This is a genomic window from Pseudomonadota bacterium (assembly GCA_041395565.1).
GTDB lineage: Bacteria > Pseudomonadota > Gammaproteobacteria > UBA9214 > UBA9214 > UBA9214.
In genome coordinates this window covers 336,609-392,922 of the sequence record JAWLAI010000004.1, presented here as the reverse complement: position 1 = coordinate 392,922, position 56,314 = coordinate 336,609, and the positions used below count along the sequence as shown (strand labels likewise).

Annotated in this window: 56 protein-coding genes (2 of these 56 only partly in view); 22 read left to right on the top strand and 34 right to left on the bottom strand. The window is 66.0% G+C overall.

Annotated elements, in window-relative coordinates; genetic code table 11:
- Positions 1-343 carry the 3' end of a Crp/Fnr family transcriptional regulator gene (locus tag R3F42_07800; GenBank protein ID MEZ5541932.1) on the top strand. It extends 347 nt beyond the left edge of the window, so 343 of the gene's 690 nt are visible here — the last part of the coding sequence; its start codon lies beyond the left edge, outside the window; the stop codon is at positions 341-343.
- Positions 344-599: 256 nt separating this feature from the next.
- Positions 600-1,127 carry a hypothetical protein gene (locus R3F42_07795; protein MEZ5541931.1) on the top strand — a complete coding sequence of 176 codons (528 nt, stop codon included), beginning with the start codon at positions 600-602 and terminating at the stop codon, positions 1,125-1,127.
- A gap of 67 nt (positions 1,128-1,194) precedes the next feature.
- On the opposite strand, the gene R3F42_07790 is transcribed toward R3F42_07795, so the two are convergent.
- From R3F42_07790 to R3F42_07770, 5 genes are all read right to left on the bottom strand, one after another.
- Positions 1,195-3,813, bottom strand: coding sequence for a cation-translocating P-type ATPase (locus R3F42_07790; protein ID MEZ5541930.1), 2,619 nt, complete (start codon positions 3,811-3,813; stop codon positions 1,195-1,197).
- Position 3,814: 1 nt separating this feature from the next.
- On the bottom strand, positions 3,815-4,399 hold the full coding sequence (locus R3F42_07785; GenBank protein MEZ5541929.1) for a hypothetical protein: 585 nt from the start codon (positions 4,397-4,399) through the stop codon (positions 3,815-3,817).
- Positions 4,396-4,671, bottom strand: coding sequence for a DUF211 domain-containing protein (locus R3F42_07780; protein ID MEZ5541928.1), 276 nt, complete (start codon positions 4,669-4,671; stop codon positions 4,396-4,398). Before R3F42_07780 ends, R3F42_07785 begins: the two co-directional genes overlap by 4 nt.
- Before the next feature lie 155 nt (positions 4,672-4,826).
- A complete protein-coding gene (locus tag R3F42_07775) occupies positions 4,827-5,666 on the bottom strand; it encodes a DUF2934 domain-containing protein (GenBank protein ID MEZ5541927.1) in 840 nt (279 codons plus the stop codon).
- 375 nt (positions 5,667-6,041) lie between these two features.
- Positions 6,042-7,181 carry a thioredoxin fold domain-containing protein gene (locus tag R3F42_07770; GenBank protein ID MEZ5541926.1) on the bottom strand — a complete coding sequence of 380 codons (1,140 nt, stop codon included), beginning with the start codon at positions 7,179-7,181 and terminating at the stop codon, positions 6,042-6,044.
- Positions 7,182-7,339: 158 nt separating this feature from the next.
- Between R3F42_07770 and R3F42_07765 the strand changes: the two genes are divergently transcribed.
- Positions 7,340-7,558 carry a universal stress protein gene (locus R3F42_07765; GenBank protein MEZ5541925.1) on the top strand — a complete coding sequence of 73 codons (219 nt, stop codon included), beginning with the start codon at positions 7,340-7,342 and terminating at the stop codon, positions 7,556-7,558.
- 19 nt (positions 7,559-7,577) lie between these two features.
- On the opposite strand, the gene R3F42_07760 is transcribed toward R3F42_07765, so the two are convergent.
- From R3F42_07760 to R3F42_07725, 8 genes are all read right to left on the bottom strand, one after another.
- Entirely contained in the window at positions 7,578-8,261 is a 684-nt protein-coding gene (locus R3F42_07760; GenBank protein MEZ5541924.1) for an endonuclease, read from the bottom strand.
- A complete protein-coding gene (locus tag R3F42_07755) occupies positions 8,258-9,049 on the bottom strand; it encodes a pseudouridine synthase (GenBank protein ID MEZ5541923.1) in 792 nt (263 codons plus the stop codon). The genes R3F42_07760 and R3F42_07755 overlap by 4 nt, the downstream gene beginning before the upstream one ends.
- 39 nt (positions 9,050-9,088) lie before the next feature.
- Positions 9,089-9,799 (bottom strand): SMC-Scp complex subunit ScpB, encoded by a 711-nt coding sequence (scpB, locus tag R3F42_07750; GenBank protein ID MEZ5541922.1) that lies wholly within the window; start codon positions 9,797-9,799, stop codon positions 9,089-9,091.
- An 11-nt stretch (positions 9,800-9,810) separates the two neighbouring features.
- Positions 9,811-10,716, bottom strand: a complete 906-nt coding sequence (locus R3F42_07745; protein MEZ5541921.1) for a ScpA family protein — start codon at positions 10,714-10,716, stop codon at positions 9,811-9,813.
- Positions 10,717-10,818: 102 nt separating this feature from the next.
- Positions 10,819-12,033, bottom strand: coding sequence for a tryptophan--tRNA ligase (locus R3F42_07740; protein ID MEZ5541920.1), 1,215 nt, complete (start codon positions 12,031-12,033; stop codon positions 10,819-10,821).
- 14 nt (positions 12,034-12,047) lie between these two features.
- Positions 12,048-12,731, bottom strand: a complete 684-nt coding sequence (locus tag R3F42_07735; GenBank protein MEZ5541919.1) for a site-2 protease family protein — start codon at positions 12,729-12,731, stop codon at positions 12,048-12,050.
- Between the two features lie 33 nt (positions 12,732-12,764).
- The gene (locus tag R3F42_07730; protein MEZ5541918.1) at positions 12,765-13,388 is read right to left on the bottom strand and encodes an L-threonylcarbamoyladenylate synthase; all 624 of its coding nucleotides are present in this window, start codon (positions 13,386-13,388) and stop codon (positions 12,765-12,767) included.
- Positions 13,389-13,568: 180 nt separating this feature from the next.
- Complete coding sequence (locus R3F42_07725) at positions 13,569-14,414, bottom strand: PHP domain-containing protein (protein ID MEZ5541917.1); 846 nt, start codon at positions 14,412-14,414, stop codon at positions 13,569-13,571.
- Between the two features lie 156 nt (positions 14,415-14,570).
- Between R3F42_07725 and R3F42_07720 the strand changes: the two genes are divergently transcribed.
- From R3F42_07720 to R3F42_07700, 5 genes are all read left to right on the top strand, one after another.
- Positions 14,571-15,281, top strand: coding sequence for a hypothetical protein (locus R3F42_07720; GenBank protein MEZ5541916.1), 711 nt, complete (start codon positions 14,571-14,573; stop codon positions 15,279-15,281).
- Between the two features lie 226 nt (positions 15,282-15,507).
- A complete protein-coding gene (locus tag R3F42_07715) occupies positions 15,508-16,050 on the top strand; it encodes a septation protein A (protein ID MEZ5541915.1) in 543 nt (180 codons plus the stop codon).
- Positions 16,050-16,349: a YciI family protein gene (locus tag R3F42_07710; GenBank protein MEZ5541914.1), complete on the top strand. Its 300-nt coding sequence runs from the start codon at positions 16,050-16,052 to the stop codon at positions 16,347-16,349. Before R3F42_07715 ends, R3F42_07710 begins: the two co-directional genes overlap by 1 nt.
- Positions 16,349-16,645: a BolA family protein gene (locus R3F42_07705; GenBank protein ID MEZ5541913.1), complete on the top strand. Its 297-nt coding sequence runs from the start codon at positions 16,349-16,351 to the stop codon at positions 16,643-16,645. The genes R3F42_07710 and R3F42_07705 overlap by 1 nt, the downstream gene beginning before the upstream one ends.
- A 13-nt stretch (positions 16,646-16,658) precedes the next feature.
- A complete protein-coding gene (locus R3F42_07700; GenBank protein MEZ5541912.1) occupies positions 16,659-17,507 on the top strand; it encodes a peptidylprolyl isomerase in 849 nt (282 codons plus the stop codon).
- A 95-nt stretch (positions 17,508-17,602) separates the two neighbouring features.
- Here R3F42_07700 and R3F42_07695 read toward each other — a convergent pair whose 3' ends face one another.
- From R3F42_07695 to R3F42_07685, 3 genes are all read right to left on the bottom strand, one after another.
- Entirely contained in the window at positions 17,603-19,060 is a 1,458-nt protein-coding gene (locus R3F42_07695; GenBank protein ID MEZ5541911.1) for a hypothetical protein, read from the bottom strand.
- A gap of 284 nt (positions 19,061-19,344) precedes the next feature.
- The gene (locus tag R3F42_07690; protein MEZ5541910.1) at positions 19,345-21,657 is read right to left on the bottom strand and encodes a bifunctional diguanylate cyclase/phosphodiesterase; all 2,313 of its coding nucleotides are present in this window, start codon (positions 21,655-21,657) and stop codon (positions 19,345-19,347) included.
- Between the two features lie 76 nt (positions 21,658-21,733).
- A complete protein-coding gene (locus R3F42_07685; GenBank protein ID MEZ5541909.1) occupies positions 21,734-21,898 on the bottom strand; it encodes a hypothetical protein in 165 nt (54 codons plus the stop codon).
- 150 nt (positions 21,899-22,048) lie between these two features.
- Here R3F42_07685 and R3F42_07680 point away from each other — a divergent pair, with 150 nt between their 5' ends.
- The 3 genes from R3F42_07680 (at position 22,049) to R3F42_07670 (ending at position 26,385) form a co-directional block, all read left to right on the top strand.
- On the top strand, positions 22,049-22,498 hold the full coding sequence (locus R3F42_07680) for a hypothetical protein (GenBank protein MEZ5541908.1): 450 nt from the start codon (positions 22,049-22,051) through the stop codon (positions 22,496-22,498).
- Positions 22,499-22,619: 121 nt separating this feature from the next.
- Entirely contained in the window at positions 22,620-24,320 is a 1,701-nt protein-coding gene (locus R3F42_07675) for a monovalent cation:proton antiporter-2 (CPA2) family protein (protein MEZ5541907.1), read from the top strand.
- A 436-nt stretch (positions 24,321-24,756) separates the two neighbouring features.
- Positions 24,757-26,385: a right-handed parallel beta-helix repeat-containing protein gene (locus R3F42_07670; GenBank protein MEZ5541906.1), complete on the top strand. Its 1,629-nt coding sequence runs from the start codon at positions 24,757-24,759 to the stop codon at positions 26,383-26,385.
- A 197-nt stretch (positions 26,386-26,582) separates the two neighbouring features.
- Here R3F42_07670 and R3F42_07665 read toward each other — a convergent pair whose 3' ends face one another.
- Together R3F42_07665 and R3F42_07660 are read right to left on the bottom strand one after the other, a co-directional pair.
- Positions 26,583-27,026, bottom strand: coding sequence for a bacteriohemerythrin (locus R3F42_07665; GenBank protein MEZ5541905.1), 444 nt, complete (start codon positions 27,024-27,026; stop codon positions 26,583-26,585).
- A gap of 220 nt (positions 27,027-27,246) precedes the next feature.
- Entirely contained in the window at positions 27,247-28,059 is an 813-nt protein-coding gene (locus R3F42_07660) for a hypothetical protein (GenBank protein ID MEZ5541904.1), read from the bottom strand.
- A gap of 128 nt (positions 28,060-28,187) precedes the next feature.
- On the opposite strand from R3F42_07660, the gene pgsA reads away from it, so the two are divergent.
- The 3 genes from pgsA to R3F42_07645 all read left to right on the top strand — a co-directional run bounded on the left by pgsA (position 28,188) and on the right by R3F42_07645 (position 30,252).
- Entirely contained in the window at positions 28,188-28,760 is a 573-nt protein-coding gene (gene pgsA / locus R3F42_07655; protein ID MEZ5541903.1) for a CDP-diacylglycerol--glycerol-3-phosphate 3-phosphatidyltransferase, read from the top strand.
- A 184-nt stretch (positions 28,761-28,944) separates the two neighbouring features.
- Positions 28,945-29,496, top strand: coding sequence for a hypothetical protein (locus R3F42_07650; GenBank protein ID MEZ5541902.1), 552 nt, complete (start codon positions 28,945-28,947; stop codon positions 29,494-29,496).
- A gap of 147 nt (positions 29,497-29,643) precedes the next feature.
- Positions 29,644-30,252, top strand: coding sequence for a hypothetical protein (locus R3F42_07645; GenBank protein ID MEZ5541901.1), 609 nt, complete (start codon positions 29,644-29,646; stop codon positions 30,250-30,252).
- A 47-nt stretch (positions 30,253-30,299) separates the two neighbouring features.
- Here the strand turns inward: R3F42_07645 and ligA are convergent, their stop codons facing one another.
- The 3 genes from ligA to smc form a co-directional block, all read right to left on the bottom strand.
- Positions 30,300-32,306 carry an NAD-dependent DNA ligase LigA gene (ligA, locus tag R3F42_07640; GenBank protein ID MEZ5541900.1) on the bottom strand — a complete coding sequence of 669 codons (2,007 nt, stop codon included), beginning with the start codon at positions 32,304-32,306 and terminating at the stop codon, positions 30,300-30,302.
- The gene (gene zipA / locus R3F42_07635) at positions 32,303-33,058 is read right to left on the bottom strand and encodes a cell division protein ZipA (GenBank protein ID MEZ5541899.1); all 756 of its coding nucleotides are present in this window, start codon (positions 33,056-33,058) and stop codon (positions 32,303-32,305) included. Before zipA ends, ligA begins: the two co-directional genes overlap by 4 nt.
- Positions 33,059-33,152: 94 nt before the next feature.
- Positions 33,153-36,665 (bottom strand): chromosome segregation protein SMC, encoded by a 3,513-nt coding sequence (gene smc, locus R3F42_07630; GenBank protein ID MEZ5541898.1) that lies wholly within the window; start codon positions 36,663-36,665, stop codon positions 33,153-33,155.
- A gap of 96 nt (positions 36,666-36,761) precedes the next feature.
- On the opposite strand from smc, the gene queF reads away from it, so the two are divergent.
- Both queF and R3F42_07620 read left to right on the top strand, forming a co-directional pair.
- Complete coding sequence (gene queF, locus R3F42_07625) at positions 36,762-37,151, top strand: preQ(1) synthase (GenBank protein ID MEZ5541897.1); 390 nt, start codon at positions 36,762-36,764, stop codon at positions 37,149-37,151.
- A gap of 31 nt (positions 37,152-37,182) precedes the next feature.
- The gene (locus R3F42_07620) at positions 37,183-38,454 is read left to right on the top strand and encodes an FGGY-family carbohydrate kinase (protein MEZ5541896.1); all 1,272 of its coding nucleotides are present in this window, start codon (positions 37,183-37,185) and stop codon (positions 38,452-38,454) included.
- An 87-nt stretch (positions 38,455-38,541) separates the two neighbouring features.
- Here the strand turns inward: R3F42_07620 and R3F42_07615 are convergent, their stop codons facing one another.
- Positions 38,542-39,360, bottom strand: a complete 819-nt coding sequence (locus tag R3F42_07615) for a hypothetical protein (GenBank protein MEZ5541895.1) — start codon at positions 39,358-39,360, stop codon at positions 38,542-38,544.
- 28 nt (positions 39,361-39,388) lie between these two features.
- Positions 39,389-40,489 (bottom strand): hypothetical protein, encoded by a 1,101-nt coding sequence (locus R3F42_07610; protein MEZ5541894.1) that lies wholly within the window; start codon positions 40,487-40,489, stop codon positions 39,389-39,391.
- Between the two features lie 292 nt (positions 40,490-40,781).
- Between R3F42_07610 and R3F42_07605 the strand changes: the two genes are divergently transcribed.
- Both R3F42_07605 and R3F42_07600 read left to right on the top strand, forming a co-directional pair.
- Positions 40,782-41,846, top strand: a complete 1,065-nt coding sequence (locus R3F42_07605; protein MEZ5541893.1) for a YjgN family protein — start codon at positions 40,782-40,784, stop codon at positions 41,844-41,846.
- On the top strand, positions 41,846-43,276 hold the full coding sequence (locus R3F42_07600) for a M48 family metallopeptidase (GenBank protein ID MEZ5541892.1): 1,431 nt from the start codon (positions 41,846-41,848) through the stop codon (positions 43,274-43,276). Before R3F42_07605 ends, R3F42_07600 begins: the two co-directional genes overlap by 1 nt.
- Positions 43,277-43,390: 114 nt before the next feature.
- Here R3F42_07600 and R3F42_07595 read toward each other — a convergent pair whose 3' ends face one another.
- Positions 43,391-43,603, bottom strand: coding sequence for a hypothetical protein (locus R3F42_07595; protein MEZ5541891.1), 213 nt, complete (start codon positions 43,601-43,603; stop codon positions 43,391-43,393).
- Here R3F42_07595 and R3F42_07590 point away from each other — a divergent pair.
- The 4 genes from R3F42_07590 to R3F42_07575 all read left to right on the top strand — a co-directional run bounded on the left by R3F42_07590 (position 43,602) and on the right by R3F42_07575 (position 46,401).
- Positions 43,602-43,766 (top strand): hypothetical protein, encoded by a 165-nt coding sequence (locus R3F42_07590; GenBank protein MEZ5541890.1) that lies wholly within the window; start codon positions 43,602-43,604, stop codon positions 43,764-43,766. The two genes, R3F42_07595 and R3F42_07590, sit on opposite strands and share 2 nt — an antisense overlap.
- Before the next feature lie 749 nt (positions 43,767-44,515).
- On the top strand, positions 44,516-45,274 hold the full coding sequence (locus R3F42_07585; GenBank protein MEZ5541889.1) for a hypothetical protein: 759 nt from the start codon (positions 44,516-44,518) through the stop codon (positions 45,272-45,274).
- A 435-nt stretch (positions 45,275-45,709) separates the two neighbouring features.
- A complete protein-coding gene (locus R3F42_07580) occupies positions 45,710-46,036 on the top strand; it encodes a hypothetical protein (GenBank protein MEZ5541888.1) in 327 nt (108 codons plus the stop codon).
- Positions 46,033-46,401, top strand: a complete 369-nt coding sequence (locus R3F42_07575; protein MEZ5541887.1) for a hypothetical protein — start codon at positions 46,033-46,035, stop codon at positions 46,399-46,401. Before R3F42_07580 ends, R3F42_07575 begins: the two co-directional genes overlap by 4 nt.
- An 85-nt stretch (positions 46,402-46,486) precedes the next feature.
- On the opposite strand, the gene pgl is transcribed toward R3F42_07575, so the two are convergent.
- The 10 genes from pgl to R3F42_07525 all read right to left on the bottom strand — a co-directional run.
- Positions 46,487-47,173 (bottom strand): 6-phosphogluconolactonase, encoded by a 687-nt coding sequence (pgl, locus tag R3F42_07570; protein ID MEZ5541886.1) that lies wholly within the window; start codon positions 47,171-47,173, stop codon positions 46,487-46,489.
- Positions 47,174-47,193: 20 nt separating this feature from the next.
- On the bottom strand, positions 47,194-48,738 hold the full coding sequence (zwf, locus tag R3F42_07565; GenBank protein MEZ5541885.1) for a glucose-6-phosphate dehydrogenase: 1,545 nt from the start codon (positions 48,736-48,738) through the stop codon (positions 47,194-47,196).
- Complete coding sequence (gnd, locus tag R3F42_07560) at positions 48,735-49,751, bottom strand: decarboxylating 6-phosphogluconate dehydrogenase (GenBank protein ID MEZ5541884.1); 1,017 nt, start codon at positions 49,749-49,751, stop codon at positions 48,735-48,737. Before gnd ends, zwf begins: the two co-directional genes overlap by 4 nt.
- Before the next feature lie 218 nt (positions 49,752-49,969).
- The gene (locus R3F42_07555; protein MEZ5541883.1) at positions 49,970-50,497 is read right to left on the bottom strand and encodes a ferritin family protein; all 528 of its coding nucleotides are present in this window, start codon (positions 50,495-50,497) and stop codon (positions 49,970-49,972) included.
- Positions 50,490-52,325 (bottom strand): FAD-dependent oxidoreductase, encoded by a 1,836-nt coding sequence (locus R3F42_07550; GenBank protein MEZ5541882.1) that lies wholly within the window; start codon positions 52,323-52,325, stop codon positions 50,490-50,492. The genes R3F42_07555 and R3F42_07550 overlap by 8 nt, the downstream gene beginning before the upstream one ends.
- On the bottom strand, positions 52,325-53,467 hold the full coding sequence (locus tag R3F42_07545; GenBank protein ID MEZ5541881.1) for an NADH-quinone oxidoreductase subunit D: 1,143 nt from the start codon (positions 53,465-53,467) through the stop codon (positions 52,325-52,327). The genes R3F42_07550 and R3F42_07545 overlap by 1 nt, the downstream gene beginning before the upstream one ends.
- Positions 53,464-54,003, bottom strand: a complete 540-nt coding sequence (locus tag R3F42_07540; protein MEZ5541880.1) for an NADH-quinone oxidoreductase subunit C — start codon at positions 54,001-54,003, stop codon at positions 53,464-53,466. The genes R3F42_07545 and R3F42_07540 overlap by 4 nt, the downstream gene beginning before the upstream one ends.
- A gap of 29 nt (positions 54,004-54,032) precedes the next feature.
- Positions 54,033-54,686 (bottom strand): NADH-quinone oxidoreductase subunit NuoB, encoded by a 654-nt coding sequence (gene nuoB, locus R3F42_07535; protein MEZ5541879.1) that lies wholly within the window; start codon positions 54,684-54,686, stop codon positions 54,033-54,035.
- Between the two features lie 79 nt (positions 54,687-54,765).
- Positions 54,766-55,671, bottom strand: a complete 906-nt coding sequence (locus R3F42_07530; protein MEZ5541878.1) for an NADH-quinone oxidoreductase subunit H — start codon at positions 55,669-55,671, stop codon at positions 54,766-54,768.
- Positions 55,671-56,314, bottom strand: partial view of a proton-conducting transporter membrane subunit gene (locus R3F42_07525; protein ID MEZ5541877.1) — the 3' end only. Its footprint extends 1,228 nt past the window's final position; the window shows 644 of its 1,872 coding nt (coding positions 1,229-1,872); its start codon lies off the right edge, out of view; the stop codon is at positions 55,671-55,673. Before R3F42_07525 ends, R3F42_07530 begins: the two co-directional genes overlap by 1 nt.

Below are 56,314 nucleotides of genomic sequence, written 5' to 3'. Positions count from 1 at the left end.
ACTTGCCGTACGCGATTTCCGCGACGCCTTCAACCGGTCGGAAGGCTTCCGCAACTTTATCTGCACCTCGCTAGGCAGGCGCTTTGAGGATTTGGTGGCGCTGCTGGAGGCGGTCACCATGCGTCACATCGACGTCAGGCTCGCACGCTGGCTGATCAACCGGCGTGACGCTGGCGGCCGGATCGACGCCTCGCACCGGGAACTCGCCCGCGAACTCGGTACCGCGCGCGAGGTGATCAGCCGGCACCTGAAGGATTTCGAGTCCCGCGGCTGGGTGGGCCTCGGCAGGAAGCATATCGAGATCATCGATCCCGCCTCGTTGCAGGCCCTCGCCCTCGGCTAGCCTCCGGTGTGTATGCAAGCCGGCCGTGCGGCAGCTGCCGAGAACTGACCGCGCTTGCCGGCCTGCGCTGCCGTCCAACGGACCGTCACGTCACAGTTCCGCGCGGTGGTCTTGATCGACCGTAGCGGATGGTTATACTGTCACCTATTCCTGACCATTATGCTAAGGAATTATGGCGCGGGCACCGCCGCGGCCACGGCAAGCCGTGACGAATGGTGTCGACGCCTGGACTAGCCGCTCATGCAGGAGGCCTGACATGCCCGGAAAATGGTTACAGATCAAGGGTGATCCGTCCGTACGCGCGTTTCTGTTTCAGCAATCCAGGGTGGAGAGCCTGTTCGACAGCGAAATCGATCGCATCCATACCATCGTCGAACGTTTACTGACCGAGAAAGGCGCGTTTCACGTCAAGATTCACTATTCCTCCAGCCAGCTGACCTGCTGGTTCAGCGATGACGCCTATCGCTACCGGGTCTACGTACGGGAGGAAGTCCTGGCACCCGATTTCGTCGAGCAATTCCGCAACGCCACGCTGCGCCATCTGCAGCCGTTGATCAACGGGCAGGACATCAAGGCGATACTCCGGGAGTTTCGCAGACTGCGGACCACGGACGAGACCATCTATCTGCGCAACGGTTCGATCAACCTGATCAACGGCCTGATCGGGATGACCTTTTCCTGCGACGGTGCACATTACATCGATCACAAGACATTCTTCGAAAAGCTGGATACCTTCTCGACACCGCCATGCGAGGACGTCAGACGCAGCGCCGGGACCAGCTAGAACCTATCCCGTAATTCCCCGTGCGCCGGGGACCGCCTTGCCACGCGGCACTGCCGCCATGACCGGCTCAGCGATAGATGAGGCCCCGGCGCACCAGGGACTTCTCCAGTTCCACCGCCACCAGGACCAGGGCGGCAACGGCCAGGCACAACAGGAGATCCGCCAGCGGTAACGGCCGGGTGTGGAACACGCCATTGAGCGCGGGTACGTAGATCACCGCCAGTTGCAACAGCAGCGTACCGAGGACAGCCCCCAGCAGGGGCAGGTTGCTGCGCAGCCCGAGCACAAGCAGCGATTCGGTTTCGCTGCGCACCGCGAGCGCGTGGAACAGCTGCGACACCGTCAGCACGGTAAAGACCATGGTCTGCCAGTACTCGAGTTCGCGCGCCAGCGCCCAGGCCTGCGCGGCGATGGACAGTCCACCGATGAACAGCCCCACCCAGAGGATGTGCTGCCACATGCCGTGGGCGAAGATACTCTCCCCCGGCGGACGCGGCCGGCGCCGCATGATCCCGGCCCCGGCAGGCTCTGCCGCCAGTGCCAGGCCGGGCAGGCCGTCGGTAACCAGGTTGATCCAGAGGATATGGATGGGCAGCAGCGGTATCGGCAGGCCGAGAAACGGCGCCAGAAAGAGCGTCCAGATCTCGCCCGAATTGGAGCTCATCGTGTACCTGATGAACTTGCGGATATTGTCGAAGATGCGCCGCCCGGCCTGAACCGCCCGCACGATGGTGGCGAAGTTATCATCCAGCAGCACCATGTCGGCGGCCTCGCGCGCCACGTCGGTGCCCTTCCGCCCCATCGCCACGCCGATACCGGCACGTTTCAGCGCCGGTGCATCGTTGACACCATCGCCGGTCATGGCCACGAATTCGCCGTGTGCCTGCAGGGCCTTGACGATACGCACCTTCTGCTCCGGGCTGACGCGAGCGTATACCCGCACGGACTCGACGACATCGGCAAATGCCTGCTCTGACAGCTGCGCCAGCTCGGAACCGGTAAGCAACCGCGTGCCGGCTGTCATGATGCCGAGTCGTTCGGCGACCGCTCGCGCCGTCCCGGGATGATCGCCCGTGATCATTACCGGGGTAATACCCGCCGTGCGACAGTCCGCCACGGCCTGCGCCGCCTCCGGCCGGGGTGGATCGATGAGCGCTACCAGCCCCAGCAGGGTCAGCTCCCGTTCGATATGATCGGGCGCCAACGGGTGTGGCAGTGCCGGCAACGTGCGCTGCGCCAGCGCCAGCACGCGATAGCCCGCACCGGCGAGTTCCGCGGCCGCGGCCAACACGCTGTCCGTGTGCAGGGCCTCCGGCGCAGCCGCCCCCTGGAGGTCGACGCAGCGCGGGAGCACGGCCTCGGGCGCGCCCTTCATGTAGGCGATCACGCCCGTGCCCGTGCGGTGCAGGGTCGTCATGCATTTGCGCTCACTGTCGAACGCGATCACCGCCAGGCGCGGGTAACGCTGCTCCAGCGCCGGCTTGTCGAAACCGGCATCCTGCGCGGCATGGAACAGGGCCAGTTCGGTCGGCTCGCCGGCCGGCCGCCCATCGATCTCGGTGACGTCGTTGTTCAGGGCCAGGGCCTGTCCCAGCTGCTGCCACGGCGACGCTTGCGACAGCGCGGGCAGGCTGTCCCGGCGCTGCCCGGCGGCAAGGAACAGCTCCGCGGTCATGCGGTTCTGCGTCAGCGTGCCAGTCTTGTCGGCACAGATATAGGTGACCGAACCCAGGGTCTCCACGGCCGGGAGATTGCGCACCAGGGCATTGCGCCGGATCAGCCGGTGCGCACCGAGCGCGAGCGAGATCGTCACCACAGCCGGCAACGCCTCGGGGATGGCCGCCACGGCCAGGCTCACGGCGGTGAGCAGCATCAGGAGCAGCGGCTGCCCCTGCAGCAGACCTGCCACGAATACGACTGCACAGATCGCCAGCACGGCCAGTGCCAGGTGGCGTCCGAAGCGGGACAGCCGCTGCTGCAACGGGGTCTGCACACCCCGCTCGCTGCGCAGCAACTCGGCGATGCGTCCGATCTCGGTCTGACTCCCGGTGGCAACGACGACGCCGCGCCCCTGGCCGCGCGTGATCAGGCTGCTCTTGTAGGCCAGGTTGAGCCGGTCACCCAGTGCCAGTCCGGGCGTCGGCAGCGCGTCCGTCCGCTTGCCGATGCTGCCCGACTCCCCGGTAAGCGCGGATTCGTCGGCCTGCAGCCCGGCGGCCTCGAGCAGGCGCAGGTCCGCGGGCACCACGTTACCGGCCTCGAGCAGCACGATGTCGCCGGGCACCAGTTCGGCCGCGTCGATCCTGACAGCCTTGCCGTCACGTATCGCCCTGGCCTCCGGCGCCGCCAGCGCCCGCAATGCCGCGACGGCGCGCTCGGCGCGATACTCCTGCACCGTGCCAATGACTGCGTTGAGCAACACGATCACCAGGATGGCAATGGTGTCCTGCGGTTCGCCGATGAAGCCGGCAATCAACGCCGCGCCCAGCAGTACGACGATCATGAAATCAGCGAACTGGCCAAGGAACATGACCGGCAGGGACCGGCGCCGCGACTCGGGCAGCCGGTTGGGCCCATACTCCGCCAGACGGTCACGGGCCCGGACGCTCTCCAGCCCCGCGGCGTCCGTGCCCAGACGCTGCAATACCGCAGCGGTCTCCAGGCTGTGCCAACAGGCTTCCGGCACACTACCCTCCCGTGAAAAGGTAGATCAGCGCGGCCGTCAGCACTGCGATCAGCAGGGTTTGCAGACCGCTGCGCAGCCAGGAAATACCCGAGATGCGTCCCAGAAAAACGCCGAGCAGGAACACCAGCAGCAGCGCGGTCAGGACCGCGGCATGCATCGGCGCCACGGGCAGCGGCAAGCCGAGTTGCGCCAACCATAACGGCAGGATAATGAGCAGGGAGATCAGCAGCGGGGCCGATCCGTTCACGAGCGCGATCAGCAGCGGCACGCGACGTGCTGCCTCGCCGTGGGCGCTGTCGAGCAGGTCGATGGCCATCGCCGCCTCCAGTTCGTCCAGCGCCCGGCGTCGCTCGGCGGCCTCACTCACCCAGGCACTGCTGACGCCGCTCACGCCGAGCGCGATGGCGGCGCCCAGACAGGCATTGATGGTGACCGCAAGATCGGCGGGAACGCCGAAGTGGAAACCGCTGATGATGCCCAGCATGGTCAACGCGCCATCGAAACCGTTGACCACGAAATAGCGGCGGACGATCCCGTGGGTACGGGTCAGCCGCATGAGGTATGCCGCCCTGCCGAGCAGTTTCACGTGCCCGGCGTGTCTGTCATGTTGTGGACCTCGACCTCGTCGATGCTGTGGATGGAGCCCCCCATCCCGCTGATGGCGGCCTGCACGGCGTCGAAGTCGATGGCGCTTCCGGTCACCACGATCTGCAGGGTTTCGGTGTTCTCGTCGACCTCGAGTACGGTCAGGGTCACACGATAGTCTGCGCCCGTCGCGGCGATGGCATGCGAGAATTCCAGTGCATTCGGCTGATGCGGTTTGAGGACGTCCAGTACGATCCGTCTCACATGTACCATCTGCATGACTCCCCGGGCGGGTACTGCCGGCGGATTTCGCTGCCGGCCGCCGCCCGATCAATTCCCGGTCAGTCTATCCGCCCGACCACCGGCGGGACCCGCCCAAGGCGGCACCTCAGATGCCGGCAATCCGGCACGCCGGCCCGGCCGGTGTCCTACCGGCGCGTCTTCGATGCACGCTTGCGGCCCGTGGTTTTCCCCCCGGCGCCGCCGGCCGCCGGCTTGCGTGTGGCCGGCTGCTTGCGTCCCGCAGTTCCCGTCGTGGCCGGCGCCGACTTCTTAGCGGTTTTTTTCCTCGCGGTAGTCGCGCGTGCGGGCTGTTTCGCGCTCGCCGGCTTGGCTGCCGCCTTCTTCTTCGCGGCTGCCCGCTGCGGCGGCGTCCGCTTGGTCGCGCCCGCGGCGCTGCCGGCGGTCTTGGCAGCCGTCGCCCTGGTCTTGGCGGTCGCGCCGGACTTCGGCGTGCGCGCCGCACGCTGCCCGTCCGCAACGGGCGGCACCACGGGAAACTTGTACTGCAGCCAGCGCGTCACGAGTTGCCTGCTCTCGGCAAGCTCCCGCTCGAATGCATCAGCCACCGCGGCCAGGGCATGACCGCCGCGCACGATCAGACCCGGCCCCTGCGCCAGACTGACGTCGATTTCGTGCTCGGCCTCGAGCCAGTCCTGCTCCGCGGATCCACCGCAAAACCCGCGGCGCTCGGCGCGCAGGTAGGCTGCCTCGCGAATCATGCGATCGCGCTCCTCGATGCTGACCGTATGCCCTGCGAGCGCCTGGCGCGCCACCGGGCTGAGCCCCACGATGCTGATGCGTCCGTGCCCGACTTCGTGCAGGAACTGGCGCAGATAGGGCAGAAATTCGTGACCGAACCGGTCCAGCGCATACTCACTGAGTTCGCGGACGCTGCGGCCGGCCTCCAGCATGTTTTCGAGTGCCGCCTGGAGCAGGATGCGTGACGACTCGTAGGTGGTTTCGTCGAGACGGGGTTGTTCTGACATGCAGCGATTCCTCCTGGATAGGCAGCGCAGACTGGATCTTGGGGGATGTTAATTCTAGAGCGCAGACTCTACCCGAACAATCGTATTGTGCACACCGGCGCCTGACATATATCAATTGCGGCGCATTCTCTCTCCCCCGTGTTGCATGCAGGTGACACGCAGGCAGTCGCAGTCGCAGGCGCGGGCACGCGACAAAGCGTCATGCGCTTGCCGGACGCTCCGGATGGGAGCCCGGTCAATCTCATGGCCACGCGGGGTGCGCCCCGATAGGCGGCGAACATACCGGTGTAACGCACGACCGCCGCGTCAGGTGACGCCAGCCACGGCTTGATCAATGCCCGCGCCCGCCGGCAGCGGCCGCCGCGCTGGTTAACGCTATTCCATCAAGTCGATATGGACACCCTGAGCCTCGAGCGCGTCGGCACGCGCCGCGATGTAGCGCTGGAAGGACGGCTGCTCCTGGTAGGCGCGCGAGGCGACGTAGTCCATGGCGGACTGGATATGAAAGGCCTTGAGATAGGCTTCGGTGCGAAACACCTCGCGGTTGTCCGCAGCGAAGAATACCAGTGTCGGCGCATACTGCACCGCCAGGTCCCGGGCCCATTGCGCCGCGCTGGTCTGTCGGCCGTCCGCACGTCTGACCGGCTGGTCCGACCACATGTCCAGCAGCACGACATCGAAACGCGCCAGCAGCGCACGGCTTTCCGGCCGTTGCAGGATATCCTGATGTAGTTCATCACACGGCGCACAGTCCTTCTGTTCGAACAGCACCAGCAACGGTTTGCCCCCGACGCGCGCGGCAAGATCGGAGTCGGCCGAGAGGTAGGCGGCGTCGGTATACAGTTTGCCGCTGGCAGGCGCCGGATCCACCTGCGCAAGATAGGCGCGGAAGTCCGGTGCGTCACCCTGATACTGCGCGGCGTAGTCGAGCGCGGCGTTGAACTTGTGCGGCGGAAAATAGCCGTTCAGGCGCAGCACCACCCTGCCCTGCTCGTCCAGAAACAGCAGTGTGGGCGTGAACATCACGCGCAGGCTGCCGGCGAATGCCTTCTCGGTGGTCTGGCTGCCGTCCAGATCGGTGACCTCGCGGTCGCCCCACATGTTGATGGCGATCACGTTGAAGTTGTCGCGCGTGCGCCGCACGGTGTCAGCCAGTGCGAAATTGGTTTCGAGCAGTTTCTTGCAGTAGGGGCAGCCGTCCTGGTAGAAGTACAGCAGCACGCGCTTGCCCGCGGCCTGCGCCTCCGCGACGTCATCGCGGATATCGAGGAAGGAGTTGGCGAACCAGGCGGGCTTCTCTGCATATCCCGGGTTGACCATACCGGCATCCAGTTCCTGGGTCGGTGCCTGGGCAGCCCCGGTTGCAGCAGCCTGTGCCAGCGCTGTGTCCATGGGCGGGACCGGCGGCTTGCTGTCGCAGCCGCCGCATAGCGCCACCAGCAGCAGAACGCAACACACGGCCCGCCCGAGCGCAGCTCCCGCGGTGCGGTCCGGGTTGTATCCTGCTGTGCTCATCGCGGTTCTCCGTGGGGTTCGGACTGATTCTAGCATCGCTGCCGCCGGTCCGAGCAAGGCCTCACCCGGGTATGCCGATTGCCCAGCCCATGCAGCTTATATAGACCGGGTCACTGCGCGCATCCAGCCGTGCCGAGGCCGAACCGGTGGTCGCGCGCGTGGTCGATCACATGCGCAGCGCGGGCGTCGACGCCGAGGGTCTGGTGCTGGAAGGCCGTCCGGACGAGTTGATCACCGCCGTGGCGAAGGAGCGCAATGCCGACCTGATCGTGACCGGCAGTCACGGCCGCACCGGGCTGGAGCGGATCCTGCTCGGCAGCACGACCGAGCGTATCCTGAACGACACCGCCTGTGCCGTGCTGGTCGTGAAGTCCTAGAGCAGGATAACGGCGCGGCTCAGCTTGCTGGCAGTGCGGCCGGACAGGCGCCGCGCAGCACGCAGCCGGCACACAGCGGCCTGACCCGGCAGTGCTGCTTGGCATGGCGCACGATCAGGGCATGGTACTCGCCGTACAGGTCGGTGTCGGGCCCCAGGACGGTTTCAATCGCCAGGCGCAGGTCCTCATAGGGCTCATCGCCGCGGTACAGCCCCAGCCGCGCCAGCAGGCGGCGCGTATAGGCATCGATCACGAAGACCGGCCGGGTGAAGGCATAGAGCAGGATGTCGTCTGCCGTTTCCGGACCGATGCCGTTCACGCCCAGCAGCGCGGCACGCAGCGCCGCGGTATCGTGGCGTGCGAGCGCCGCATAGCCCCCGCTGTCGAGGTACCAGCGACAGAAGTTATGCAGCCGTGCGGCCTTGATATTGAAGTAGCCGGACGGCCGCAGCCAGGCGGCCAGGTGGTCGCGACGCGTGGCACTGATCCGGGCGGCGTCGAGTCGGTCCCGCGCGCGCAGGTTGGCGATGGCCCGCTCGACATTCTGCCAGGCGGTATTCTGGGTCAGGATGGCGCCGACCATGACCTCGAACGGGGACTGGGCCGGCCACCAGTGCTGGGGACCGAAGGCCGCAAACAGCCTGGCGTAGACCTCCGCGAGCGTCCAGCGCCGCGGGCCGGCCGGCCGCCGCTTGGCCATCATCGTGCGCGCTGGCCGCGCCGGGATGCGGTACGCCGTGGCGGCGCCGCTTGCGGCAGCGGCAGTTTCACCGTCGCATAGAGGGCCCGGATTTCCTCCGGCGCCAGGTCGCGGAAACGCCCCGCGCGCAGCCCGGCTGGCAGACCGACCGGCCCGTAACGGACCCGGATCAGGCGGCTGACCTGGATGCCCTGGGATTCCCACAGCCGCCGGACCTCGCGGTTGCGGCCTTCCCGCACGATGACGTGGTACCAGTGATTGGCGCCCTGCCCGCCGGCATCGCGGATGGACGCGAAGGCAGCCATGCCGTCCTCGAGTTCGACCCCGCCCAGCAGCTTGGCCAGGACCGCATCGTCCACCGCGCCCAACACCCGCACCGCGTACTCACGCTCGACCTCCCAGGACGGGTGCATCAGGCGATGGGCCAGCTCGCCGTCGGTGGTTACCAGCAGCAGGCCCGAGGTATTGAAGTCGAGCCGGCCGATGGCGATCCAGCGGCCGTGCCGGATGCGCGGCAGGCTGTCGAAGACCGTGGGCCGGCCGGCCGCGTCCTTGCGCGTGGTCAGCTCACCTGCCGGCTTGTGATAGATCAGCGTGCGGGGTGCCGGCGTGCTGTCCGCGAGGCTGACAATACGGCCGTCGATCTTGATGCGGTCGCGCTCGGTCACACTCAGACCGAGCTCTGCCACACGGTCGTTCACGGTGATACGCCCGGCGCGGATCCACTCCTCGATCTCGCGGCGCGAACCGAGACCGACGCGGGCCAGGACTTTTTGCAGACGTTCAGCCATGGATAGCGGACACACGCCCCGTCGGCGCGGCAGGTTGGATCAGTGCAGCGTGGCGCCGCTTTCGTCCTCTGCCGCTTCGGCGACAGCGGCGGCCGCAACCGGCTCCGGCTCCGCTGCGGCGGTCGGTGCGGATTCTGCGTCGGCATCAGCCTGTTCCTCGGCCGATTCGACCAGCAGGCCGGGAATCTCGGCGAGATCGAGCTGCAGCTCCCTGCCGATGGCGTTCAGGTCGCGCAGTTCGGCGAGCGAGGGCAGTTCGTCCAGGCTTTTCAGGCTGAAGTAGTTGAGGAATTGCTTGGTGGTGCCGTACATCGCCGGCCGTCCCGGGACGTCACGGTGCCCGACCACCTGTACCCATTCGCGTTCCTGCAACGTCTTCATGATGTTGGTGCTGACGGTGACGCCGCGCACCTCCTCGATCTCGCCGCGCGTGATGGGCTGACGGTAGGCGACCAGCGCCAGGGTTTCCAGCAGGGCACGCGAATAGCGCGTCGGCTTTTCTTCCCACAGTCGTCCGACCCAGGCCCGCATGGAATCGCGCACCTGGATGCGATAGCCGCCCCCGACCTCGACCAGGGCGATGCCGCGGTCCTCGTAATCCGCAGCCAGCAGCGCGAGCGCGTCGCGGACGACGTTGCGCTCTGGCCGTTCGTGCTCCTCGAACATGACCAGCAGCTGGTCGAGCGAGAGCGGGCGTCCGGCGGCCAGCAGCATGGCCTCGAGAATCAGTTTGAGTTGTGCGTTGTCCATGCGCTTCGGGTCTACGCGGTGGCCGGCTCGTCGGCGACCGCCGCCACGGTGGTTGCATCAGCCGGGGTTTCTTCGGCAGCGTCAGCCGCCGCGCTACGCGCAGCGGCCTTGACGTAGATCGGCGCGAACGGCTCCGCCTGGGTCAGCTCGATCAGCGCTTCCTTGACCAGTTCCAGCACGGCGAGGAACGACACCACCACGCCCATGCGCCCCTCCTCCACGGTGAACAGGTCGGCGAAGCTGGTGAAGCGGTGGCTGCTGACCCGGCTCAGCACGCTGGACATGCGCTCCCGCACCGACAGGGGTTCCATTTGCACGTGGTGATGGGCGAACATCGCGGCACGCTGCATGACCTCGCGGAACGCCGCGATCAGGTCCGTCAGCTCCACCTCCGGCGGCAACCGCACGACCTTGCGCTCGGGCGCCTCGGCGACGGCCTGGAACACGTCGCGTCCCAGCCGCGGCAGGGCGTCGAGGTCCTCGGCCGCCTGCTTGTAGCGCTCGTATTCCTGCAGGCGCCGCACCAGCTCGGCGCGCGGGTCGTCCTCGTCCTCCTCCACGCCGGGTGGGCGCGGCAGCAGCATGCGCGACTTGATCTCGGCCAGCATGGCGGACATGACCAGGTACTCGCCCGCCAGCTCCAGCTGCATCTCCTGCATCAGTTCGATGTATTCGACGTACTGGCGCGTGATCTCGGCGACCGCGATATCGGTGATATCGAGATTCTCCTTGCGGATCAGGTACAGCAGCAGGTCGAGTGGACCTTCGAAGGCCTCGAGGAATACCTGCAGCGCATCCGGCGGAATGTAGAGGTCGTGCGGCAGCGACTCGATGGCGCGCCCCCGGACGACGGCGAGGGGCAGCTCCTCCTGATGCCGGATTTCAGGGGTGACGTCGTGTCCTGGATGTTCGCTCATTGACTACCCTGTAGCGGGATTCGAGTGAACGACCGCAGCCGTTCGCGGGATACTACCCCATTGTGTCGCAGATGTCGCGCCTTTTACTGCTATTTCCCCCAATCAGTAGTATTTGAGGCCCATCACCTCGCGGACTTCCTCGAGGGTATGGCGCGCGACGTCGCGGGCCGCCTCCGAGCCGTCGTGGATGATGGCGCGCACCCGGCCCGGGTCCTGCTCGAACTCGCGCGCCCGGGCCTGGATCGGCCGCAGCTCGGCCAGGATGCCGTCAATGACCGGCTGCTTGCAGTCCAGGCAACCGATGCCCGCCGTGGTGCAGCCCGCCCGCACCCAGTCCTGCACCTCGGATCCGGAATAGACCTTGTGCAGCTGCCAGACCGGACATACCTCGGGATTGCCGGGGTCGGTCCGGCGTACCCGTGCCGGATCGGTCGGCATGGTGCGCAGCTTGGCCTGTACCGCCTCCGGGTCCTCGCGCAGGCTGATGGTGTTGTTGTAGGATTTGGACATCTTCTGCCCGTCCAGCCCGGGCATCTTCGATGCCGGGGTCAGCAGCGCCGCCGGTTCGGCGAGGATCATGCGCCCGGTACCCTCCAGGTAACCGAGCAGGCGTTCGCGGTCGCTGAGCGCAAGGTTCTGCTGTTCCGCGAGCAGGGCCTGGGCCACTTCCACGGCAGCGTGATCCCCCTGCTCCTGGTAGCGTTTGAGCAGCTGCCGGTACAGTTTCGCGTTTTTCTTCCCCATCTTGCGAATGGCGGCCTCGGCAGCCTCCTCGTAACCCTCGCCGCGTCCGAAGATATGGTTGAAACGGCGCGCGATCTCGCGCGTGAGTTCCACGTGCGCGACCTGGTCCTCGCCCACCGGCACCTTGTCGGCGCCGTAGATAAGGATGTCGGCGCTCTGCAGCAAGGGGTAACCGAGGAATCCGTAGGTGGCCAGATCGCGCTCGCGCAGTTTGTCCTGCTGGTCCTTGTAGCTGGGCACGCGCTCCAGCCAACCCAGCGGGGTGACCATCGACAGCAGCAGGTGCAGCTCGGCATGCTCCGGCACCTGGGATTGGATGAACAGTCGTGCCGAACCGGGATTGACGCCGGCGGCGAGCCAGTCGATGACCATGTCCCAGACGTGCTCGGCGATAACGTGCGAGTCCTCGTAATGCGTGGTGAGTGCGTGCCAGTCGGCCACGAAAAAGAAACAGTCGAATTCCTGCTGCAGGTGCAGCCAGTTCTTGAGCACGCCGTGGTAATGGCCGAGATGCAGGCGTCCGGTGGGACGCATGCCGGACAGGACCCGGCTGCTGGTGGTGTGACTGACCAAGCTGTTCTCCTTCTTTACATCAGTGAATTCAGTATCGCCTGGAAATCGGTCGTGCTCATGCCCGACACGGGCAGTAGCGCGCTCCATGCCAGCTCGATCAGCGGCCACAGGATTAGCCCGAGGATGTTGGTCAGCATCAGCGCGATCAGGATGAAGAATCCGTACGGCTCGATGCGGCTGAAATACCAGGCCCAGCGTCCCGGCAACAGGCCGGTAAGTACGCGCCCGCCATCGAGCGGCGGCAGCGGCAGCAGGTTCAGCATCATCAGCACGGAGTTGATGAAGATACCTGCCACACCCATGAATACCAGCGCCACGCCACCGTCTCCAATCAGGTAGGCGATGCGGATCAGCAGCGCCCAGCCGATGGCCATGAGCAGGTTGGTCAACGGGCCGGCGGCCGCGACGATGGCCATGTCGCGCTTGGGATGGCGCAGGTTGCGCCAGTCGACCGGCACCGGTTTCGCGTAGCCGAAGATGAAACCGGCGCGCATAAGCAGCAGCAGCCCCGGGATCAGGATGGTCCCCATCGGGTCGACATGCTTCAAGGGGTTCAGGGTCAGGCGACCGAGCATCAGTGCCGTGCGGTCGCCCAGCTTGCTCGCCACCCAGCCATGGGCGACCTCGTGCACGGTGATGCCCAAAAGCACCGGCACGATCCAGGCCGCGATCTTCTGCACCAGGCTGAGTTCGAACATCGCGGAATTATAACCCTGCGGCCAGCGATTGCATTACTGTCCCAGGGCGTCGACCGGGCCCAGACCGGCGCGCACCACGACCGGCACGCCTTCGACCATGTCGACTACCGTGGTCGGTTCCAGGCGGCAGTTGCCGCCGTCTATGACCAGGTCGAGCTCGTGCTCGAGCCGTTCGCGGATGTCGTAGGCATCGGTCTCCGGCACCTCGCTGCCCGGCATGATCAGCGTGGAACTCATCAGGGGTTCGCCCAGCGCCTCCAGCAGGGCCTGGCATATGACATTGTCGGGTACGCGGATGCCGATGGTCTTGCGCTTCGGATTCTGCAGCCGGCGCGGCACCTCGCCAGTGGCGCGCAGGATGAAGGTATAGGGCCCCGGCGTCAGTGCCTTGAGCAGGCGGTAGGCACTGTTTTCCACCCGGGCGAAGACGGCGATCTCGGACAGGTCGCGGCATACCAGCGAGAAATCGTGCGAATCGTCGAGGCCACGGATGCGGCGGATGCGCTCGATGCCGCGCTTGTCGCCGATACAGCAGCCCAGCGCGTAGCTGGAATCGGTCGGATAGGCGATCACCCCGCCACCGCGGAGGATGTCCACGGCCTGACGTATCAGGCGCTGCTGTGGATTGACGGGGTGGATCTGGAAAAACTGGCTCATGAGTGCGTATCAGCAGTTATCGATATGGATGGATGCAACAAGATGCCACAGCGTGCCCGGAGAAATTAGCGTCATGATGTTTAATTTCCCGGTCCCGGCAATATCAGATCCGGAACAGGCTGGAAATATTTTCCTCTGTGTGCTCTGTGTACTCTGTGGCGCAAGATTAATCCGCAAGAATCACTGTAGCGACCAGCGCTCGCTCTCCCACACCGGTGTGCAGCCCGTGGGCAGGTCGGGCAGCTGGCCGAGACGAATCCAGCAATTGTCCGGACCGTGGTAATCCGACCCGCACGAGGCCAGCAGGCCTTCCCGCTGGCACACGGCGGCCATCGCGGCGACATTGTCCCGGGTATGACTGCCGGAGACGACCTCCATGGCGCCGCCGCCGAGCTCGCGGAACTCGCCGATCAGGCGCCGCAGCTTGCTGGCCGACATATTGTAACGCGCGGGATGCGCGATCACCGCGATGCCGCCGGCCGCCCTGATCCAGGACAGTGCGTCTTCCAGCGCCGCCCACTGCCCTGCCACGAAACCCGGTTTGTTGCTGACCAGGTACTGCCGGAACACATCGCGCACGCAGCTCGCATGGCCCTGCGCGACCAGATAACGGGCGAAATGGGTCCGGCTCACGATCCGGCCCTGCGCCAGCGCGCGCGCGCCCGGCCATGCCCCGGCGATACCGGCCCGTGCGAGCCGGCGCCCCATTTCCTCCGCACGCCAGTCGCGAAAGGTGCGCAACCCCGCCAGCCCCGCCTGCAGGGTGGCGTTGCCGGTGTCCAGACCCAGGCCGAGGACATGCACGGTCTGCGCCTGCCAGGTGACCGAGATCTCCGCGCCGCTGACCAGGGTAAGGTCCAGCGCGCGCGCGGCATCTGCCGCCTCGGCGAGCCCATCGGTGGTGTCGTGATCGGTGAGCGCGAGGACACCCACACCGGCCGCATGCGCGGCCCGTACCAGTTCGGCCGGCGCCAGGGATCCGTCCGAAGCAAGGGAGTGACAGTGCAGGTCGTAGCGTAGTGACATGCGGCTATTCTACCGGAGCGCGGCCCCGATTGCGTTGCACCAAGGGCCAACCCGCGCCGGCCGCCACCAGCGGCGCGATATGGTGCCGCTCCGGCAGGATTCGCGTACCTGCGGCCAACGCTGCTACCATTGGCCGCGACTCCCCGGAAAACCGGCATGCAGCTACCCGACGGAAAACTCACGACGATACAGGCCCGGCTGTCGCCGCTGCTCGCCAGCCGCGTTGCGACGCCCACGGCGTCGCAGCCGGAACTCCCACAGGCATTCGACCGGCTGCTCGAGGTCATGACCCGTCTGGAAACGGATGCCGGTCGCACGGATGTGCCGGGCGCCGATGTCACCGAGATCGGCGAGTACGCCCTGCGCCTGTGCGCGGCGCTGGCGGCCGAGCTGGAACGGACGCGGGCAGGCGAAGTGCGCACGCAGATGGCGGAACTGGTGGCGAATGTGGCAGTGTGGATCGCGCGGCACGGCGGCCTCATCGACAGCCTGGAACCGGTCGTCGACGCGCTGGCCCTGCTGGCGAACGCACAGCGCGAGCCGGCGGCGCTGGCAGCGCTGAGCGCGATGATCGGCCGGATCGTCGCGGCGGTGTCGCCGCGCTACAGTCAGGACCTGGAAAAGACCAACCCGGGTCGGCCCTGGCGCGTGCTGCTGATCAATCACAGCATCGTCGCCACGCGCAGTCATGATATCGACCTGATGGAGGCGGCGTTCGCCTTGCTCACGCGTCACCTGCCGGAGGATGCCGGGCGTTTCTTCAGCGAGGGTATGCAGCAGATGGCGGCGCTGGATTATCCCGAGCCCGTGCGCCGGTTGATGGCGAGATATCACCGGCAGTGGACCCAGGACCGCTCGCTGCACTAGGCCGCGCGCACGACGCCCCGCCGCGCCGCTGCGGCACCGGCTGCCGCGCACAACCGGGCTGCGGACAAAAATACCAGAAATACCATAACCTTACGACTAGAGCACGGATTCGGCTGCGGATCCTGCCGCAACCTGCAGCAGTTCAATCCAGCACCCAAACAGTCTATGATCTGAACCCTTGCCGCCGATAGCAGACTAATCCCCGAGCCCCAGCCACGGATACGTTATGAAGTTCCTGTTCGACCTGTTCCCGCTCATCCTGTTTTTCGGGGCGTTCAAGCTGTATGACATCTATGTCGCCACCGCCGTCGCCATCGGCGCCGCCTTCGTGCAGACCGGGCTGTTCTGGCTGAAGCACCGTCGTTTCGAGAAGATGCACCTGATCACGCTGGGCATCCTGGTCGTGTTCGGCGGCCTTACCCTGGCGCTGCGCGATCCCGTCTTCATCAAGTGGAAACCGACCGTGGTGAACTGGCTGTTCGCACTCGCCTTTCTCGGGGCGCGGCTGTTCAGCAAGGCCACCCTGATCGAACGCATGATGGGTCATGCCATTACGGCACCGGGCCCGGTATGGAACCGCCTCAACTGGGCCTGGATCCTGTTTTTCGCGGCGACCGGCATCCTCAACCTGTATGTCGCCTTCAATTTCAGCGAGGAGATCTGGGTCGATTTCAAGGTGTTCGGCATCATGGGTCTGACGCTCGTGTTCGTTTTCGGCCAGGCCTTCTACCTCAGCCGCTACATGGAAACCGCGGAGGGCGGCAAGTAATGCTGTACGCCATCATCAGCCAGGACCGCGAGCACAGTCTGGATGCCCGCCTGCGGGCGCGCCCCGCCCATCTGCAGCGGCTCGAAGCGCTGCGCCAGGCCGGCCGTCTGGTACTGGCCGGGCCCCACCCCGCCATCGACAGCGAAGATCCGGGTTCGGCCGGATACTCCGGCAGCCTGGTGGTCGCGGAGTTCGACTCCCTGGATGCCGCACGCACGTGGGCAGACACCGACCCCTACCAGGCCGCCGGCGTCTACGCCCAAGTCACCGTGAAACCGTTCCGCAAGGTACTGCCCTGATGCCGGACGCCACCAGCCGCACCGTCGCACTGCGCGAGCGCCTCGCGCAGCAGCTGCATCCGGTCAGACTCGAGATAATCGATGAAAGTGCAAAACATGCCGGCCACGCCGGCGCCGCCAGTGGCGGCGGACACTTCATCGTGCGCATTACCGCCGCGGCATTCCGGGACAAATCGCTGATCCAGCGCCACCGGCTGGTCTACGATGCCCTCGGTGATATGATGCAGCGGGACATCCATGCCCTCAGCATCGACGCAAGAAGCCCGGAAGAAGACTCATCCACCCAAAACACCTGAAAGGATCTCCACCATGAATCATCGTCTTTACGCGCTGTTCCTCGCCCCCCTGCTGTTCGCAACCGGCTGCGACCGGATGCAGACGGCGCTGCCTACCACACCGCAGTCTGCCGCCGGCAGCACCGCGGCCACACTCAGCGGCGAAGTGATTGCCACCGTCAACGGCAGCGCCATCACCCAGGAGGTGTACGATGTCTACAGCAATCAGCGCGCCGCGAAGACCCACGACACGGAAGCCGATCGCGAAACCATCCTGAACGAGCTCGTGGCCCTGGAACTGATGCGCCAGGAAGCCGTGTCCAAAGGGCTGACCAAACAGCCGCTGATCGCCGCGACCCTCAATCAGCTGGAACGCAGCACCATGGCCGGCGCGGCGATCAAGGATTTCATGGACAACAATTCGGTGAGCGACGAGGATGCGAAACAGTTCTATGACAAGCAGGTCGGTGTGCCCGGCAAGGAGTTCAAGGCCCGCCACATCCTGGTGAAGACCGAGGACGAGGCGAAGGAGATCATTGCCGAGCTCGATAAAGGCAAGGATTTCTCCGAGCTGGCCAAGGAAAAGTCCACCGGCCCATCCGGCCCCTCAGGGGGTGAACTGGGGTGGTTCGGCGCCAGCCAGATGGTCAAGCCGTTCGCGGATGCCGCCGCCGCTATGGAGAAAGGCACCTACAGCAAGACACCGGTACAGACCGAGTTCGGTTGGCACGTTATCATGCTGGACGATACCCGCGACAGCACCCCGCCGCCGTTCGATGATGTCAAGGACCGGCTCAAGCTCCTGCTTGCCAACCAGAACCTGCAGCAGCACATCAATACGCTGCGGGAATCCGCCAAGGTCGAACTGAAAGCGGAGAAATAGCGCTCGCGGCCATGCCGCTGCTGGCGTTCCTGCGCCCGGCCGGATCCCGGTCGGGCGCAGTCGTTTGTGGACTGCGGTGCAGTCAGGGCCGAGCGCTAGCGCTTGGCGGCCGCTGCCGCCGGCACATCCGCGGCTGCCGCCGCAACCCGGTGCGCCGGCACCCACAGCACCATGCGCAGCTCGTCCGGCAGTGTGACACTGATCCCCAGCGAGACGTTGCGCGTCGGATTGATCCGCTCCCACAGCACCCCGTTTTCCTCCACCTGTCCCGGCAGCGGCGGCAGCCGCAGGCGGGAGAATACGGTCTGCAACCGGTCCAGCAGATTGCCCTGGGTACCGATCAGGAACGAGAAGCGCATGTAGTCGCCATTGTGCAGCCAGTTGGGGGTGTCAGCTTCCTGGTGGCATTCGGTAACCTGTAGATGTACCTGCTCCCGTTGCGTCGCGCTCGCGCAGACGCCGTTGAGGATGGCCGCAGCGAGCTGCAGACACTCGCGCTCGCTGCAGGCCGCGCGGTCCGGCACCACGCGCAGCGTCTGGGTCCCGGCCAGTGCGGCGACCAGCTCCTGCATATCCTGCGCCAGCACGCCGAGGGTTCTGGGCAGCGATACCAGGGTGTCGCACAACAGTGCCAGGCTGCCGTCGAACTGCACCAGGCCGGTCTCCACGGGTACCATGGCGCGCGTGGCGGACGCCCCGGGTCCCGGTTCCGGCAAATCCGTCAGCGTCAGATGGCCGGGCAGCTGCACGGGTACGCGGATCTTGTCCAGGAAGGTCTTCCAAAAGCGCGTCACGGTCTGGCGCGTGGACCGTGTCCGGTTGCCGAGCGTGCCCAGCGCATCGGCGATCCCGACGACCGCCAGCGCCAACGCGGAATCGGGATAGACCGAGCTGACCGCCTGGCGCGAGCGCAGCGCCATGGCGACGTAGCGATCCGCTGCCAGGCTGCTCAGCAGCGGAATCTCCACGCCCAGGTGATGACGCACCTGCGTGTTGAGACGCTCGCGCACCTCCGCTGCCTGCTGTTCGTCCCGCACCTGGTTCACCACCAGGCGCAGTTCGCCATCGAAACCGTTGAGACGCAGGATCCTGATCAGGGCGAACGCCTCGGCCTGGGACTGCAAGTCGGGGGTAACCATCACCACCACCACGCCCGCGGCCAGGCAGCAAGCCAGGACGGTCGCAGGTGCCATGGCGGAGGTGTCGACCAGCAGGTCGTCGTAGCCGTCATGAGTATCCATGTCGTGGATACAGGATTTGAGCCGCTCGGCATCCGCTGCCGCCCATGCCGTCAATGGCAGGCGGCAGCTCAGGAAGTCCACGCCCTGGTAGCCGCTGCGCAGAACATCGCCGGCCGGCTGGTCGGTGACGCGCCGCTGCGGTATGACGTGATGATGCAGGTCGAGCTGCTCGTCCAGCATGCGCGCAGCCTGGATATCCTGGAATACACCGGTTTGGTGGCCGCGCCGCACCAGCTCGAGTGCGAGATTGAGCGCCAGCTGGGTCTTGCCCGCCTGCGCTGTACCACTGGTTATTGTGATTATTCTGGTCATGTCCCGATTCCGCGGCCTGCACGGGGCGCGGCACCTAGCCTGTCTGCCCGGACGGCATGGTCTTCCGCCAGCCCGGATCGTGTTACTTTGCCTGCTGATCTAGCCGCGGGCGTCGTCATGCCCTGCCCGCAGCGCGCCGGTCGGCGCCTGCCCGTGCCCGCGCGCACGGGTCCACCCTGTCATACCCGGCCTGCCCGTCCGGCGGCGGCTGTGCACCGCAGCCCGGGACCAGGCCAGAATCAGCACCGAAAATTCTCTCAAATCAACAACCTTACAAGGCCCTGCTACCAGGCCCGGTGCCGGCTTTCCAGCCACTGCAGCACCTCCTTCAGCGTCATGGGCCTGCCCGTATAATACCCCTGATAGTAGTCGCACCCCATACCCTGCAGGCGTTCGTATACGGCACGCGTTTCCACGCCCTCCGCAGTCACCGTGAGGCCGAGGTTGTGCGCCAGATCGATAGTGGCCCGGACGATGGAGGCGTTTTCCTCGTCGGAATCCATCTCGGCCACGAATGACTTGTCCACCTTGAGCGTATGTACCGGCAGGCGCTTGAGGTAGACCAGCGAGGAATGGCCGGTACCGAAATCGTCGATCGACAGCCGCAGTCCGAGCGCCGCCAGCTGGCGCAGCGTCTCGATGACCTGCTCCGGATCGAGCATCACGCCGGTCTCGGTGATCTCGAGCAGCAGGGCATCGGGCGCCACGTGGTGACGCTGCAGGGCATCGCGGATGCGCGTGATCAGGTTGAAATCGTGCAGATTGTGCATGGACAGGTTGATGCCCGTGCGCAGGTCGTGATTGTCCTCCCGCAGCAGGGCCAGCTCGCGGCAGGCCGTTTCGATGACCCATTCCGAAAGCTGCCGGATCAGCCCGCTCTGCTCGGCCACACGAATGAAGGTGTCCGGCAGCAGGATGTTGCCGTCGGGCTTGCGCCAGCGCAGCAGTGCCTCGAGATAGCTGATGCGGCCGGTCGCGAACTCGATGACCGGCTGGTAGACCAGGAACAGGTCGTTGCGGCTGATGTCATGGTTCAGCACGCCATCCAGCGTCATGCGCGCGACATCGACATCCTCGGTGGTCGAGGGATCGTACACCGCACAGCCCTGTTTGAGGGCCTTGGCCGTATACATGGCGTAGTCCGCATTGCGCAGCAGGGTATCCACATCCGTGCCATGCTGAGGCGTCAGCGCGATGCCGATGGTCACGGCGGCGAAGATCTTGTGCTCCCTGACCTCGAAATGATGCTTCATCGATTTGATGATCTTGTGCGCGACCTGCACGGCCTGATCCGCGTCGGTTCCCGGCAGCACGATGACGAACTCGTCACCGCCCAGCCGCGCCAGGGTATCCGATTCGCGCAGTACGTCCGCGATGCGTCCGACCACGTCCTTGAGCAGGATGTCGCCGATATGGTGGCCAAGCATGTCGTTGACGTATTTGAAGCGCACCATGTCGATCAGCAGGACGGCGGCCACACCGGGGTTACGGCGGTGTTCCGCGATCACCTGCATCAGGCGGTCCTCCAGCAGGGCGCGGTTGTAGGTACCGGTGAGCGGGTCGCGTATGGCCAGGTCGTGCAGCGTCTCGTAGAGTTCGCCGAGGGCATGGAAGGTCGTGGGGCCGGTCATGCCCGGAACGGCCGCCGCATGTTCGCCGTCGACGCTGCGCGCCCACTCTTCGCGCACGCGTTGGCGCAGGTTGTGCAACGGCCGGAACACAGAATAGTTCACCAGCAGCAGTGCCAGCAGCACGGTCGTCAGCAATACCAGCACGACCGTGATCAGGAGACCGCGGTTGGTGCGTTCGATCTGCAGCACCAGCGCATCCGCATTGCGCGCCGCCACGATCTCGAGCGCCGGCCTGGAGTTGTCGGTCGTCAGCGTGTAGGCGGACTGGACGAAATTGGCGGAGACGTCCTCCGACCAGCCGCTCGCGGCATACTGGACCGTGCCGTCGATACGGCTGATGCGCACCGGCATCTTGAGATGCGCATCGAGCTGTTCCAGCGCCGGCAGCGGGTCGGCGACGACCTGCAGATAGCCGCGCGGCACCAGCCCGCCGACCGGTGCAATCGCCGCCTGGTAGGGGATGTCATCCTGCAGGCAGAGCTCGTGCAGCGGTTTGAGACGGCGCGCGCCCTCGCGGATGCGCGCCTTGGTGATCAGGTCGGGGCAGATGATGGCATCGTCCGACAGGCTGCTGTCGCTGCGCATGGCTACTGCCAGCAGGTTGAAATCGGCATCGTAGACATAGATACCGACGGCGTTGACCAAGTTGGATGTCACCGGCGCCCGGTAATACTGCGCCTCCAGCACGGCGGCCAGCGTGCTGTCCGCGCGCGCATCGAAGGCCGCCCGAAAGTCTGCATCCGACTGGATGCTCAACCCCATGCGCCGCATCTGTTCGGCATTGTCGGCCAGCAGGGTGTTGGCTTCGGCCGCGATCAGCTGGGTCATGTACTGGCGCTGGAAGTTGAATGCCAGCTCGCGGTAGGTGCGCGCGTTCATGATCACGGTCACCACGCTGATCAGCCCGAGCAGGACGATCGCGACGACCAGACCGTTCAGCAGATTGATCTTCAGCGGTTTGCGCATGCAGGCCCGGCCCGGTTCATGAATTGCCTTACTATAGCCTGAATCGACCCGGCGCGCCCTTAAACAAGTTTATGATTTAGCGGAAAATCTGCAAAAACATGCGGCCGGCGCCGCCGGTCTGCCGCGCCATCCCGGCCGCCCCGGCGGGCAGGCATCGAGCGGCCGGTATTTGCGTCTTGTCATTTTTCCCGTTGCACGGTGCCCGGGTTAATGCGCCGGTTCCAGCCGCATGCAGCGACATGCGCGGCATCCGTACCGGTCGGGATGCCACGGTCCACGCCCGCGGGAGGTGGATGCACGGATGGCTAACGGGTTATGCTTGGGTTACGCAAGATGCGATCCCGCCAACACCAACTGCCTCTGCGGGGGGGCGCAATGAAGGATTCAGATCATGATCACCTACGATGAGCTGCATAGCGAAAACCACACCATCACTGAACTCTCCAACGTCCTGCTCTACCTGTTCAAGGAACGTTCGATGTGCGACACGGCAGCCTGCTGCGAACTGTTCCACCGCTATACCGACAAGGTCAAGGAGCATATCGACTTGGTCGACCAGAATCTCTACAGCAAACTGCTGACGCACGACGACCACGAGATCCAGAAGATGGCACGGAATTTCATGTCCGGGTCGCAGGAGATCAAGCGCATCATGGCCGCCTACATGAAGGACTGGTGCCCCAGGAAGAAGAGCGATACGCTGGCCGTCGGCGACTACGAGCTCTTCCTCAAGGAATCCGGGGAGCTGTTCGAGCTCATACTCGAGCGCATCCAGAACGAGACGGAAAAACTCTATCCCCTGGTGCGCGAACTCAGCGGCGACATGAAAAAGGCGGGTTGAACCTGCACCAGTGCGACGCAAGGGTACCCCAGGGGGTACCCTTTTTCGTCATGCCCCGGGAAGCGTATCCGAGGGCGCCTGCAAACAGCAGGGATACTGACCGCCTATCCCTGCCAGACCGATGAATCCGGCCTACCTCACCGACATCATCATCATGCTGACCGCGGCCGTGATCGCGGTACCGCTGGCACGCATCGCCGGCCTGGGTACCGTGCCCGGCTTTCTCGTCGCCGGGATGGTGGTGGGACCTTCGGCATTCGGCCTGATCCACAATCGTGCCGAAATCGGCCATCTCGCCGAACTCGGTGTCGTATTGCTGCTGTTCGTCATCGGCATCGAACTCAGGCCGGCACGTTTGTGGCAGATGCGTCGCATGGTGTTCGGTCTCGGGACCCTGCAGGTCGTGGTCACCGGTACCCTGCTGGCCGCCGTGGCGCACTTGCTGTTCGAACTCGACCTGCGTGCGGCCATCCTGATCGGTCCGGCCCTGGCGCTCTCCTCGACCGCATTCGTCCTGCAGCTGCTGACCGAGCAGAAGCAGCTGGAGCGCGACTACGGGCGCACCTCACTGGCCATCCTGCTGTTCCAGGATCTTGCCGTGGTGCCCCTGCTCGCCCTCGCCTCGCTGCTGGCGCTGCCGGATCTGGCCATCGAAGCGGATATCGGGCTGGCCCTGCTCGAGGCGCTGGCGCTCCTGGCGCTGATCATACTCGGCGGTCGCTATTTCCTGCAGCCCGTGCTGCAGCGCCTGGCACGCTACGGTTCTCCCGAGGTCTTCACCGCCTCGGCCGTACTGCTGGTGCTCGGCATCGCGGTGCTCATGACGAAGATCGGACTGTCCATGGCCATGGGCGCGTTCGTGGCGGGTCTGCTGATCGCCGACTCGGAATTCCGTCACCAGGTCATGGCCGAGATCCAGCCATTCCGGGGGCTGCTGCTTGGCCTGTTCTTCATGTCGATCGGTATGTCGCTCGAACTTGAGCGGGTGTTCGCCCGGCCACTGCTTTCCCTGGGTCTGGTTGCATTGCTCATGCTGGCAAAGACCTTGCTGCTCTGGCCGCTGGCACGTCTGTTCGGGCTCGGGACCCGGACGTCACTGGCGATCGCCCTGGTACTCGGGCAAAGCGGCGAATTCGCCCTCGTGCTGTTCGCGGTCGCACATGATGCGGCGCTGCTGGAGCCGGCCCTGTACCAGCAGCTGCTGGTCGCGGTCGTGCTCAGCATGCTCGCGACGCCCCCGCTGGCGGGCTGGGCGTTCCGCCTGGCTGCCGCACAGGCAGCCGGCCGCAGCGCGCTGCCGGACGGCACGGTGACTGCCGCCCCGATCGTCATCGTCGGCTTCGGCCGGGTCGGCCGCCGCGTCGGCGAGATCCTGGACATGCGCGGGGTGACCTACGCAGCGATCGACCTCAATGCCGATGTCGTCCGCCGCGAGCGCGACGCCGGGCGGTCCGTCTACTACGGCGATGCGCGTGCGCCCCAGGTGCTGAAAAGTCTCGGCGTCGGTGAGGCACGGCTGGTCATCGTCTCGGTCGACGACTTCCGGCTCACCGAGCAACTGGTCGGCTCCCTCCACGGCACCTTCCCCCACCTCGATATCCTGGCCCGCGGACATGACCAGGAACGCTGCCGGCAGCTGCTGGCGCGCGGGGCGCGCGTCGCCGTGTCCGAAAATCTGGAGGCAAGCATCGCGCTGGCCCAGGCTGCCCTGCAGCAATCAGGCGGCGATGCCGGGGAGAATGCCGCTACCGTGGCAAGGTATCGCGACGCCTATTACGACGGTACCCGCGATGCAGCGTTGCGGCGCGATCCACGCGCCTGAGCTCCCGCGGCCGTGCGGCGGCATGGCAGCGGCCGGCAACCGCGCCGGGGCTGCCCTGTTGCCATCTGGATACAACGGAAGTCATTCATATTCCGCAAGTTAGCTCCAGGCACCGCACCAGTGTCGCCCTTGAGTGACGCCGCAGACACGGCCCAGCAACGCCCACCGCCACCAAGCAACTGATAACAATCGAATTTCACCCCGGCAGCGGGGTATGGCGCAATTCTTGCGATGGCCTCGGTGGGCGCCATGCGTGGCAACCCAGTGAGACACCTGACGCGGGGCACCGACCCCGCTGACTGCGCTGTGTGATTCCCATAATCGGTCACGGAAAGTCGGGGTTACGCAACGCATACTGGAATGCGGTTGAGCCATCACCGCGCATCCCGGCTGGCGCCGGCTGAACGCCGGTTGTCCGCTGACTCGAGAGGTAAGCGTGACGATTAACAGATTCTTCCCCGGCATGGCGGTACTGCTGCTGGCGCTGCTGCGTTGCGCGGCGGCCCATGCCTACGACATGCCGATCGGCATTCCGGCGCCCGATTTCGGTAGCGCACTCGGCAATCCCATCAACGCGCCGTTGCCGGCGCATCCCGCCGCCTGGCCGACCGGCGAGGCGCCCGGCTACTACTACATCGACAACACCGCCGCCAATGCCACCGACAGTGCCAATCCGTACGGCTACCCGAACCGACCGCGGCTGACCATACCACTTTCGCTGCCGGCCGGCAGCGTGGCCGAGGTCCGAGGGGGGCCCTACCGCTTCGCCCGTGATGCCAACTTCACGCTGAACGGCAATGTCACCCGGCCGGTGTATCTCTACGGCGTCAACCACCCGGTTCTGCAGGACCCCGTGAAGACCCTGATACACGGCGCGTATTTCGTATTCGACGGCTTCACGCTGCGCAACACCCGCATCCAGACCGTGGACCTGAAATACGCCGTGATCAGGAATTCCGAGGTGGCAGGCAATGCCGCGACCACGAACGGAATCCAGGTCAGCGGTAGCAATATCGCGCTCTACGACAACGCCATCCATCATCACCAGGGTGATGACATGCACGGAATTGTGCTTACCGAGGGCAGTCATCACGTGTGGATCCTCGGCAACCGCCTCAGCTACAACGGCGGCGACGGTATCCAGTTCTGCCATGACTGCGCCACCAGCCCGCCGACGCACGTCTATATCGGCGGCAACACGATCCATGGCAACCGCGAGAACGGGATCGACCTGAAATACTGCAGCAGCGTGATCCTCTCCCAGAACGAGGTGTACAACCACTGGCCGACGAGCCCGGGCGTCAAATTCTGCTATGACGACGGCTCCGGCTGCACGACGGGCTCCAGCGGTTCGGATGGCGTGTCGATCTTGGCCGGCAGCAACGGCAGACCCGACCATGTATGGATCCTGTTCAATCACGTCCATGACTCGAACAAGGGGATACGGGTCGAGGAAGCCTATAACAGCTTCGTGCTGGGCAATGTCATACACGACGTCGCCGCGATGGGTCTGGAGTTCGGCCGCACGGGCGAAGGACCCGCCATTGCCGCCTTCAACACCATCCACAATACCGCAACGGGCATCAAGGGTCCCTGGGAGGCCGGCGACCTGAAGATCACCATGGAAGCCAACATACTCTCGCATATCAGCGGAGATTCGATCGATATCGACGATGCCCCCGCGGCCCAGTCGAGCGCCTCGAACAATCTGTTCTATAACGACGGCGGGGCGATCTCCGTGCGCTGGAACTCGCACATCACGACGGCGTCGGGTGCGGATATCGACGCAATAGCGGGCGGCAGCGGCAACCTCATCGGCGATCCGATGTTCAGAAATCCGGCTGCGGCGGATTTCCACGTGCTGCCAGGTGGCGCCGGCATCGACCAGGCGCCTGCGGTGCTCGCCGATTTGAATACACGCTTCAGATCACGCTTCGGCGGCAACGTCAGCATCCTGCGCGACTTCTCCAACACGCCGCGCCCGCTCGCAGGCCTCGATATCGGCGCCTACGAGAATCACGGCGTCACGGGTGAATCGCCGCCGGCCCCGCCGCTGCTCTTCTGACGCCCGGGCGGGAACGCGCAGGTGCGAGCCTGCCCTGGATGGAAAGCGGGGACGAGACCTACTCGGCTTTCGGTCTCGCCCCCTTAAGCTGTCGGACGCCCGCATGTCAGCGTCCCCGGGATGAATCAACGGTGTGGAATTGAAAGCGTGTGCGTACTGCGGGCCGCGGCGGCGGCCCTGCCGGACGGGATAGCGGTTCAGCCAAACAGGCGTTTGAAGAAACCGGCCTTCTGGTGCGAGCCCGGCTCCATGGCGATGCGTACGATTTCGGCGTAGTCGGCATCGTCGCGCTTGATGTGGTTGATCAGCCAGGTACGCAGCGTGGTCAGCAACTGGCGCCCGATATCCTCACCCAGCTCGAAGCGCTGCTGGTATTCTGACACCTTGCGGGTGAACATGCCGTGCACCTTCTTGTGCGCTGACAGGAATACATACCCGGCCTGCTCCATCAGCTCTTCCTCGAAGGCGAAATGGGATAACGTGTAATCCACCAGCTGTTCCACGACCTGGCCGACCTGTTTGCGGTCACCGAGCTCGATCGCCGCATGTAGCTCGTTGATGTACTCGACGATGCGGCGATGCTGGTTGTCGATCACCGGAATCTTGGTATCCAGTTCGTGATCCCATGTCAGATATGCCATTATCCTGTCCTCACGCTGTCCGGTTGTCGCGCCTGCGCGCATGAACTCCATGTGTCATGTACAGTCCTGATTGGACCTTGCAGGAGGTATGTCGGTAGCCCGGCCTATTTCTTTATATAAATGGGTAAAGTATTTCACGACTCGGTATGGCCGCGCCGGCGCGCCGCACCGATGCCGGCGGCAACCCTGCCATCGACGGGATGCGGCGGTTACGGCCGGTTCAGACCGCCAGCGGCAGCGGCCGTGACGGATCGCCGGGATCGTGATGCCCCAGCGCCGTAACGAGATATTCCAAGATAGCCTCAGGCACCGGGTCGTTCGCACCCTGCAATCCGCGGTTGCCGAACAGACGGTTGAATTCCAGTACGTAAGGATGACCATCGACCATGGCGATATCAAAACCCGCGTGGTTGATGCCGAGCGTACCGGCCACATGCTCGACCAGTACCCGGGCCGCCTCGGGCACCGGACTGCGGTCGACGATGCCGCCGCGCGCGAGGTTGTTGTGAAACCCCTGCGTACCCTGCAGGCGCCAGTAGCAGCCGACGATGCGCGAACCGACGTAGACGATACGGAGGTCGCGGTCGATGGGCAGGAATTCCTGGGCATAGATGACCGGTGTCAGCGCCAGATAGTGCTGCCAGTCGGCGCGGTCGCGAACCAGGAACACGCCCTCGCCCTGGCTGCTGCGCGGTAGCTTGGCCACGAACGGAAACGGCAACCGTTCCAGCACCCGGGCGATGCCGGCCGGGTCGTTGGCCTCGATCAGCGTTTCCGGTACATGCGCGGGTGCGACCATCTGGAAGGCGCGGGTCATCTCGACCTTGTCATGCCCCAGCAGGTAGGTGGCATGACTGGGAAAGATGCGCTTGCGCAGTCCGTAGACCAGGGCGTTGACCTGCCAGTAGGGCGGAAACAGCAAGCAGTCGGCCGCGCGGACCTCCGGCAGGTGTTCGAGCAGACGTTCGGGTTTGATAAAGGTGGTGCGGGGCAGTTTCAGTGTGCGCAGGGCATCGAAGGAAACCAGTTGCATACACGACGACGGTAGCCGGAGACGGGCGGATTCTATGCGAGTCCCGGTGATCTCGCCAACGGGGCCGGACGTCATGCCAACACCCGCCTGAACGCAGTACACTGTCCGGACCGGCCGGAGGACCGCCCATGACCTGCTGGATCCCCAATCTGCTCACCCTGTCGCGCCTGGTGCTGCTGGTCCCGCTGCTGTGGCTGCTCGACGCCGGCACCGCGCCGTTCTGGTCCTTCGGTCTGTTCCTGGCCGCAAGCCTTACCGACGCATTGGACGGCTATGCCGCACGGCGCCTGGGCTGCGCCGGCAACCTCGGCACCTTCCTCGACCCGCTGGCCGACAAGGTCTTCGCCAATGTGCTGCTGGTCTGGCTGTCCTGCCATCACCCGGACTGGATACCGCTGTGGGCGGTATTGCTGCTGCTCGCGCGCGAATTCGCCGTCCAGGGCTTCCGCAGCATGGCGCCCTGCCTGGGCGTGGTGATCAGCACCGGGCAGCTGAACAAGTGGAAGCTGGTGTTTCAGCTGATCGCGGTGGGTACAACCCTGGTCGGGCTGGGCTGGCCAGACGCCGTGGGCATACTGCGGCCGCCGACCTGGCTCGCACTCGCGCTGGCGCTGGTCACCGGGCTGTGGTCGATGCTGACGCTGTTCCTCGACAACCACGACCTGTGGCGGCGGGCGGCGGTGGAGATGGAAAGGCGGTGATTGCGCGGTGCTTCGGTAAGAGGTGGCGGCAAAAGTTTATTCAAAACCAGTGCGACAGGCGGCGCAGGAAAGGCGCAGAAATTCCCTCCGTCCCCTAGTCTCCCAGCACCTGCTGCCGTTACAACAGCACCGGCACTGCCTTGCCCTTGCCGGGATCCGCCCGTATGACCAGCGAGGAACCCAGATGGTGGAAGTACAGGAAAGCGTCAAAATCACCCTGGCCCTGCTGATCCTGCTCGCGCGCATCGGCGACATCGGCTCGACCTGGCTGGCCTCGCCCCGGCTCGAGCTGGAATCCAACACCCTCATCCGCCGCCTGCACTGGCCCTTCGCCCTGCTGACGATCGGCGTGTTCATCATCCCCTGGTGGGACGTCGGCGCCGGCATCGTCATCATGGTGGCCTCCTGGCTGGTGGCCGCTTCCAACAGCAGCAAGCTCTGGCTGATCCGCGCCATGGGCGAGTCCGAGTACCGCATGCTGCTGTCGCGCATGGCGGCCGGCGCCCGCCCGCTGCCCAGCGTGATCTTCAGCCTGATGCCGGCTGGGTTCATGTGCGCGCTCGGCGCCACCGTGATGTACCTGTACCCGGACGAGACCACCGACTACGGCTACCACGTGGGACTTGGCATCGTCGGGTACGCCCTGGTGGTCGCCATCTACGGGCCGCTGACCTTCCTGCGTTATCGGCAGCTCGGACTGGCGGAACGCAGACAGCATGGCGTGCAGGCACAATGAGTGTCATCCCGGAGACATTTCGCAGTATCAGCCCTTGGCACCCGTATCATACGAAGGTACTAATCCGCTAGTTTGCTTGATGAAGTATTATTGTTTCTGATAATAATCGAACCGGCCGGAACTGACGGCTCTGCCTGATCGGACTCCATGATGACAGCTCGCCTCTTCCTTGCCCTGTACGGCTGTTTGTTGACCGTTGCTGTGGCAAATGGCGCGACTGTGTATACGTACACCGGCAATACCTACGATACGATAGCCGGTTCTGTATATGATAGTACCATGCGGGTTGCGGGATCTTTGCAATTGGCAGAGGCACTGGTTCCCGATCTTGTCGCGACTGCGGTAACGCCAACCCACTTCACATTCAGCGACGGGGTAACGGTCTTCACGGAAAGCAATACGGATTCAATCCTGTTTACCTTCTGGACAGATTCATCGGGCGCAATTGCCGAATGGAATATCGACCTGCGGATCGCCTTCCCCAGCCCGGCCGCCATCGGCGATATTGCAGCACGCCTGGTAAGTACACATGATGTATTCATCCAACCGGATGGCGGAAGTTTCGGTATTTGTACAAGGGTTGCAAATGGAATGTGCGTAGCTACCGGGGATTTCAACGCGGCGTTGAGTTCATCCACGCTCAATCCTCCGGGGACCTGGCGCGTCTCCGCGGCGCCGCTGCCGGCAGCGGTATATCTTTTTGGCACGGGTCTGTGCATCCTGTGCGGTATAGCCAAGCGCAGGACGGCAGTCTAGATACCCGTTTCAGAAATCCGCGCGGCCGCGGTCTCGGCGATTTTCCCTCACTCTCCCAGCAACCGCAGACACTCCGCCTCACCCAGGATCGCGACGCCGAGTTCCACCGCCTTGGCGTACTTCGAACCGGGATCCTCACCGGCCACGACATAGTCGGTCTTCTTCGATACGCTGCCGCTGACCTTGGCGCCGGCGGCCTGCAGCTTCGCCTTCATCTCGTCGCGCGGCAGGGACAGCGTGCCGGTGAGCACGAAGGTCTTGCCGGCCAGCGGCGTGTGTTGCGGTTTCTGCACGGCCGGCCAGCGGATGCCGGCCGCGATGAGCTTGTCGATCACGTCGCGGTTGTGCCGCTCCGCGAAGAAATCATTGATGCGCTGTGCCACCACCGGGCCGATGTCGTGGATCGCCTGCAGGGTGTCGAGGTCGGCTTGCATCAGCGGCTCGAGGCCGCCGAACTCGCGCGCCAGGATCTGTGCCGTGCTCTCGCCCACCTCGCGGATGCCGAGCGCGTAGATGAAGCGTTCCAGTGTCGTCTTTCTGCTCTTGTCCAGTGCCGCGATCAGCTTGGCCGCCGATTTCTCGGCCATGCGCTCCAGACCGGCGAGCTGTTCCACGGTGAGGCTGTACACGTCGCTGACATCGTGCACCAGTTCCCTTTCAACCAGCTGTTCCACCAGCTTGTCGCCCAGGCCCTCGATGTCCATCGCCCGGCGCGAGGCGAAGTGCCGGATCGCCTCACGGCGCTGCGCCGCGCAGAACAGGCCGCCTGTGCAGCGCGACACGGCCTCGCCCGCCACGCGCTCCACGTGCGAGCCGCACACCGGGCAGCGTTCCGGCAGGTGGAAGCGGCGCGCGCCCTTCCTGCGCAGTTCGGGGTTGACCTTCACCACTTCGGGGATGACGTCGCCGGCGCGGCGCACGATCACGGTATCGCCGACCCGCACGTCCTTGCGGTCGATCTCGTCCTGGTTGTGCAAGGTGGCATTGGTCACGGTCACGCCGCCGACGAACACCGGCTCCAGCCGCGCCACCGGCGTGAGCGCCCCGGTACGTCCAACCTGCACATCGATGCCGAGCACCACCGTCTCGCGCTCCTGGGCCGGGAACTTGCGCGCGATCGCCCAGCGCGGCGCACGCGACACGAAACCCAGCACGTCCTGCTGGTCGAGCCGGTCCACCTTGAACACCACGCCGTCGATCTCGAACGGCAGCCTGTCGCGGCGCTGCTCGTAGCGGTGGTAATAGGCCTCGCAGCCCCTGAGCCCCTGGACCTGCTGGATGTCGTCGTACACGCGCAGGTGCCAGCCGCGCAGCTGGTCGAGGATGTCGGTGTGCCGGCCGGCCAGTTTGCCGCCCTCCACCCTGCCGACGCCGTAGCAGTACATCTCCAGCGGGCGCCGCGCGGTGATGGCGGGGTCGAGCTGGCGCAGGCTGCCGGCGGCGGCGTTGCGCGGGTTGACGAAGGTTTTCTGGCCCTGCGCGGCCTGCTGTTCGTTGAGCGCCGCGAAACCCTTTAGCGGCAGGTACACCTCGCCACGCACCTCGATAAGCGACGGAATGCCGTGGCCTGCGAGCTTCAGCGGCACCGTGGCGATGGTACGCACGTTCTGGGTGACGTCCTCGCCGGTGGTGCCGTCGCCGCGCGTGGCCGCGCGCACCAGGATGCCGTCGCGGTAGAGCAGGCTCACCGCCAGCCCGTCGAGCTTGGGTTCGGCGGCATACTCGACGGTGTCGGACTCCAGCGCCTCGCGCACGCGCCGGTCGAAATCCGCCAGCTCCTGGTCGGAGAAGGCATTGTCCAGCGACAGCATGCGCTGCTCGTGGCGCACCTCGCCGAAGGCCTTGAGCGGCGGCGCGCCAACGCGCTGGCTGGGGGAATCGGGGGTCAGCAGCCCGGGGTATTGCGCTTCGAGATCCTGCAGCTCGCGCAGCAGCGTGTCGTAGCGCGCATCGGAGATGGTCGGTGCGTCGAGGACGTAGTAGCGGTAGTTGTGCTCGTGCAGCTGCTCGCGCAGCGCCTGCGCGCGCTGACGCGCCGCAGGCGGTACCTTCATGACGCGGTTTTGGCCATCCGCTGTTGCAACTGGCAGCTGATCACGGCCTCGCGCATGTGGCCGATGGTCTGCTTGGTCAGGACGCTGCGCGTGGCGTCGCAGACCGTGCCGTCCAGGCTGTCCGCCAGGCTGCGCGCCGCCTCCACCATCGCCTCGAACGCCCACACGGCATCGATACCGGGATGCACCTGCATGAACAGGGCCAGTCCCTGGGTGGTGAAATGCTCCATCGCGGCCGGGTCGAAGGTGCCGGGCTCGCGGATGTTGGCCGCCGAGAACAGGGTCTTTTCCTTGCCGTCGACCACTTCGATGCGGTGGTAGATCTGCATGTCGCCATGCTCGAGCTTGGCGTGGGCCAACGCCCCCAGCAGCATCGGACCGCGGAACGGCACCCTGGGCGGCGCCAGCACGAACAATGAGAACACGTGGTCGGGGCTCACCTCCGGCCGCGGTTCGCGTGCCGGCTGCGCGGGTCTGGCGGGACGCGCCGCCGAGACGCTCACCGCCTCCGCCGCCGGGGCCGGTTCAGCCGCGGAAAACAGCGGATCCATCGCGTCGAGTCCGGAATCGAGCGGCTCCCCGGCGTCGAATCCGTCCAGTTCCGTCACGGCCGTGCGGCGCTGCGCCGCGGGCTTCGGGCGCGCGCGCCGCGGCAGCGTCACGCGCAAGGTCTTGAACCTTGCAAAGAGGTAGATGCCGAGGACGATGACGACACCGATCGCTAACAGTATCCAGCGTAAATTTTCCATCATGCCACCTGCCGACCAGATATATAGGGGTCAGCGCCTTTCTTACCTGAACTCCGTGCTGCGTGCAATCACCGCAGGCAATGATACCGCACTGTTGCTACACTGCCGCCAGCTGCACGGCCTCGTCGATATCGACCGCGACCAGGCGCGACACACCGGGTTCGTGCATCGTGACGCCGGTCAGCTGCTGGGCCATCTCCATGGTGACCTTGTTGTGCGTGATGAAGATGAACTGCACCTGCTCCGACATCTGGCGCACCATGTCGCAGTAACGCCCGACATTGGCATCGTCGAGCGGCGCATCAACCTCGTCGAGCATGCAGAACGGCGACGGGTTGAGGCGGAAGATCGCGAACACCAGGGCGATGGCGGTGAGCGCCTTCTCGCCACCGGAAAGCAGATGGATGGTGCTGTTACGCTTGCCGGGCGGGCGCGCCATCACGGTCACGCCGGTATCGAGCAGATCCTCGCCGGTGAGCTCCAGATAGGCATGACCGCCGCCGAACAGGGTCGGGAAGTTCTCCTGCATGCCCTGGTTGACGGAATCGAAGGTCTCCTTGAAGCGGGCACGCGTCTCGCGGTCGATCTTGCCGATGGCGTTTTCCAGCGTCTGCAATGCCTCGGTGAGGTCGACGTGCTGCGCATCCAGGTAGACCTTGCGCTTGGATTCTTCCTCGTATTCCTCGATGGCGGCCAGGTTGATCGGCCCCAGCCGCTGGATGCGCTGCTCCAGCTTCTCGGCACGGTCCGCCCAGAGCTCGACCGTGGCCTCGGCATCCATGTGCTCCAGCAACAGCTGGTACTCGAAGCCGGCGGCCGTGATCTGCTCCAGCAGGGTGTCGGCTCGCACCTTGATCTCCTGCCAGGCCATGCGGTCGGCGGCCAGCCGTTCGCGCTGTTCACCGACGCTGCGCTCCTTGCGGATGCGCTCCTGATCCAGTTCGCGCGTATTGTGTTCGATCTCCTCCACCTGGCGGCGCGCGGTCGTCAGCTCGCCTTCCGCAGCGGCGCGCCGCGTCAGCAGTCCCTCCAGTTCCCCCTCCAGTTCGACGATCGGCGTGTCGCCCTGGCCAAGCACCGCAGCCAGCTCGTCGCGGCGCGCGATCAGCTGTCTGCTCTGCTCGCGCATGCGCAGCAGTGCCTGGTCGGTAGAGGCCTGGGCAGTGCGCACCGACTCGGCCCGGATGGCAAGCTCGTGCGCGGCCTGCTGGTCCGCGCGGGCGCGCTCACGCGCGGCGTCCAGCACCCCACCCAGCCGCTGCTGCGTCTGCAGGCGCTCCTCCCGTTCCCGGGTGAGTGTCTCGGTCGCGGCCAGCGCTTCCTCGAGTCGTGCGTGCGCCGCAGCCTGTTCCTCCTCTTCCTTCTCCTTCTCGACGCGCAGCGCTGCCGTTTCCATCATTACGTGGTCACGCCGATGCTGCTGCTGTTCCAGGCGCGAGCGGCCGGCGGCAAGGCTGGCGCGCAGATCGCTGGCCGCGCGGTGTGCGCCGTTGTATTCGCCCTGCAGCCCCTCGCGCTCCGCTTCCGCAGTGCGCAAATCCTCGCGCGCACGGTCCAGCGACTGGCGCAGCTGCTCGATACGCGCCGCTTGCTCCCGGCTGCGCCCTGTGAGCGCCTCGATTTCGCGTTCACGCTCCAGGACGCCGGCCTTGGCGTCGCTGTCGCGGGCCACGCGCAGCCAGTCGCGGCCGACCCAGATGCCCTCGCGCGTGATGACCGACTCGTGCGCGGCCAGCCGGCCGCGCAGCGTCAGCGCCGCATCCAGCGACTCGGCGGCATAGATACCGTCGAGCAGGCCGTCCAGCGCCCATGGCGCGCTGATCTTGTCGGTGAGCAGCGTGCCCTTGCTGCGGTCGACCGTGTCCGCAGCCTGGCCGCCGGTCTCGAACAGCGCCACGCTGCCATGCTGCAGGCCACCCAGGATACGCGCGGCGTCCTGCAGACCGTCGACGCAGATGGCTTCCAGATAGAAGCCCAACGCCGTCTCGATGGCATGCTCCCAGCCGGCCTCGGCCTTGATCGACTGCGCCAGGCGCGGCGCGGACTGCAGGCCGTTGGCGCGGAGCCAGCCGCTGATTTCCTCGGAACGCTCGCCGAGCGCGGCGCGCTGCAACGTCTCCAGCGAGGCCAGCTGGCCGCGGGTGGCATGCTGCTCGCTCTGCAGCGCGTCGACCTCCTGCTCCTGCCGGTAGAGTGTCTCGCGCAGGTCGCTGATATGGCGGGCCGCGTTTTCCAGCCGGACCTGGATGCCGGAGACAACGGTCTCGCGCGCCTCCAGCTGTTCCGCTGTCTGCCGGATCTCTTCCATCAGCGCCTGGCTGCCCAGCGTCTGCTGCTCCTCCCCCATGCGCTGCAGGCGGGTGTCGAGCTGCTGCACGTGGCGTTCGAGGTGATCGAGCCGGGTGCGCTCGACCTGGGCCGATTGCGCGCGTTCCGCGGCGCGGCGGTTGAACTCATCCCACTCGGTCTGCCAGGCGCGCATGGCCTGCTCCGCCGCCGCCAGCTCGGCCGCCGACTGTTCCACGCGTGCACGGGCCGCGGCCAGATCGGGCTCGATGCCGGCGATGCTCTGGGCCAGTTCCTCCAGGCGCGTGCTGTCGAGGCGGATATGCGTCTCGACCTCGCCCAGGGTCTGCTCGATGCGTGCCAGTTCCTGCTGCTGTTGCTGGCGCGACTCGCGGCTGTGCTGGATCGCCTGCTCGATGCGCGCGACGTCGGCGCCGAGTTTGTAGTAGTGACCCTGCACCTCGTTGAAGGCATCGTTGGCATCGGCCAGGGCATCGCGCAGCCTTTCCAGTTCCGCCTCGATGCCACGCTGCGCGGCAACGTCGGCCTCCAGCGTCAGCTCGCGTTCCTGGATCAGGCGTGAGCGCTCGCTGCTCTGGTCATGCAGGGCGTGGTAGCGCAGCGCGAGCAGTTCGGCCTTGACCTGGCGCTCCTCCTCCTTCAGCTCCTTGTAGCGTTCCGCCGCGCGTGACTGACGCTTGAGTTTCTCCAGCTGTTTCTCGATTTCCTCCAGCAGGTCATTGAGGCGGTCGAGGTTTTCGCGCGTATGGCGGATGCGGTTCTCGGTCTCGCGCCGGCGTTCCTTGTATTTGGAGATACCGGCAGCCTCCTCCAGGAAGGCGCGCAGGTCGTCCGGCTTGGCCTCGATCAGACGCGAGATCGTGCCCTGCTCGATAATGGAATAACTGCGCGGGCCCAGGCCGGTACCGAGGAAGATGTCGGTGATGTCGCGACGGCGGCAGCGCGTGTTGTTGAGGAAGTAGTTCGAGGTCCCGTCGCGCGAAACCTGGCGGCGGATGGAGATCTCGTTGAAACCGGCGTACTGGCCGCCGATGGTGCCGTCGCTGTTGTCGAAGGACAGCTCGATGCTGGCATGGCCGACCGGCTTACGACCGTTGGAGCCGTTGAAGATGACATCGGTCATCGAGTCGCCGCGCAGGTTCTTGGCGGAGGACTCGCCCATCACCCAGCGCACGGCGTCGATGACGTTGGACTTGCCGCAGCCGTTGGGGCCGATGATGCCGACCAGGTTGCTGGGCAGGTGGATGGTGGTCGGATCGACGAAGGACTTGAACCCGGCCAGCTTGATCTTGGTCAGTCGCATGGACGGCTAGAGTACTTATAGGCGGCCCCGCGCACAAGTATTAGTTGCCTGCCCGGGGTCTTGCACCCATCATCTTGTGTCTTGTATCGTCGTGCCATGTCGACCCAGCCCAGCAAGGAACTCGAGACCTTTCCCAATCCGCAGCCGGAGCGGGATTATCTCATACGCATCCGGGTGCCCGAATTCACCTGCCTGTGCCCGAAGACCGGCCAGCCGGACTTCGCCACGCTGCACCTGGAATATATTCCCGACGCCCGGTGTGTCGAGCTCAAGTCACTGAAATTGTATGTCTGGTCGTTCCGGGACACGGGTGCCTTCCACGAGGCGGTGACCAACCGCATCCTGTCCGACCTGGTCGCGGCGGTGCAGCCCCGTTTCCTGCGTCTGCGTGCCGAGTTCAATGTGCGCGGCGGCATCTACACCGACATCGTCGTCGAGCACCGCGCGCCGGGCTGGCAACCGCCCGCACCGGTCATGCTGCCCTGAGCGGGGCCATGGCCCGCGCCGGCCCGCGTCCGTGGCCCTGTTCCTCGGCATAGACTTCGGCACCTCCGGCTGTCGCGGCTGCGTCATCGACAGCACCGGGACCGTCCTGGCGGAAGCCCGCGTCAGCCTGCCCGTCCCCCGCCGGGTTGGCGCCGCGGTCGAACAGGACCCGGCGCTGTGGTGGCAGGCGCTGGACGACACCCTCGGCCGGCTCCGGGCACGGATCCCGCTGCAGGCGGTCACCGCCCTGTGCCTGGACGGCACGTCCGCCACCGTACTGGGCATCGACGGCGACGGGTCGCCGGTGACGCCGGCATTGATGTACAACGACACCCGCGCCGGCGCTGCGGCGGCGCGCATCCGTGCCCGCACACCCGCCGCGCACGGCGCACATGGCGCCAGCGCCAGCCTCGCCAAGGCCCTCTGGCTGCTGGAACACGCGCCAGACGGCACGATCCGGCGTTTCCTGCACCAGGCCGACTGGCTGCTGGGACGACTCTGCGGACGCTTCGATACCTGCGACGAGAACAACGCACTCAAACTCGGTTATGACAGTCGCGCGCGCCGCTGGCCCGACTGGCTGGACGCACTCGGCATGCCGCGCACCTTGCTGCCACGGGTGGTGCCGGCCGGCACACCGCTCGGGAACCTGCAGCCGCAGTGGTGCCGACGCTGGGGACTGCCGGCCGCCACCGTCGTGATCAGCGGCACCACCGACAGCACCGCCAGCTTCATCGCCACCGGTGCCGGTCCCGGCGAGGCGGTCACCGCGCTCGGCAGCACCCTGGTCGTGAAGATCCTTGCCGAGCAGCCGGTGTTCGCGCCGCAATACGGCATCTACAGCCACCGGCTCGGCGAACACTGGCTGGCCGGCGGCGCCTCCAACACCGGCGGCGCCGTGCTGGCGCAGTTTTTCAGCCGCGATGAGATGGAACGGCACAGCCGCGCCCTGCGCCCGGATCAGCCGACCGGCCTCGACTACTATCCCCTACCCGCAGCGGGCGAGCGTTTCCCGCTGTGCGACCCGCAGCTGGCACCACGCCTGGAGCCGCGCCCGGCGGACGACGCCGTGTTCTTCCAGGCCATTCTGGAAGGCATCGCGGCCATCGAGGCCGCCGGTTATCGCCGGCTGGCCGAACTCGGCGCCCCCTTCCCCGCACGCGTGCTCACCACCGGCGGCGGTGCGGTAAACACGGGCTGGACCCGCATCAGGGCACGCCTGCTCGGCGTGCCGGTCTCGGCCGCCGCGCACCAGGAGGCCGCCTACGGTGCGGCGCTGCTGGCGTTGCGTGCGGTGGCGTGAACGGACGCAGCCCCGGCAGCAATGCGTGTGCATACGGGATGCGCACCGCAGCGCACGACCCGGCAGCCGGTGCAATCCTGGTGGTACTTAGAACACCCGCCAGCGCACCCCGGCGCTGATACCGAGGTTGCGGGTCTCGCTGTCCGGCTCGTAGACCGTGCCCGCCGGCACGCCATTGCGGGTGAGTACGGCAGCGGCGCTGCGCCCGAGCTGCCAGTACTCGAACCAGGGCGACACGAACAGCGCCATCCCGGCGCCGAGTTCATGCGTATGGGTGAACCGACGCGCACCGCCGGCCGTGCCGAGATCGAGCGTCGTGTCATCGTAGCCGGCCTTGAAGCGGACTGTGATGGACGGATCCACGGTATGCGTGAGCTGCAGATCGGCCTGCAGCTGCGCGCCCGCCCCGAGTGCATGCGCCGCGCGCAGGCCGAGGATGCCGTAGCCCCAGCGGTAGGTCTCGTCGAGCCCGAACGCCACCGGGGTCGAGTGGATATCGCGCTGCCACTGGCGATAGCCCAGCCCCGCATACAGGCCGGCGGACCAGGCGTCTCCGGCCGCGAACAGGCAACCGGCGATGCCGTCCCAGTCGGCGATGAGCGTGTCCGTGCGGGTCGCCACGCGCGTGGCGCGATAGTCGACACGGCCCGCCGTCAGGTCCAGCGTGGTTTCGGCGAACAGCGCCGCGTGCGCCAGGCGCAGACCGACGCCGAGCCCGGGCAGCGCCCCCGCCTCGCGGTCGAGACTGGCGCCGGCCGGATCGAATTCCTCGTAGTCGAAGCCGGTCACGGCGGCGCCGAGCCAGGCATCCAGCTGGCGCGCGGCCGGCGCGGGACTGCCGGACACTGGCACGAACAGCAGCCAGCCCGCCAGCAGCGGACCGACCCGCGGGCGGGCGCGACGCATGTTCCGTACGGTGTCGGCGACCGGCGTTTTACAGCGCGTCGAGCGCCGCCCAGGTGGTCATGATGCCGGTGACCTCGAACACGTCGTCACCGTCAGCGTCGACCTGCAGCTCCACGTCGACGCCGTTCGACTGGGCGATCACCTTCAGCTGCGACAGGCCGCCGAACAGGCTGCTGACCAGCAGCGTACCGGAGACGGGATCGCCGTTGCCGACGAAGTCGTTGCCGATGAACGCCGCCGAGCCCGGCTGGGTGGTGGTGAAGGTGATGGTGCCGTCGATGTCGCGGCTCTCCAGGGTGCCGTCCAGGTCGATGGTGTAGTCACCGGTATTGTCGTTGCCCTGCAGGTCGAAGGCGTAGGTGGTCAGCTTCTGATCCCGGTAGGCGGTTTCGGTCGGATACTGGCTGTTGTAGGCGGTGTCCAGCGCGGCGCCGGAGATAACCGCGTTGACGTTGCCCGCGCCGTCGTCGGCCAGCCGCAGCTGCATGTCACCGCTGGCGTACGAATACAGGGTGCCGTCCAGGGCGCGCAGCCCGTTGAAGGTGGTGCCCAACGTGATGTCGAAGGGCGGCAGACCGTCGAAGGTGGTGCTCCCCGCGATCGTGGCCACGACGATGGCGAGCGCACCGTCCAGCACGACGCCGGTTTCGTTGCACAGGAAGAAGGTGACGCTCAGGGTATCGCCGACGGTCAGCACCGCGAACGCGGGATCGGCGAGATTGGCGAAGACCGAGGCCGAACCGCCGCTGGTACAGGACACGTTGTCACTCACCGCGGCACCGACGATCCCGGCGCTGGGGCTGGCCTGTAGCGCGCCGACCCGGGCGAGCTGATCGGTCACCACCCCCGCCAGGCTGAAATGACCGCTGCGGGTATTGACGGCAACGCCGGTGATCAGCGGCGGCGTCGAGGCGGCACCATCCGAACTGCCGCTCGCGGCGTTGATGCCGTGCAGGGCGGCAGCGGCCACGTCCGGTGCATTGGTCTGGGTGATACTCACGCCGGTCGTGACGGTCGAACCCAGCCCGGTGCTGCCGGTCAGCGCAGCGGTTCCACCACCGCCACCGCCGCAGGCCGTGAGCAGCAGCAGGGTAACCAGGGTTGCCGAAAGGGGCTGGATAAATTTCATTATGAGCGTCTCCGGTACGGACAGGTAAGCGCTGCGGTGCAGAACCGTAGCGTAAAGGACTCACCCTATCCCGGGAACGCCGCCACTGCAAGCCTCCACCCTGGCAACGGTGACATGAGGCACAGAACCAGCCACAGGGATCCCGGCGCTCAGGCGCATGCGGTTTTACGCCAGGGATAGTACATTCGTATTAGTACGGCTTTCATGAGCCCCCGCGGCGGGCATTACTGGCGCACGCCCCTGCCTGGCGGCACAATGTGCGTCACGACCGCCACAGCGACAGGGGTAGGACATGGCATCAGTGCCGGCGACACCCGCCACCCGGCGCCTGGCCTTCTCCGGCCGGGGCTCCGAGTATTTCCGGATCTGGATCGTCAATATCGCGCTCAGCCTGCTGACCCTGGGGGTGTATTCCGCCTGGGCCAAGGTGCGGCGCCTGCGCTACTTCTACCTGAACACGACCCTGGACGAACACAGCTTTGATTTCCACGGCGATCCGCGGGCGATCCTCAAGGGCCGGATCATCGCGGTAGCGCTGCTCGTCGCCTATCAGCTGGCCGGGGCCGTCTCCCCCGCCATGGCGCTGGGCGCGATGACGCTGCTGGCCCTGCTCTTCCCCTGGCTGATCGTGCGCTCGCTGCGCTTCAAGCTGCACAACAGCAGCCACCGCGGCCTGCGCTTCTCGTTCCGCGGCGCTACCCGCCAGGGCTATATCAGTTTCCTGCTGTATCCGCTGCTGGCGCTGCTGAGCGCCTCCCTGCTGGTGCCGCTCGCGCACCAGCGCATCAAGCGCTACCAGCATAACCGCAGCTGGTACGCGGACACGCCGTTCGCCTTCACGGCCGGCAGCGGTCCCTTCTTCGTCCTGTACCTGAAACTGCTGGGCCTGGCGCTGCTCGTGATCGCGTTGGTCGCCGGCGGCGCGGCGGTGCTGTTCCCCGTCGAATTCGCCAATCCCGATACGATGAGCGAAGCAGCCGCGCAGCGCATGTTCAGCTTCGTCGGGGCGGTCGTTCTTGGCACCTACCTGATGTTGTATCTGCTGCTCGGGCCCTGGCTCAGCGCGCGTGCGCAGAACCTGGTGTGGAACCACACCACGCTCGGCCCGCACGCCTTCGCCAGCGACGTGCGCGTGCGCGGGCTGTTCTGGATCTTTCTGACCAACTTCGTCGGCGTGGTGGCGACGCTGGGTCTGTTCAAGCCGTATGCCGACGTGCGCCTGGCACGCTACCGCCTGCAGCATATCGCCCTGCTGCCGGCAGCGCCGCTGGACGCGTTCACGGCGGACCGGCAGCAGGGCACGACGGCGACCGGTGCAGAGACCGCGGACCTGTTCGATTTCGACATCTCCTTCTGATGGAAGCGGTCCCGGCAACCTATTTCGACGGTATCTCGGCCCGGCCGCAGCCGGCCAGCCTCTACCTGCGCGGCGCATGGCTCATCGTGGACGGCGCGACGGTGGCCCGCGAGGAGCCGCTCGCCGCCCTCGACATCTCCGAGCCCCTGGGCGCGGCACCGCGCGTGGTGCGTTTCGCCGACGGCGCACACTGCGAGGTGCACGCGCCTGCGGCATTCGCGGCCCTGTTGCGCGAGGCCGGCATCGGCGACGGTTTCGTGGTGCGCCTGCAGGCACGCTGGCACTGGGCATTGGCGGCGGTGGTGCTGACGCTCGCCAGCGCATTCGCCGGCTATCACTGGGGACTGCCGGCCGCCGCGGACTGGATCGCCGCGCGTCTGCCGGCGCGCCTGCTGGCCGGCATGGGTGAATCGACCCTGGCCGTGTTCGACGAACACGTGTTCAGGCCGAGCGCCCTGCCCGCCGCGCGCCAGGCGGCACTCGCTGCCGCCTTCGACCGGCTGGCACCGGCGCACGGCGCCGCCCCCGCGCACCGCATCGTGTTCCGCGACGGCGGCGCGATCGGCGCCAATGCCTTCGCCCTGCCCGACGGCACCATCGTAGTGACCGACCAGCTGGTGGACAGCGCCGGGGACGACAGCGAGATATTCGGGGTGCTTGCGCACGAACTCGGCCATCTCGACCGCCGCCACGGCCTGCGCATGCTGATCCAGGGCTCCATGGTCGGCGTCCTGGTCGGCTGGTACCTGGGCGACGTGAGCAGCGTCGCCGCCGGCGTGCCCGCCGCCCTGCTGCAGGCGCGCTACTCGCGCGAGTTCGAGCGCGAGGCCGACACCTACGCAGGCGCAATGCTGGAACGCAACGGCATCCCGCCCGCCGTCCTGGCACGGATTCTGGGCCGCATGCAGACCCGGGCCGAGTGTACCCACGGCAGCGCGTCCGACCCGTTTCGCGGCTATCTGCGCAGTCACCCGGCCACGCAGGAGCGGATCGCACGACTGGGCGGTGAACGCCCGGCGTGGCCGGTGTTCGGCACGCAAGGCACGGCACCACCGCTCGGCGATACGGAGATCACGCAGCTGCTGGTCGGCAGCTGGGCGGTCTCCCCGCAGGACCCGACGTTTGCCGAACCCGGCGCGATCTCCACCTACCGGGCGGACGGCAGTCTGGAGTTCACGGCATACACCGACAACACCTGCACCGCGGCGGAGTTCCACAGCACGGCGCAATGGCTGGTGCGCGACGGGCTCCTGGTGATCCACGTCATTACGAGCGAACAGCCCGACAGCATCCAGCCGGGCGCTACGATCGTGGATCGTGTGGTCAGCATCGATGCGCAACAGGCGGTCCTGGAAAGCAAGTGCGGCACCCTGCAGTACCGGGTCAGGCGCGCGACCTGCGTACCACCCGGTGGCGGGCCTGCGCAATAGAACCTGTCCCGTCATCCCCCGCGACCGCGACCATGGCGGGATCGTCAAACCGGTTCCGGACCCGTGGCCGAGGCGTGTGGCTGCCTGACGCGCGCACGCTATACTGTCCCCATGTCACCGGAAACGCCTGCCGCAACGCCCCGCATACGACTCGCCCGCAGCCTGCAGGCCTGGGACACGGCCGGCTTCGCGACAGTGCTGCAACAGGAGCTGGAGCAGCTCGACCCGGCCCTGCTGCCGCTGCAGCAGGGACTGCGCGGCAGCAGCTATGCCATCGAACGCGCCCCGCAGGTCATTGCTCATCAGCGCATCCGACCGTGCGGGCATGATCCACGCCCGCGCCGGCCTGTTCTACACCGGTATCATCGCCGGCTGCAGCTGCGCCGACGATCCGACCCCGGTAGAGGAACAGGCCGAGTACTGCGTGGTGGATATCACGATCGACCGACTCACCGGCGCCGCCACGATCAGGCTGGCGGCGGCGGAGTGAAACCCATCGTCCGGGTGCGCACTCCCTGTGAACGAGGCGTCCACCGAGACGCCCCAGGTCCAGCGCCATGACTGCGCCGGCGGCCATCCCCGGACAGCTGCGGGCAGCCTGCACGCCGTCGAACCTTCACGCCCTGCCGATGTCTGTGCGTTGTGGACAAGGCGAGCCTGCCAGGCGATCGCTGCAGACAGGCGAGCACCGATCGCGGACGCTGCCGCACCCCCTTGCCCTGCATGATTCGCGCATTGGCATTGGATATTGCATTCAATACGTTGGCCGTGCTTCATGGTCAGCCAGTTGCCCTTGCGGAAACACGAGGCGTACGCATCGAGGCGGTCAGGTGCCCGACATACGCGCGCTGACTCGCGAGCATCATATGCTTTGTATGATTGAGGCTTGCATGTATGAGTGACAGTCAGACTGTTGACTACCGTCATTCCCGCGCACGCGGGAATCCAGATGTGCACTATATGCTCCGGATTCCGACTCGCGCTCGCCAAGCTCGCATGGCCGGAATGACGGCAAATATCGTCAACCATTGCTGTCATTCTCGATAGAACATGGGCAAAAGCCAACGACGAATTCGGCAGACGACGCTACTTCCTGCCCATATTTTTTACCTGTTCATAACCAATAGGCGCGAACTCACTAAAACCGTTCTTGCCATGCCTAGCTAACCCTTCATGGCGATGCGACTCCGCCGCACGTTTGAGGTGAAGCGTTAGCCACTCCTCGGGAAACCACACACCATGCTTGCAACCACTCAAGAGACATTGACAAAAGTTCCGGCGATCACACTCGGCTTCTGGATCGTCAAGATCCTGGCCACCACGCTCGGAGAAACCGGGGGCGACGCGGTCTCCATGTCGATGAACCTGGGCTACCTGGTGGGCACCGCGATTTTCATGGCGGTGTTCATAGGCGCCATCGTCCTCCAGATCCAGGCCAGGCGGTTTCATCCCTTCCTGTACTGGGCGACCATCATCGCCTCGACCACGGTCGGGACCACGCTGGCGGACTATGCGACGCGCTCGCTGGGAATCGGCTATACCGGCGGCTCGACCCTGCTGCTCGCGCTGCTGCTTGCCTCCCTCCTGATCTGGTACCAGACGTTAGGAAGAATAGACGTGGCCTCTATCTACACACCCAAGGCGGAGCTCTTCTACTGGCTGACCATCATGTTTTCCCAGACGCTCGGTACGGCGCTGGGTGACTGGACAGCCGACACCGCCGGCCTGGGCTATGTCGGGGCGGCCGCCATATTCAGCGGTCTGCTGCTGGTCATCGTGGCACTGTATTTCTTCACGGGCATGTCACGGACGGTCCTGTTCTGGTCGGCGTTCGTGCTCACCCGCCCGTTGGGCGCCGTGGTTGGCGACTTCCTGGACAAACCCGTTGCGAATGGGGGGCTGGAGTTGAGTCGCTATGCCGCGACCGGGGCGCTGCTGACAGCCATCGTCGTGCTGATCATGGTCCTGCCGCAACGTTCTGCGGAACGCGCGCATTGAAGCGGCGTCCGGTAATATTGAGAATTACATAAATGGTTGACGATATTTGCCGTCATTCCGGCCATGCGAGCTTGGCGAGCGCGAGCCGGAATCCGGAGCATATAGTGCACATCTGGATTCCCGCCTGCGCGGGAAAGACGATAGTAAACAGTTTGACTGTCACTCATACATGCAAGCCTCAATAATACGAGCCGCTGCCGTGCTCGCCGCGCCGGACAGCGCCCGATGCTTTTCGGACAGCCGAACCGGCAAGCACGACCCCGACGGCGCACGCGGTGCGCGGATACCCGCCGTGATATCCATGAGTTGCCGTATCCCTTACACCCTGACCGCGGCCCGACCCTGGCATCGCTGCATGCACCCGTTCGCGCCTCGTAAGGATCCGGTCCGGTCCGACGCGCTGACGTGCGCGGGCGGCTGCGGCCGAACGGCATCATGGGCGTCACTGCGCAGATCCTGAACGATGCACTGCAGGCCTATGTGCATACCTACCCCAGTCGGGAGCGCCTGCTGGCGCACATTGCTGACGCAGGATTGACCGGGCACGGCGACGAGATCGCCGCGCAGCTCGATGCGGTGCTCAAGACGGCCGAGGATCATCTCTACGGTTATCCCGGCGGGGTACCGTGGGATGCGGCGTTCGAGCGCGACTACCCTGCCCTGCTCCTCAGACAGCACCCGTGGCTGGATCCGGAGTCGCTTGGCCGCATACGCGGATTCTCCGGCTGGCTCTGCTGGCACGAAGGCTTGAATGCGAAATGACGACCTCTGACCGTAGTGCCGCAGCCCGTAGCGCCGCAGCGCACCAGCGCACTGTCGGCGCTGTGCGCACCGTCCTGATCACCTACGGTGTGACGGCCTTCGGCTACCTGTTCACGCGTGCCATGCCGACCGCCGCAGCACCGGCCCTAGGCGGCCTGATATCGGCGCGAGGCCTCGTGCTGCTCGGGCTCGGGCTGCAGCTGGCCCTGCTCATTGCCGGCGTCCTGCTCCGGCGCCGGTTATCCGATCGGACGACCGCCGCACAGCGACTGGGCATCCTCGAACTCGCCGGCGACGGCCTCACGGTCCTGGTATTCGCGCTCGGCACCTACGGCGCCATCCTGAATGCGGCGACAGACATCTGAGCCGGGCATGTGCGCGGACGCGGTCCGCCCCGGCGGTGATTCAGATAGCTGCATCCGTCCGATCACACGCACGGCGCTCTTCAACTCACGCCTCGATCCCGGCGGCGGCCGCGTCCAGGTACACGTCCACGCCCTGACGGCCGCATACCTGCGCCACGGGCAGGTCCTCGCCGCGGCGCCAGCGCTCGACGGCCGCATGCTTGCCCTGTCCAGTCACCAGCACCAGCACGTGTGCGGCAGCGTTCAGCGCCGCCAGTCCCAGGCTGACGCGATCGGACGGCGGCTTGGGCGCTGCATGCACCGCGACCACCAGCGCGTCCGCCGCGTGCACCTGTCCCGGAAACAGGCTCGCGGTGTGACCGTCCTCGCCCATGCCGAGCAGCACCAGGTCGAACGGCAGTGCATCCTGTACTGTTTCGCGGTATGCCCGAGCCGCGGCCTCCGCACCCAGCTCCGCCGGGATGGGATGGATGTTGTGCGCCGGTACGCGCTGCAGATCCAGCCAGGCGCGCGCCGCCATCATGCTGTTGCGTTCCGGGTCCTGCGCCGGCAGGCAGCGCTCGTCACCGAAGTACACCTGCCAGTGCGACCACTCGGCATCGGCCGGCGCCAGGCGCCGGTAGATGGCCGCGGGGGTACGCCCGCCGGCGAGCACGATACGAAAGCTGCCATGGGCGTCGATCGCCGCCGCCGCCAGCGCCAGGATGCGCTGCGCCACCACCTCTTCCAGCTGCGCGGCATCGGCCAGCACGTGCCAGTTGGTCGTGGCCATGGCCGGCTGCCGGCGCTGACTCAGGCCTGGCATCGCTTGCACGGCCGCCAGGCGCGGCCGTCGCGCCGGAGCAGGTCATCAGCCGCCGGCGGCCCCCAGCTGCCCGCCGCGTAGTTGGGAAAGTCGCGTGGCGGCAGTGCCTGCCACACGTCGAGCACCGGCTCGACCAGCGCCCAACCCGCCTCGATATGGTCGGCTCGCTTGAACAGGGTGGAATCGCCGGTCATCACGTCGTGGATGAGCGTCTCGTAACCGTTGGTCGGCTTGTTCGCGAAATGCTCCTCGTAGCGGAAGTTCATATCCACAGTGCCGAGGTGGGTGCTGTGTCCCGGAATCTTGGCGTTGAAGCTCATGCCGATGCCCTCGTTGGGCTGGATGCGCAGCACCAGCGCGTTGGCCGGGACGTTCTCGCGCGCCAGCAGCGAATCGCGGAACATCACGTTCGGCGCATGGCTGAACTGGATCACCACCTCGGTAAACCGGCCCGGCAGGCACTTGCCGGTGCGCAGATAGAACGGCACACCCGCCCAGCGCCAGGAATCGATCTTGAGTTTGAGCGCGGCATAGGTTTCGGTGGTCGAGCGCGGCGACACATCGTGCTCCTCGCGGTACCCCGGTACGTGGCTGCCGTCAAACAGGCGGCCGGCCGCGTACTGGCCGCGCACGGCATGGGTCAGCACGTCGTCGGGCTCGAACGGCTGGATCGCGCGCAGCACCTTGACCTGCTCGTCGCGGATGGCATCGGCCTCGAAGGAATTGGACGGTTCCATCGCCACGACGGAGAGCAGTGCCAGCAGGTGGTTCGGTATCATGTCGCGCAGCGCGCCGGCGGTATCGTAGTAACCGCCGCGCTGCTCCACGCCGATGGATTCCGACACCGTGATCTGCACGTGATCGATGTAGTGCCGGTTCCAGATCGGTTCGACGGTCGCGTTCGCGAAGCGGTAGACCAGGAGATTCTGCACCGACTCCTTGCCGAGGTAGTGATCGATGCGGTAGATCTGGTGCTCCCCCATCACCGCGTGCAGGGCGTGGTTCAGCGCGCGCGCCGAGGACAGGTCGTGCCCGAAGGGTTTTTCTATCACCACGCGCCGCCAGTGCCCGTCGCGCTCGGTCAGCAGACCGGCCGCCCCCAGCGCGGCGGCGATGACGTCGAAGAAGCGCGGCGGTGTCGCCAGGTAGAACAGGTAGTTCGGCGGGATGTGGTGGGCGGCACAGAGTTCGTCGAGCCGCGCCGCAAGCCGCGCGTAGAGGTCGGGATCGGCGAAATCACCCGCCACGAAGTGCAGGCAGTCGAGCAGTTGCTGCCACAGCGACTCGTCGACGCTGTCATCGGCGAACTCCCGGCCGTCCACGTCGATGTGCGCGCGGTAGCCCGCGTCGTCGAGGTCCTTGCGGTCCACGCCGAGCATGGCGAACGGTTCTGGCAGGTAGTCGTCGCGGCAGAGGTGATAGATCGCCGGCAGCAGTTTGCGTCGGGTCAGGTCGCCGCCGGCACCGAAGATCACCATGACGCTCGACGCCGCCTGATCCGCTCCGCCTGCCATGCCCCGCCCGACGCTCATGCCTTGGGTTTCTCGTGGTGTCCGCCGAAGGCGAAGCGCATCGCTGACAGGACCTGGTCCGCGAAATCCGATTCGCCGCGCGAGGTGAAACGGTCGTACAGCGCCGTGGTCAGCACGCGCGCCGGTGCCCCGCACTCGATCGCGGCGATGCTGGTCCAGCGTCCCTCGCCGGAATCGGACACGTGCCCGCTGAATTCCGCCAGGTCCGGGCTGCGCTGCAGCGCCTCGGCGGTGAGATCCAGCAGCCAGGAACTGACCACGCTGCCGCGCCGCCACAGCTCGGTGACCGCGGCGAGATCGATGTCGTAACGGAACGCGTCCGGATCGCGCAGCGGCGTGGTCTCGGCATCCTCGTCATGCACGCGGTTGCCGACATTGGCGTGCGCCAGGATGTTCAGCCCCTCGGCATAGGCCGCCATGAGGCCGTATTCGATACCGTTGTGCACCATCTTCACGAAATGCCCGGCGCCGGCCGGGCCGCAGTGCAGATAGCCCTGCTCGGCGCGCGCCGGCGGGCCGCTGCGCCCGGGCGTGCGCGGAATGTCGCCGGGCCCCGGCGCGAGCGCGACGAATACCGGTTCCAGGTGCGCCACGACCGCCTGCTCGCCACCGATCATCAGGCAGTAGCCGCGCTCCAGCCCCCAGACCCCGCCGCTGGTGCCGATGTCGAGATAGTGGATGCCGCGTTCCCCGAGCCGCGCGGCACGCGTGATGTCGTCGCGATAGTAGGAGTTGCCGCCGTCGATCAGGATGTCGCCAGCCTCGAGCTGCGGTGCCAGCTCGTCGATCACCCGGTCCACCACGGCAGCGGGCACCATCAGCCAGATGGCGCGCGGTGTTTCGAGGCTGGCGAGGAAACCATCGAGGTTGGTGGTGCCGAAGGCGCCGTGCGTCTCCATGGCCTGCACCGCCTCGGCGTTGCGATCGTAGACCACGCATTCATGCCCGGCACGCAACAGACGCTGCACCATGTTCGCGCCCATGCGGCCCAGGCCGATCATTCCCAGTTGCATTGCGTTACCCCCCTGATACTGGCCGGATCATACCCATGACACGGCGCCGGTCTCAATAGACGCAGGTACAGTCTGCGGCGGCCACCGGACAGGCGCGGAAATGAGTGCGGGCACGTGCAGGACGGCAGGACCCGTGCCGTAACAGCCGCGGCGTGGCGCCCTGGCGGTAGCCGCGGCGCCGCATGGCGGCGCACGGGTAACGGTATCGCAGCGGTGTGCTACACGCCCCCGCTGTGCACGACCCTGTAATAGAGCTGTTCCAGCTCGCGCTTGTGCTTGGTCTCCTCGTTGGCGAGGAACTCGAACAGGTCGTGGATCGGACCGGGTTCGGTGTTCGCCGCCAGGTCGCGGTATTGCTCCATCGCGGCGTGCTCGCGGCCGAGCGCATACTGCAGCACCGCCTGGTCGTCCGGGTTATCACCCAGCTCGGGCGCCTGTACATAGTCGGAGAAGCGCCGGTCGTTGACCGGTACGGCAACCTGCGCGCGAACCTGTTGCTGCAGATCCGGCGCGCCGGCCAGCTGCATGAACAGGTCGTAATGGCGCTGCTCCTCCTCCGCCAGCTCTTCCACCAGATAACGCAGCTGCTTGCTGACACGCGGCACCAGTGCGCTGTAGAAATCCCGCGCCGTCTTCTCGAACGCCGTGGCCACGCGCAGGATGTCCTCCAGCGATTTTTTCGAGGCCAGCAGGTCCTTGCCGTGCAGGGCGCCCTCGCTGCCGCGTGCGTCGGTGTCGTTAGCCATGGCTGCGTCTCTCCTGTCCCAGGGCACTCTCGATGCTGGCGGCCACGCGATGCCCGTCGGCCACGGCATGGATCACGTCGGGCCCGCTGACCACGTCGCCGGCGGCCCACAACCAGCCGACCGAACAGCGCCCGCCGGCATCCGTCTTCAGCCGTCCCCGGTTCCATTCCAGCGCCTCGGTGAGTTCCTCGCCGAGCAGCGCGGTGTCCGCCTGCTGGCCGATGGCCTCGATCACCATGTCCGCCGTGTGCAGCTGCATGTCGCCGTCGTCGTACTGCGGCGCGAAGCGGCCCTGTTCGTCGAACAGTGCGACCACGCGCACGGTTTCCAGTCCGGTCAGCACGCCGTGCGCATCTACCACGCAGCGGCGCGGGCCGCGCCCGGGCAGGATGGTTATACCCTCTTCGTCCGTCTCGCGGATCTCCACCGGGTCGGCCAGCAGGTGGTCGCCGTCCTCCAGCGCCGTGACCGTGACGCTGGCCTGGCCGTACTGGGCGAGCTGCAGGCGCGCCACACTGCGCGCGATGTCCATCGCGGTGTTGCCGCCGCCGATGACCACGGCCGATTTCGGCACCGGCAGGGATTCGTCCATGGTGATCTCGCGCAGCAGCGCGACGGCACTGCGCACCGCCGCGTGGTCGGATCCGGGTACGCGCGTGGAGCGGCCGTTCTGCAAACCGATGGCGAGCAGCACGGCGTCGTAGCTGGACTGCAGCTGGTTCATGGATATGTCGGCGCCGACCCGGGTGTTGAAATGGATCTCGACGCCCATGGAACGGATCACGTCGACATCGTCGTCGATGCGCGCGTACGGCAGCCGGTAGGCCGGGATGCCGTAGCGCATCATGCCGCCGGCCGCCGGCATGGCCTCGTACACGGTGACGCTGTGGCCGTGCCGCGCCAGGTCGAAGGCCGCGGTCAGGCCGGCCGGGCCGGCGCCGATCACCGCGACCTTGCCGCCGCTGAGGTAGTCGGCGCGGCCCTCGCGCACGATCTCGCGGATGCGCTCGTGGCCGACGTTGTCCATGGCATAGCGCTTCAGCCAGCGGATCGCGACCGGCTCCCCGCGTACGCCGATGGAACAGGCCGCCTCGCACCGCCGCGTGCATACCCGGCCGCACACGTGCGCGAACGGGTTGGTGCGATAGATCTGGCGCACCGCCTCCTCGAGATCCTGCTCCCAGATGGCGCGGATGTATTCCGGCGCGTTCATGTGCGCGGGGCAGGAATCGTGGCACATGCCGCACTGCACGCAGCGCGATGCCTCGACGATGGCCTGCTGGCCGTCGTAGCCCTGCACGAACTCGCCGAACGACTGCAGGCGCTGGCCGGCCTCCTGCTCGGGCATGGCCTGGCGTTGCAGGTCGATGAGATCCTCGTCCGCCGTCTTGTGCCAGCCCTGGCCGTAGAACTTCCGGTGCATGCCGACCGGGTCGGGCAGGATGAAATAGCTGTCGAGCTCGTGTTCCTCGCAGGTGTGCACGTACTCGCGCGACAGCGACAGCGACGCGGTCGGGCACACGTCCACGCACAGCCCGCACCAGCAGCAGCGGCCGTAGTCGATGGCCGGACGCCGCGCGCGCACCCCTTTCACCGGATCCTCGGGCAGATCCGGGATATGGATCATGGTGATCGCTTCGTTGTCGCAGATCTTCTGGCAGGTGCTGCAGCCGATGCATTTCTCCCAGTCGTTGAGGTGGAAGCCGCGGTAGGTGGCCGAGGCCGGGCGTGGCTCGAGCGGCAGCGTCACCGGCTTGCGCGTCAGGAACGACAGGTTGCGCAGCGGGTTGAGAATGCTGCCGCGGCTCTTGTGGGTGATGTCGGCCATCAGCGGTCGACCTCCGGCGGACAGGCGTCGAGGGTGAAGATGATCTGCGCGATGTCCTCGATGCGCGAGCCGACGCAGAGATTCTCCAGCACCTGCACGCCGTGCATCTGCGACGGCCCGCGGATGTGCACGCGCCAGGGCTTGTCGCCGCCGTTGGACACCGTGTAATAGGCCAGCTCGCCCTTGGAGGACTCCACGCGCGCATAGCTCTCGCCGGCCGGGACGTTCCACGCCAGCGGGTTGGGCAGCGGACAGCGCACCGGCCCCTTGATCGAGGGCAGGCGCTCGGCCACCTGGCGCAGGATGCGGATACTCTGGATCAGCTCGTTGCGCCGCACCAGGATGCGCGCGAGCGCGTCGCCGGCCTCCTCCGTCGGGATATCGAACTCGAGCTGGTCATAGACCAGGTAGGGATCGTCGCGGCGCACGTCGAAGGCGAGCCCGGTGGAGCGCAGGTTGGGTCCGGTCACGCCCCATTCCAGCGCCTGCTGCTGGTTCATGGCGCCGGTGCCGCGCGCGCGGTGTACCACCACGTAGTTGGAGAAGAACAGGTTGTCGTAATCCGGCAGGCGCGAATCGAGGTAGTCTAGCAGCGACACCAGGCGCCCGATGAAGCCCTCGGGCAGATCGCGCCGCACGCCGCCGGGCACGTTGTACATGCTGTACACGCGCCCACCGGTGAACTCCTCGAACAGGTCCAGGACGAAATCGCGGTCGGTCACGCCCCAGAACATGTTGCTGTACATGCCCATGGTGGCGGCGGCACCGCCGAAATAGAACAGGTGCGCGGTGATGCGCGACAGCTCCAGCTGCATGACGCGCAGCCACTGCGCGCGTTCCGGCACCTCCAGCCCGCCGAGCATTTCCACACCGAGCGCGTAGCAGATCTCCATGTGCGCCGGGTCCGGCACGCAGATGCGCGGCACCAGCGCGATGTTCTGCATCCACAGCCGCCCTTCCATCAGTTTTTCGAAGCCGCGGTGCAGGTAACCGGCATCGGCCTTGGCCGCGACCACGATGTCGCCCTCGAGCTTGAGCTTGAGCGCGTAATTACCCTCGATGCCGGGATGGTTCGGCCCGATGTTCAGTTCGTATTCGTGGCTGGGCGGATGGTTTACCGCCTGGTAGTTCTCGGGCCTCATTCGACGATCCCCCCGCCTTTCGCACGTATCTCCTGCAGCCAGCCGGGGTTGTATTCCTGCCACTTGAACGTGTCATGCACGTACTGGCGGGTGTCGAACTCCTTGCGCATCGGCGGCGGCCCGTCCCACTCGGTGAGGATGAACTTCTCCATGAACGGGCTGCCCTCGAAGTAGACGCCGAACATCTCGTAGATGTCACGCTCGAAGAACGCCGCGGGCTTGTAGATGTCGTAGACGGACAAATAGGCGCCCGGCTCGCGCGGGATGCGGATGTGCGCCGATACCAGCGAGTTGGTCTCGTAGGACCAGACGTGGTAGACCAGCTCGAACTCGTCGTCGTCAACCCAGTCGACGCAGCTCAGCGCGGACAGGTGCACGTAACCGGCGCGCCCCTGTAGCAGTTCCAGCAGCGCCGGCAGCGCATCGGCATCGACGTCGACGCGTACCCGCGAACTGCTCTTGCGGCGTACCTGCACGCCTTGGAAGTCCGCCAGTACCTTGTCCAGCCAGCCGACCAGTTCCTTGCCGTTATCCATACATCGTGTTCCGTTCTTTGCCGCCGTGGTTACTTGCGTTCGACCTTCTCGCGCCCGAACACCGGCGTGGCCGGCATCTCCAGCGGCGTCTGGTACTGCTCCAGCAGCGCCGTGTGCTGACCGGTCGTGCCCGGGCCGAACAGGTCGTAGCGGCGCGCCTGGGCGATGACATCGCTCGGCGTCTGCCAGCGTTCCCCGAACAGCGCCTGCTGGTTGCCGAGGTAGTAGTCGTAGTTGCGGTAGTAGTCCTTCCAGGACTCCGCACGTCCGGCGTCGATCTTGTCCATCAGCTGCTGCAGGCCGACGATCACCGCCTCCGGGCGCGGCATGCAGCCGGCGATGTACATGTCGACCGGCAGGTATTCGTTGAGCTTCTTCACCGTGGCGTAGCTCTGCCAGTACATGCCGCCGTTGACGGTGCAGGAGCAGATCCCGATCACGTAGCGCGGCGCGCTCATCTGCTCGTAGGTCAGCATGATGCGCTTCAGGGTCTTGGTGGCGACGTAACCGGTGACGAGCAGTATGTCGGCCTGGCGCGGGGTGGCCATGGGCTGGATGCCGAGCCGTTCCATGTCGTAGCGCGAGGTCATCGCCGGCGGCAGCTCGATGGCGCCGCAGCCGGTGCAGTAGTGCAGCAGGAACATCGACCGCGCCCGGCAGAAATCCTGCAGCCGGTCGAACACCCCGCGGTAGGGATTGCTCTCGCTGCCGGCGGGACGACCCGCCTCGACCGGTATCTGCAGTTGTTTGTCGTTCATAAACTCACCTCTGCATGAAGATCAGCGCCAGTCCCAGCAGCGCGATGCCGGTCGGCCATTTCCACACCCAGAGCAGGCCTTCTCCCGCCTTGTAGCGCGGGAACAGGATGGTGATGGCGAACGGCAGGAACAGCACGGCAAACACCTTCGGGAGAAAGTCGAACCAGGTGATCCCGCCGCCGAGGAACAGCGTCGTGTATAACACACCCGCAGTATAGACCTGAAAGGTCTGCACGACGAACAGCCCGCCCATGAACTTGCCGCCCATCTCGACCATCGGTCCGGTGGCGATCTCGGCCGGTGCGATGTAGGTTTCGAACGGCTCCTTGGCGAGCATGACATGGGTGGTGATAATGCCGGCCAGGGCCATCACCGGCATGCTGGCAATGCCCCAGGTGCCGACCCCGCCCGCCTGCTGGATGGCGATGATCTCCGGCAGGCTGGTGGTGCCGTACATCGCCGCGCAGGCGACCACCACCAGCACGAAGGGGATGTCGTAGCCGAGCATGGAGATGAGCGCGCGCGAGATGCCGATCGAGCCGTTCGGGTTGGCGCACTGGCCCACGCCCAGCGCCATACCCAGCGACGGCACCATCATGAGGTAGACCAGCGCGATCAGATCCCCCTTCTCCGCCAGGCCGACCATGCCCGGCACCGGCAGGAACATCTCCACCGTGATATAGCCGCCCACGACCATGATGATGCCGAGGTCGTGGATGAAGCCGTGCGAGATCTGGATGTCCTTGGAGTAGAGCTTGATGATGTCGTAGAGCGGCTGGAAGAACGGCGGTCCGATGCGGCGCTCGAGCCGGGCGCGGGTACGGCGCGCCATCAGCACGATGAGCAGGCCGACGATAAACGCGACCAGCGGCATGACCACGACATCGAACAGTATGGTCTGCCAGTGCATCACACCACCCCCCAGGCCAGGCTGACCAGTACCACCACCGCCAGCAGGTACAGCGCGGGATGCACCGAACGGTAGATACCCTGTGCCCCGGCGGAAACGAAGTTGAGCAGCGACAGCACGGCGGACTCCAGCCACTGGAAGCTGTCACGGTACAGCGGGCCGATCAGGCGGTAAAGCGCGGGATAGAAGTTGTAGCTGTACTGGTAGCGGGTGTCCGCGGTCAGGAAGTGACCGCCGGCGTAGTTGTCCAGCTGGTGCACCCGCTGCGCCCGCCCGGCCGAGTAGAAGATCACCGCGCCGACACCGAAACCGGCCAGCATGAAGGTGACCAGCCAGAGCATGTCGAGATCCGCGCCGGCGGTGTGGATCGCTCCTAGGCTGTATGCCGGCGCCTGCAGACCCAGGTACCCCATGACCGGGGCGACCCAGTCGAGCACGATCCCGGGCATGTAACCGGTGGCGAACATCAGCCCGCCCAGCACCAGCATGGGCAGGGTCATGCTCCACGGCGCCTCCCGCACGGTTTCGTGCTCCAGGCGCAGCTGGCCGAGGAAGATGTTGTGAATCAGCTTGTAGCAGTACAGCACGCTGCCGAGCGTGCCGAGCACGGCGATCATGAACGAGAACACCATGCGCGCATCGA

Coding starts and splice junctions, on each gene's coding strand:
- R3F42_07795 (MEZ5541931.1), top strand. CDS start 600: ATGCCCGGAAAATGGTTACAGATCAAGGGTGATCCGTCCGTACGCGCG.
- R3F42_07780 (MEZ5541928.1), bottom strand. CDS start 4,671: ATGGTACATGTGAGACGGATCGTACTGGACGTCCTCAAACCGCATCAG.
- R3F42_07775 (MEZ5541927.1), bottom strand. CDS start 5,666: ATGTCAGAACAACCCCGTCTCGACGAAACCACCTACGAGTCGTCACGC.
- R3F42_07770 (MEZ5541926.1), bottom strand. CDS start 7,181: ATGAGCACAGCAGGATACAACCCGGACCGCACCGCGGGAGCTGCGCTC.
- R3F42_07760 (MEZ5541924.1), bottom strand. CDS start 8,261: ATGATGGCCAAGCGGCGGCCGGCCGGCCCGCGGCGCTGGACGCTCGCG.
- R3F42_07755 (MEZ5541923.1), bottom strand. CDS start 9,049: ATGGCTGAACGTCTGCAAAAAGTCCTGGCCCGCGTCGGTCTCGGTTCG.
- scpB (MEZ5541922.1), bottom strand. CDS start 9,799: ATGGACAACGCACAACTCAAACTGATTCTCGAGGCCATGCTGCTGGCC.
- R3F42_07745 (MEZ5541921.1), bottom strand. CDS start 10,716: ATGAGCGAACATCCAGGACACGACGTCACCCCTGAAATCCGGCATCAG.
- R3F42_07735 (MEZ5541919.1), bottom strand. CDS start 12,731: ATGTTCGAACTCAGCCTGGTGCAGAAGATCGCGGCCTGGATCGTGCCG.
- R3F42_07730 (MEZ5541918.1), bottom strand. CDS start 13,388: ATGAGCCAGTTTTTCCAGATCCACCCCGTCAATCCACAGCAGCGCCTG.
- R3F42_07725 (MEZ5541917.1), bottom strand. CDS start 14,414: ATGTCACTACGCTACGACCTGCACTGTCACTCCCTTGCTTCGGACGGA.
- R3F42_07720 (MEZ5541916.1), top strand. CDS start 14,571: ATGCAGCTACCCGACGGAAAACTCACGACGATACAGGCCCGGCTGTCG.
- R3F42_07715 (MEZ5541915.1), top strand. CDS start 15,508: ATGAAGTTCCTGTTCGACCTGTTCCCGCTCATCCTGTTTTTCGGGGCG.
- R3F42_07710 (MEZ5541914.1), top strand. CDS start 16,050: ATGCTGTACGCCATCATCAGCCAGGACCGCGAGCACAGTCTGGATGCC.
- R3F42_07705 (MEZ5541913.1), top strand. CDS start 16,349: ATGCCGGACGCCACCAGCCGCACCGTCGCACTGCGCGAGCGCCTCGCG.
- R3F42_07700 (MEZ5541912.1), top strand. CDS start 16,659: ATGAATCATCGTCTTTACGCGCTGTTCCTCGCCCCCCTGCTGTTCGCA.
- R3F42_07695 (MEZ5541911.1), bottom strand. CDS start 19,060: ATGACCAGAATAATCACAATAACCAGTGGTACAGCGCAGGCGGGCAAG.
- R3F42_07690 (MEZ5541910.1), bottom strand. CDS start 21,657: ATGCGCAAACCGCTGAAGATCAATCTGCTGAACGGTCTGGTCGTCGCG.
- R3F42_07685 (MEZ5541909.1), bottom strand. CDS start 21,898: ATGTCGCTGCATGCGGCTGGAACCGGCGCATTAACCCGGGCACCGTGC.
- R3F42_07680 (MEZ5541908.1), top strand. CDS start 22,049: ATGATCACCTACGATGAGCTGCATAGCGAAAACCACACCATCACTGAA.
- R3F42_07675 (MEZ5541907.1), top strand. CDS start 22,620: ATGAATCCGGCCTACCTCACCGACATCATCATCATGCTGACCGCGGCC.
- R3F42_07665 (MEZ5541905.1), bottom strand. CDS start 27,026: ATGGCATATCTGACATGGGATCACGAACTGGATACCAAGATTCCGGTG.
- R3F42_07660 (MEZ5541904.1), bottom strand. CDS start 28,059: ATGCAACTGGTTTCCTTCGATGCCCTGCGCACACTGAAACTGCCCCGC.
- pgsA (MEZ5541903.1), top strand. CDS start 28,188: ATGACCTGCTGGATCCCCAATCTGCTCACCCTGTCGCGCCTGGTGCTG.
- R3F42_07650 (MEZ5541902.1), top strand. CDS start 28,945: ATGGTGGAAGTACAGGAAAGCGTCAAAATCACCCTGGCCCTGCTGATC.
- R3F42_07645 (MEZ5541901.1), top strand. CDS start 29,644: ATGATGACAGCTCGCCTCTTCCTTGCCCTGTACGGCTGTTTGTTGACC.
- ligA (MEZ5541900.1), bottom strand. CDS start 32,306: ATGAAGGTACCGCCTGCGGCGCGTCAGCGCGCGCAGGCGCTGCGCGAG.
- zipA (MEZ5541899.1), bottom strand. CDS start 33,058: ATGATGGAAAATTTACGCTGGATACTGTTAGCGATCGGTGTCGTCATC.
- smc (MEZ5541898.1), bottom strand. CDS start 36,665: ATGCGACTGACCAAGATCAAGCTGGCCGGGTTCAAGTCCTTCGTCGAT.
- queF (MEZ5541897.1), top strand. CDS start 36,762: ATGTCGACCCAGCCCAGCAAGGAACTCGAGACCTTTCCCAATCCGCAG.
- R3F42_07615 (MEZ5541895.1), bottom strand. CDS start 39,360: ATGCGTCGCGCCCGCCCGCGGGTCGGTCCGCTGCTGGCGGGCTGGCTG.
- R3F42_07610 (MEZ5541894.1), bottom strand. CDS start 40,489: ATGAAATTTATCCAGCCCCTTTCGGCAACCCTGGTTACCCTGCTGCTG.
- R3F42_07605 (MEZ5541893.1), top strand. CDS start 40,782: ATGGCATCAGTGCCGGCGACACCCGCCACCCGGCGCCTGGCCTTCTCC.
- R3F42_07600 (MEZ5541892.1), top strand. CDS start 41,846: ATGGAAGCGGTCCCGGCAACCTATTTCGACGGTATCTCGGCCCGGCCG.
- R3F42_07590 (MEZ5541890.1), top strand. CDS start 43,602: ATGATCCACGCCCGCGCCGGCCTGTTCTACACCGGTATCATCGCCGGC.
- R3F42_07595 (MEZ5541891.1), bottom strand. CDS start 43,603: ATGCCCGCACGGTCGGATGCGCTGATGAGCAATGACCTGCGGGGCGCG.
- R3F42_07585 (MEZ5541889.1), top strand. CDS start 44,516: ATGCTTGCAACCACTCAAGAGACATTGACAAAAGTTCCGGCGATCACA.
- R3F42_07580 (MEZ5541888.1), top strand. CDS start 45,710: ATGGGCGTCACTGCGCAGATCCTGAACGATGCACTGCAGGCCTATGTG.
- R3F42_07575 (MEZ5541887.1), top strand. CDS start 46,033: ATGACGACCTCTGACCGTAGTGCCGCAGCCCGTAGCGCCGCAGCGCAC.
- pgl (MEZ5541886.1), bottom strand. CDS start 47,173: ATGGCCACGACCAACTGGCACGTGCTGGCCGATGCCGCGCAGCTGGAA.
- zwf (MEZ5541885.1), bottom strand. CDS start 48,738: ATGAGCGTCGGGCGGGGCATGGCAGGCGGAGCGGATCAGGCGGCGTCG.
- gnd (MEZ5541884.1), bottom strand. CDS start 49,751: ATGCAACTGGGAATGATCGGCCTGGGCCGCATGGGCGCGAACATGGTG.
- R3F42_07555 (MEZ5541883.1), bottom strand. CDS start 50,497: ATGGCTAACGACACCGACGCACGCGGCAGCGAGGGCGCCCTGCACGGC.
- R3F42_07550 (MEZ5541882.1), bottom strand. CDS start 52,325: ATGGCCGACATCACCCACAAGAGCCGCGGCAGCATTCTCAACCCGCTG.
- R3F42_07545 (MEZ5541881.1), bottom strand. CDS start 53,467: ATGAGGCCCGAGAACTACCAGGCGGTAAACCATCCGCCCAGCCACGAA.
- R3F42_07540 (MEZ5541880.1), bottom strand. CDS start 54,003: ATGGATAACGGCAAGGAACTGGTCGGCTGGCTGGACAAGGTACTGGCG.
- R3F42_07530 (MEZ5541878.1), bottom strand. CDS start 55,671: ATGCACTGGCAGACCATACTGTTCGATGTCGTGGTCATGCCGCTGGTC.